The sequence below is a fragment of the Leucobacter ruminantium genome (genome assembly GCF_017565705.1).
Taxonomy (GTDB): Bacteria; Actinomycetota; Actinomycetes; order Actinomycetales; family Microbacteriaceae; genus Leucobacter; species Leucobacter ruminantium.
The window spans coordinates 1-54680 of the sequence record NZ_JAGDYL010000011.1; the positions used below are offsets into that span (position 1 = coordinate 1).

Sequence of the window (54680 nt, forward strand, 5' to 3'; positions counted from 1 at the left end):
CGTATCACCGCCGGCGTCGTCAGGCCCGCCTGGGCCGTTTGACGCCCATCGAGTTCGAGACCATCATGAACGAAGACCTGGCCCTCGCGGCCTAACTGGAACTGTCACCTGTTCCTACATCAGACCCATCCTTGCCGGCTTCTCCCTGGCACTAGTGAGCGAAATACTCTCTTGGACTTTTCAACCGGAGCGTGCCTGGTATGACGGCCGAGCAGTTGCTGAGTCAGTAAAGACCTTGGCCTGGCGCTACTCAGTTTGCGCCGATCCGTTCCCTCAAACCCTCACCGAGCGCGAGGCTGGTGACGCATTACGCCAACGAATAGATTCCGTGACAAATGAGCTCTCAGATCGAGTTGCTTTCGGGGGTGAGAATCTGGTTGTTACACAAGCCATGAATCAACTACGCATTCAGCCATTCACGACGCGCCGGACTTCGTATATTGAGGGACGCACGAAGGATCAGCAGGAATGGTACGCCAAGAAATCTCAGTTCAACAGAAATCGCTCCTATACATGGCGCGTGATACTAATTCTGACCGAAATTCTCGCGGTCACGTTGGCGCTCGGGCGACTAATCGGCGACTGGCCAGTGGATCTTGCAGGCCTCCTCGGTGCCGCTATTGCAGCCGGTGCTGCATGGGTCGCAGTTAAGCAGTACTCCCCTCTAGCTTCCGCATATTCCGTCGCCGCAAAAGAACTAGCCATCCAAGCAGATAAGTTGCGTGGAGTTGACGAGTCAAGTTGGTCAATGGTGGTCGCGGATGCAGAGGAAGCAATCAGCCGCGAACACACTACCTGGCTGGCTTCCCGCACTGGGCTTGCTCGGCGCCATAATCAGACCGGCTGAAAGTGCGACCTCGCCCCCGAATTCGGGGAAGATTATCGGCAGGCTTGGATACTCTTGGATAGGATTGAGTCATATCGAAAGCGAGGCCCGATCATGCGCACCACGAAGCAGCTCAGCATCACTCTCCCCAACAGCATGGCGGACGCCCTCAAAGAGCGCGTCGCGTCCGGCGCATACGCCAGCGAGAGCGAGGTCGTGCGCGATGGCTTGCGCGCACTGTTCGCGCGCGACGAAGCGGTCGAGAACTGGCTGCGCACAGAGGTCATCGCCTCCGTCGAAGAGCTGCGCGCCGATCCCTCGCGGGCCATCAGCTCAGAGGAGATGCGCGCCGAGCTCTCCCGCTGGCATGCCGAGCGCCTTGCAGACAGCTCCTCGTGACGCATCAGGTCGTCTACTCACCACGTGCCCATAGACAGTTACGCGCGATCTACGATTGGATCGCAGGTGAGGCTGGGCCGGAAATCGCACAGCGATTCGTACTCTCGATCTATGACTATTGCGACGATCTGGCAGACTTCCCCCTCCGGGGCCGTGCTCGGGATGACCTAACGCCCGGAATGCGAGTGATCGGGTTCCGTCGACGAGCGATGATCGCGTTCCTAGTCACCGACAATGAGGTCGAGATTCATGGCGTCTACTACGGTGGAAGCGACTACGAGGCTCTGATCCTCGATAGTCTCGACTGAGCACTGATTACAGCCCGAGACCAGGATCATCGCGTCGAGACTGCGCGCTCGAAGGTTCTCGGTTGGTTGCGCCGCGCAACCGTCGCACTCGGTCTGCAACGAGTTCTCGCGCCTGTTCCGCCGCTGCACGCTTCGCTTCAATCAGTGCGGCGGCTTCCCTGGGCGGCAGGGCCCGTAGTCTCTCGACTTCGCGGTGGGTCTCCGTCGCCTGTGCGTGCGCGTCACGGGCTTCACGCTCGGGGCGGATGAACCTGGCACGTATCGGGTCACGGCGCACCCGTTCGGCTCCCAGCTCTTGCGCGAGTAGCGTGAGGCGTTCGCGGTCGTGCCGATCCTTGAGCGCCGCCAGCTCCGTCCGTGCAGAAGCGAGAGTGCGGGCGGCATCGAGCACGCGCGGGTCGTCCTCGGCACGCCGCTCGGCGGCGATGGTCGCCCAGCCGGTGAGGCTGTCGCCGTGGCGCGGTGGCATTCCCCAGGTGTCGCGCACTTGCTCGCGTGCCGCGCGGGTGTGCTCGGTTGTAGCCTGGTGCTCCTGCCGTGCTCTGCGTCGCGCGAACCTGCGCGACGTTGCCAGCCGATCCAATGCGGTGCTCTCGGCGGCGACTGCGGCAAGGTAGGTTCCGCCGTCCTCGACGGCCTGCGGCACCAACTCCGCGACGACCTCGGCGCGGGCCTGGGCTGCGCGAGTCTCGGCGGCGCGGATCGTCTCGGCGTTCTTCTCGTCCTGCGCCTTGTGGCTGGTGCGCTGCTGGTTGAGGCCTTCCGCAAGTTGCTCCCACTTCTCGGCCTTTCGTTCGGCGCGCTCGGCCTCGCGCAAGAGACGGGCAACCTCATCACTTACGAGCTTCACGGGACCGTCGCTCACGAGGCCGCGCACCGCCTCGGCTGCGCGCTCGGTCGCATCTGCAAGGCCGCGATCTGCCCGGTCACGTTCCATCGCTTCGATGAACTGTGCCCGTGCGTCGGCCATATCGTCAGCGACAACATGCAGGGTATTTATCTCGCGGCCTCGGGTCATACCGACGTACACCGCCGCGCCGCCCATGCTCTCAGTGAGGACGGTGTGCGAGGCGGGCACGGTCACGCCCTGCACCCCGTAAGCAGTCGCGGCATAGGCAAGATGGGCGTGCTCGCGCACATACTCGGCAGGTAGGTGGATCGAGTGTTCGCGTTTACGGTTACTGTGCGCGTCGCGCACCCACAGCGAGCCGTCCTGCTCGACTTGTTGGACGATCCACTGTTGCCGGTTCGCCACGCCCAGGTCGGTGCTGTTCTTGCGGGTCTGGATCAGGTCACCGCGCCCGATGCTCAGACCGTCGCTGCCGCTCGCTGTGGTGGTGTCGTCGACGACGCCTGCGCGGGTGCGTTCGTCTCGGATGCGATCATTCAGCCGGGCCGCCTCGTCATTCGATGCGACGGTGACGGCGTCGCCGTCGTGTCTGCTGGTGGCGAGGTCTTCGCGCAGCTCGTCGGCATCGGCGTGGAGCCGGATCAGCCCGAGTTCGCGTAGCCGGTCGAACACCTGGGCGGGGTTGCGGCGGTCGCGCATCTGCACGGTGACTTCTGCGTAGGTCGGGTCTGTGAAGCGGTGTACCTCGGCCATGTCGAATGTAAGGCCCCGGAGTTGCGCGGACATGTCCAATACGCCGCCTCTGCCGACTGCGGGCAGTTGCGCGCGATCCCCGACCAGCGCGAGCGTTGCGCCCGTCTCCGCTGCGACGGTGAACAGGGCGAGTGCGGTGTCTTGGTCGAGCATCCCGGCCTCGTCCACGACGATCCGCTCACCACGACGCAACTGCGCGTCGCGCGGTGGACCAGTGTAGGTTGCGCCGGTCGCGGGCTCGCTGTCGCCTACAGCAAGGCGTGTCCATACGCCGTCAGTGTTCCACCGCCACCCGTGCGCCTGAACGAGGGCGGCGACCGATTCGGCGGGCACGCCGAGTTCCTGGTGCGCGACCTCGGCGGCACGCTTGGTCGGCGCAACCACCCGTACCCAGCCGCCGCGCTGCTCAGCGGCGCGGATCGCGGTGGCGAGCATCGTGGTCTTGCCCGCGCCCGCTGCGCCCTCCACGATCACCAACGGATCGTGCGAGGCGACCGCTGCAGCCGCGTCGAGCTGGCCAGCGTCGAGGCGCTGCCCGAGTGCGGCCGAGTGCTTGCGCACGTCAGCATGCTCCGGCTCACGGTCAGGTATGCGGGCGGTGATGCGGTCGCGCAGTTCCGTCTCGACCTGCACCACCCGCACGCTCGTCAGGTGCGCGACATGCTCCGGCGCTGCTGGACTACGCCGCACCCGATCTGCCGGAGCTGACCGCTTCTGAAATTGAAGAAGCAAATGAAGAACAAGCAGATGAAATTCGCGAAGAGGTTACGAGGTACTTTCCGCAGATGGTCACCCACCTTGGGCAGCTCGTATCGGCAGTTCAGGAAGGAAACGCTTCAAATAAGAACACCGCGAACTGGAATAAATTCTTCGGCTGGGCGACTGTCGTTGCGGCTGTCACTGGTATTGCGACTGTCACACTAACTCTGGTTCGTGGGTGATGGAGAATGAGCGAGCACGAAGCCTTCGTCGCCTGCCGTTGTTACCGTGACGGCCTAACTTCTCAGCCACCTGTTGACCCGAAACTACTCGACTATGATCGCTTCGGCCAGATCAAACCCGCAGGGCTCTACGGCATGGAGGCCACCGAGGACGAGGCTCTCTGGCAGTGGTGGGAATCCAAGGCTTGCACACACGAAGGCATGCGCGAAATCTGCCTGATTTGGTGGGCCGAGAAACCCGGTATCGGTGTCATCAAGGAAGCGCTCGATGCAGGCCAAGTTCCAGCAGTCACCGAAGTACTCGAGCGCGGTTCCCAATTCGATTCTGCCGTCATTATTGCAGAACCCGAGCTCGCAGCTTCCGCCCTCATCGAGCTACAAGCGGTGTTCGACCGCGCGAAAGGTGACTCCGAACGGCACCTGCTTGATGCGGGATACGGATTCCTTGAACTGCGCAACCTCCTCAGTGCTTCTGTCAGAACAGGCAATCCGGTGGTCGGCTTTTACAACGGTAGCAGCCTTGGCTTCGCCCCTTGAAGGCGACTCTCAGTCCTCTCGTTTTTGGTTGAGGCGGCGCATCTGTCGAGCAATTACGTCAATTGCTTCGGGGGCTGCTTCGCTCCATCGCCAGGGGTCAACGTCGATCACAAACTCGTCTTCGAACGGGTCACCGTTGCCATCCGTGTAGGAAACCATTATTTCGTACCTAGTGGGCACTTTGGCACCTGGGGCCATAATCGCTTCGGTTCGATCCAATACGTAGCGCAACTCATTGCCTGGCGCCAGCATCGAGATCTCGTCGTCACCTGAGAATGCCTTGCGGAGTGCCGCAAGCACAGGGTCTGGCCCAGGTGACCTCCCTTCCCCGCTATTCTCAAATTCTGGTGTCGAGATCATGCGTATCCGCCGAGCAGGTGTGCGACCCGTGTTACGCACCAATATGAATGCGACTTTACCTCCGTTGTCTTGCGTGGGGTCACCGGCGGCAAGCACCTTCAGACCTAACGACACCTCGACATACGGCCGTACGCTTTCCCTCACCGCAGCAGCGGATGACTCAGCAGCGCGCGCGGCATTCTCATTTGCCTCTCGCATTTGCCTTAACTGGTGAAGCGCAACCCACGCGGCAGCTACAGCAACTAATAGCGTGGCAAACATCCACATCGCCTGCCATTCCGCTGCGGTGGGAGCGCTATCGATATTCCACCAGTTCGCTGCCATCATGCTTTGACCATATCGACCCTTGGTCACCTACCCGGCTCGTCCTCTGCGGCCCGGCGGGAGCAACCCACGGCTGCGGGCCCTAGCCACCCAGCCCTGTGCGGTACTGAGCGCGACACCGTTGATATCAGCCATCGTTGCTGAGGGGTTCTCATCGCCCTGGCCGGAGAGCTTGCTGTGCTGTAACGCTACAAGCTCGTAGAAGTCTGGCACCTGCTTCGGGTTGCCGAGAGGCTTCAACAATTCGCGTTCGCTGACCTTTCTGCCACTCGGGAGAACGATCTTGTTGCCAGTCACGGTCGCAACGCGCTTCATCGCGAACAGGCGCTTGTTGATCGCAGCCTCGATCTTCGCAGTTGGCAGCTCGCGCAATAGGTGGCTCGTGATGGGGTCGCCCGGTCTCCACGGCAGATAGATCACGCCAGTGATCCGCACCTCTTCTGGGGTGGCATAGAGTTGTCGCTGCAATCGAATCATGACTCGGGTGTGAGTGCCCTCGTGCTCGATATAGCGCCAGCGCCCATCTACGGTTTCGTTCTGTTCCGAGTCGGCATCGCCGCCACTGGCCTGGTCGTCGTAGCCGAGTATGCGGTCTATCTCGTCGCTGGCATCGTCGGCACGCTCGCCGGGGAATCTCGCGGCGAGGTGCCAGCCTGCGGGCAGGTCGTCCTGGGTGAGCAGACCGTCTGCGGCCTGATCCCAGGGGCGGGGCGTTGGAAGTGCCATGTGCATCAGTCTAGCGAACAGACACACTTATCTCATGTAGTTGCGATTACGTCTTGTTTGTGTTTCAATATCAGGTACTCGCAAGAACGCTAGATATTGACCGCGTTCATCCACCACGGCGAAAGGAAAGGGCATGACCGAGGCGACGACGCAGACGGACTACCTCACGCGTGCCGAGGCTGCCGCCCGGTGCCGGGTGCCCTTGCCGACGTTCGACAAGCTTCGCCGCGACGGGCTGATCCCCGAACCAGACGCTGAGGTTGGCAAGCACAAGCTCTGGCGGGCAGACACCATCGACGAGTTCCTCGAAGTCGGCGGAACGAGACGCTAATGGCTGGCCGACCGTGACTACTTCCCCGTGGCGCATCGATCCGAAGACAGGTCGACCACTGCCCGAGGGGATACGTTGGCGGGCAGATCGTAACCGCTATCAGATTCGCCTAACGGTCACTGATCTGGCAGGGAACAAGCAGCATCGCTCGCGCATGTTCCTCACGCTCGTAGAAGCGAAGCGCGAACTGGCGAAAGAGATTGCTGGCCGCAACCCGAACGCGGGCATGACGCTCACCCAATGGCACGAGCGCTACTGGCCTGCCGTCGCTGCATCGGTGCGAGTCGGCACAGCACGCGGCTATGATGTGTCGTGGCGCAAGCGGGTGCAGCCGACGCTCGGTGACAAGAAGCTCGAAGAGATCACGTCACCGCTCATCGAATCGGCGATGGTGTCCTGGGTCGGGTCGCCATCGATCAAGGTCGATTCCCTCGCAGTGCTCAGCCGCTTGCTCGACGGGGCACGCCGGGCAAGGATCATCGACTACAACCCGGCTCGCGAGGTGAAGCGCCCGAGTCAAGACACCTCCTCGTCTCCGACCTCGCGCGCACTCACGGTGCAGCAGATCAAGAAGCTGCTCGAACTCATCGAGCCGGGCGTCTATCGCCGTTACGCGGCGGCGCTGGTCTTCACGGGTATGCGAGCGGGCGAGGCGACCGCGCAGCGGGTGCGCGATGCTGACTTGAAGCACGGCATCCTCCGTATCAGCCGCAGCTTCTCCCCCGGCAAGAATGGCGAGCTGATCGAGCAGACCCCAAAGAGCCGCAAGGAGCGAGAAGCGCCGATCACGAAGCAACTCCGCACGTTCGTCATCGAGGCGGTCAAGGGCAAGGAGCCAGACGATCTGTTGTGGGCTGGGCCGAACGGTGGCAGGCTCACCGCGCGGAACTTCCGCCGCGCGGTCGATTGGGAGAAGATCAAGAAAGAGCTTCGCCGCCCCGACCTGCGCGTACATGATCTCCGGCACACCTTCGCCACGATCCTTTTCGACGCGGGCGCATCCGCTCCAGACGTGCAGGCAGTGCTCGGGCACTCCAGCCTCCAAGTCACCGAACGCTACTCACGTGCCCGCGAAGGCGTCGCGCGGCGAGCGGGGTCTGTACTCGATGGGCTCTTCGAGCCGGACAAGCCGAAGCAGAAGAAGAGCAGCAAGAAGACAACCGCAGCGAAGAAGCCCGGCCGCGCTTCCAAGAACACGGCGTTCGCCGATCCGTTCAGTATCACAGGCCACGGAAATGGCCCAAGAATGGCCCAAGGTCACGGCGGACTCAGCCTGTAGCCCGCTGATGGGATCCTGCGACTGCGCGCAGGATGACGGCGGAGCGGAGCGGGACTCCGCGAGAGCGGCACGGAATCACCGGCTGACCAGGGAAAATAAGCGAACCCCCACGAGTAGAAGCCTCGTGAGGGTTCAGTAACGGTGTAATAGCCGCTACGTGGCTCCGACCGGCATCGATCCGGTGACCTTTCGATTTTCAGTCGAACGCTCTACCAACTGAGCTACAGAGCCAGGCAATCACTTTCATGGCGATCGCCAGAGACGAAGAAACCCTTCCGTAGAAGGGTTCTTCATCTGGCGACCCTGACGGGACTTGAACCCGCGACCTCCGCCGTGACAGGGCGGCGCGCTAACCAACTGCGCCACAGGGCCATGGTGTATTCAATTGTATTCGGTGTTCAGTGACCCCAACGGGATTCGAACCCGTGCTGCCGCCGTGAAAGGGCGGTGTCCTAGGCCGCTAAACGATGGGGCCGAAGCGATTTCCCGCTTGCTACCGAGATGAAATACTACGACGGATTCGCGCCCCCGCGCAAATCGGGCCCGATTTCCCCCGAATCCCTGGCGTGTCGCGCCGGCGGCAGGCACGCGACAGGCGCAGATTCTCACTCGCGCGCATTTCAATAAGTGCTTATTATTTAAGATGAGGAATCGAGCCGGCTCCCCGCACGAACGTCGGAGCACCGCGCACGCGCCACGAACACGAACAAACTTCACGCACGCACCCCGAGCACGCACAGACACCACGACTCCAGGAGGCCGTATGACTCCCCCGAGACGGCGCACGCACGCAGTCAGCGACGAGGCCATCGCCGCACTCCGCGCGCGCCTGCTCGAGCGCGCCTCCCGGATCGTCGCGCGGGAGGGGGTCGACGGCTGCTCGCTCACCGCCGTCGCCCGCGAGGCAGGCTGCAGCATCGGCATGATCCAGCACCACTTCCAGACCCGCGACGCCCTCGTGCTGGCGAGCATCGAGCACCGCAGCGAACAGGCGCTCGCCGAGTGGTCGCGTCTGCGCTCGGCCTCCCCCGACCCCGTTCGCGCGCTCGGCAGCCTCCTCTCCTTCGCCGTCGAGGGCGAGGAGACGCTCACCGACGCCTGGGGCTTCTGGCTCCAGGCGTACATCGCGTCGCCCAAGCACCCCGAGATTCGCGCGACCGTCACCCGCACGCTCGAGGTCTGGCGCGCAATGTTCGTCGACACGATCGCCGCTGCGAGAGAGGCGGGTCGGATCCCTCGCGATATCGAACCCGAGCGCACGGCCGCCCACCTCATCGCCGTGACCGACGGTCTTGCGATGCATGCGCTCGGCGGTTTCTACGGCACGGGTGCCGCCGACATGCGCCGCAGCCTGCTTCGGATCGCGGCCGATCTGCTCTCACTCGAGCCGCGAGATCTCGACCCCGGCGATCTCGACCCGGGCGACCGCGAGAAGAGTGATCGCGAGGCGACGAGGGATCACGAGACGACGAGGGGTCGCGCCTCGACCGAGGCGAGGGATCGGGAAGCGTCTGGGGAACCCTCGCCGCAGAACCGCGCGCCCCAACGGCCCCTGACGAGAGAGGACGCCCGATGACCGACGGAGCACTGACGCCGATGCAGGACGAGGCGGTGCGGTTCTGCGCGGAGCTCATCCGCATCGACAGCACCAACACGGGCGACCCCGCCACCACCGGCGACGGCGAGAGCCGCTGCGCGAGCCTCATCGAGAGCTGGCTCGCAGCCCACCCGGGAACGCGCTTCGAGCGCGCCCCCGGCAGGGCGAATCTCGTCGTGCGCATCCCGGGTCGGCAGCCCGAACTCCCGGCACTGCTGGTCCACGCCCACACCGACGTCGTGCCCGCCGACCCCGCCAGGTGGAGCGTCGATCCCTTCGCCGGCGAGATCCGGGACGGCTGCGTCTGGGGGCGCGGGGCTGTCGACATGAAGGACATGATCGGCATGCTGGTCGCAGCCGTGCGTCAGCTCGATCGTGAGGGGCACCGCCCGAAGCGCGACATCGTGCTGGCCTTCGTCGCCGACGAGGAGGTCGAGGGATCCTACGGCATGGGCTACCTCGTCGATGAGCACCCGGAGGTCTTCGCGGGTGTGAGCGAGGCGATCGGCGAGGTCGGAGGCTTCTCCGTGACCGTGCCGCGCGGTCGCGCCTACACGATCGGTATCGCCGAGAAAGGGATCGCCTGGGCCACGCTGCGAGCGCGCGGCACCGAGGGTCACGGCTCGATGGTGCCCAACCGCGAGAACGCGGTGGCCCGCCTCGTTGCGGCTCTCGCGCGGATCGCGACCCACGAGTGGCCCGTCTCGCTCGACCGCACCGCGACGAGCGTGCTCGGCGCGCTCGAGCGGCTGCTGGGGCGAGAGCTCGACCCGGAGAACCTCGAAGAGGCGCTCGCGCCCCTCGGCCCCGTCGCGGCGATGTTCTCGAACGCGTTCCAGACGACCTCGGCTCCGACGCAGCTGCGCGCCGGGAGCAAGACCAACACCGTTCCGGGCGAGGCGGTCGCCACCGTCGACTGCCGCATCGCGCCCGGCCGCGACGACGAGTTCCGGCGCGTGTTCGCGGAGCTCGTCGGCCCGGGCATCGACGTCGAGTGGGAGACCGGCCCCAGCGTCTCCGCCCCGTTCGACGCGCCGCTCGTGGCCGATATGCGACGCGCTGTAGAGGCCGTCGATCCGGGGGCCACGACCCTCCCCTTCACCACGGGCGGTGCGACCGACGCCAAGTCGCTGAGCCGGCTCGGCATCACCTGCTACGGCTTCGCGCCGCTCCGCCTCCCGGAGGCCTTCGACTTCCCCGGCAGCTTCCACGGCATCGACGAGCGGGTTCCGGTGGAGGCTCTCCGCACCGGGTCGATGATCCTCCGCGAGTTCCTGCGCGCGCAATAGGCGCGAGCGACCGAACCGAGCACCGGCGCCAGACCGGGCCGGGCCAGGCCAGGCCAGGCCAGGCCAGGATCACCATCTCCGACTCTTCACCCCGATACAGCCATTCCGACCAGGAGCAACCCATGACCCATCCCGCATTCGCACAGCGCGAGAAGCACTTCCGCCCCTCCCCCGTCCGCTCCGTGTGGGACGTCTCCATGGAGCCGGGCATGATCTCGCTCGCGGGAGGCAACCCCGACCTCGCGGGCCTCCCGCTCGACGCCCTCGGCGACGCCGCTTCCGCACTCATCCGCGAACACGGCACGGAGGTGCTGCAGTACAGCACGGGCGCCGGCATCGACGAGCTGCGGACCGAGCTGACGCGCGTCATGGCGCGCGCCGGCATCGAGGCCGACCCGGCCGACCTCCTGGTCACCGCGGGCTCGCAGATGGCCCTCGAACTCATCACCGCCATGTACTGCGACCCGGGAGACGTGGTGCTCGCCGAAGGGCCGAGCTACGTGGGCGCGATCAGCACCTTCATGGGGCTCGAGGCCGAGGTGTCGCACGTGCCGTGCGATGCGGACGGCATCGTGCCGGACGCGCTCGAAGCCCGCATCGCCGAGCTCCGCGCCGCTGGCAAGCGCGTGAAGCTGCTCTACACGATCCCGAACTTCAACAATCCGTCGGGCATCACGCTCGCCGCAGATCGCCGTCCCCGTATCGCCGAGATCTGCCGCGAGGCGGGCATCGTGCTCGTCGAGGACGATCCCTACGGCCTCGTCCGCTTCGAGGGCGAGACCGTCCCCGCCATCCGCGCGGCGGATCCCTCGGTCATCTACCTCGGCTCGCTGAGCAAGATCTTCTCCCCGGGCATCCGCATCGGCTGGGTGCTGGCTCCGCGGGAGGTGAGGGATCGGCTGCAGCTGCTCTCCGAGAGCACGACCATCCACGCGTCGACTCTCAGCCAGCACCTGGCGCTGACGTACCTGCGCGACTTCGACTGGTCGGGCCACCTCGACCGCGCCATCGTCCGCTACCGCGAGCGGGCCGAGGCGCTGCTCGAAGCGCTCCCCTCGGCCCTGCCCGCGGGCAGCACGTGGACGCGGCCGAGCGGCGGCTTCTTCGTCTGGGCGACGCTCCCCGAGGGAGCCTCTGCTGACGAGCTCTTCGCGCTCGCCGCGGAGGAGGGCGTCGTCTTCATCCCCGGGTCGGGGTTCTACGCGGACGGTCAAGGCGAGCGGGAGCTGAGGTTCTCGTTCTCCCTGGAGTCGCCGGAGCGGATCCGCGAGGGGATGACCCGCCTCGCTCGCGCGTCGGAGCGCTACGCCCGGCGGTAGGCGCCGGAGGTCGCCGCTCGAGTGTCCGGGCAGGCACTCGAGCGGCGACCTGAGCGAGTGTCCGGGCGGCCGACTGCATCGCCTTCGAAGGGCGGTGCAGGCGGCCGCGCGTCCCTCACCAGTGCCGGTGCTCGCCCTCACCCGAGTAGTCGGGCCAGGGCAAGTCGATCGGCGCCTCGAAGTCGCTCGGCAGGAGCGCGGGCATGGGCTCGGCGGCGACGCGAGCCTCGAACTCCTCGGTGGCGCGCCGCAGCGTCTCCGGTCGGGTGAGCAGGTCGAGGAAGGTGCCCGCGACCGTCTTGCCCGCCGTGACGATGGTCGGCGCGATGGTCGCGGGGATCCCGCCGAGCGCGTTCATCACCCACGCCGGGTAGGGACCCTGATCCTGCGCTGGCTGCAGGGCCGGACGCGAGACGTAGAAGCGCACGAGCGGCGCGTAGTGCGACATCTCGACGTAATCGTCGCTCGTCCAGTTGCGCTGCCAGGCCGGCATGTGCTCGCGCAGCAGGCGCTCCGCCTCCTGCGGAGCGATGAGCTGCTCCGTCTCGGCGAGGAAGGGCCGCTCGCTCGGTTCGAGGCCGAGCGAGCGCTGGATCTCCTGCGCGACCTCGATCGCCTCGGGGCCGTACTGCGGGGCCCCGACCTCCTCGAGGTTGGCGTAGAGCACCTCGCTCATCGCGTGGTTCGTGCGACCGGGACGGCTGCGCGCGACCCAGCGCTCCTCGAGCTCGCAGTGCCCCACGACCGCGGCCGCCTGCGCGTTGCGGTCGAGCACCGCGAGGATGTGCTCCGCCATCTCGATATCGGGGGTGCGCCAGGAGAACTGGATGCGTGCGACGCGCTGCGGCAGGTTGTCGGCGGTGGCCTGGCCGTCGGTGAGGATGGCGTCCGAGAAGCTCCACCCGCCCGTCGCAGGCAGCATCGAGTCGAGCATGGTGCGCGATGCGGTGTACATCTGCATGAGCGACACGTTCGCGCCGGGCGCCCTGGCAGCGGAATGCGAGGCGGGGATCGGCGAGTTGGGGTCTGCGCTCGACAGCTGCCAGGTCTCGGGGTGGTCGCAGACGAAGGAGTACACCTTGCTGTAGTAAGCGCCGCACTGGGTGTCCCACCGAGCCGTGTTGCACAGCGGCAGCATGTAGAAGGGGTGGAACGACACGATGGCGTCGGCCTCGTCGTAGTAGCCGCGCAGGCCGTGCACCACCTTCGAACCGTGCATCTTCTCGGCGGGTTCGCCGGTGTAGAGCAGCGTGCCCGGGATCCCGTGCCGCTCCATCGCGTGCTTCGTGCCGAGCAGACCCGCGAGCGTGGAGATTCCGAGCACGGAGTGGGGGTCGGTGTGCCCGGGCGCGAATCTCGTGAGGCCCTCGCGCGGGGTCTCGGAGGTGGCCGCCGCCTGGCTGTTGCCCGGCACCGCGTCGTACTCGGCGTAGGTGAGCACCGCCGGTCCTTCGCCGTTGCTCCAGCGCGCGCTGAAGGCCGTCGGCATGCCCGCCGAGCCGTCCTCCACCTCGAAGCCCTCGGCACGCAGGCGCTCCACGTACCAGCGCTGCGAGCGGTACTCGCGCCAGGCCGGTTCGGCGAGCTCCCAGATGTGCGTGTGCCACTCGGTGAGCTGCTCGAGGTGGTCGTCGATCCACGCCCGAGCGGTCTCCTTGGCCTCTGCCGTCAGTTCCGTCATCGTCGTCCTCTCTGTGGTGAATCTCTGGGTGTGTCTCCGGCACCGGATGCGCCGAGCCCGGCGGGAAGCTCCCGCCGGGCTCGGCGCATCCGTGCGGATCGGAGCTATCGGCCCTCGGGCTGAGCGATCGTCGTCGTGTCGACGGGACGCGCCTTCAACGACGCGGTCACGGGCGCCGCGTCGGAGTGCTGCGGTGCGAGAGCCGTGGAGACCCAGGCGACGAGCGACAGGAAGGCGAAGAGCCCGATCACGGCCCAGATGTTGCCTGTGGCCGCGAAGAGGCCAGCGGCGATGACGGGCGACAGGCCGCCCCAGACCGCGGCGCCGATGCCGTACGCGAGCGACATCGAGGTGTAGCGCGCCTGCGGACGGAACAGCTGAGCCATGAGTGCCGAGAGCGGCGCCCACGTCGCGCTCATGGTGATGCGGATCGCGGAGACGAGCACGTAGATCAGCGCCACGTTGTGGCCCTCGATGGAGAGGATGAGCGGGATCGACAGGACGAAGGAGAGGCCGACCCCCAGGTACATGAGCATCTTGCCTCCCCACTTGTCGCCGAGCCAGGCGAGCGGGAGGGTGACGAGAGTCTCGAAGAAGGAGGCGACCGTCATCGCGCCGAGGATGGTGGCCGCGTTCAGGCCCACCTCGGGGCTCGTCGCGTAGCTCTGCACGTAGGAGGTCGCCAGGTAATAGCCGCCCGAGGCGATCGCCACCATGCCGAAACCGAGGAGGATGGGCCACCAGTTGTTCTTGAGGGCGAAGAGCACGGGCGTCGACTGCTCGTGGCCGCCGATCTTCTCCTCGAAGACGGGCGTCTCCTCGACGCGGTAGCGCACCCAGAAACCGACGCCGATGAGCACGATGCTGGCGAGGAAGGGGATGCGCCAGCCCCAGCTCATGAGCACGTCGTCGCCCATCGCCGCAAGGATCCAGAACGCGCCGGAGGAGAGCAGCGCGCCGAGCGGATTGCCGAGCTGGGTGAAGCCGCCGTAGAAGACCTTGAACTTCGGGGGCGCGCTCTCGACGGCCATGAGGCTCGCGCCGCCCCACTCGCCGCCGACGGCGAGGCCCTGCACGAGCCTGAGCACGATCAGCAGGATCGGCGCGGCGATGCCCATCGTGGCGTAGCCGGGCAGGCAGCCGACGAGCACGGTGGCCACGCCCATCATGATGAGCGTGATCGTGAGCGCCGGCTTGCGGCCGAGCTTGTCGCCGACGTGACCGAAGATGATGCCGCCCAGGGGCCGGGCGAAGAAGGCGACGGCATAGGTGCCGAAGGAGGCGAGAGTGCCGAGACCGCGGTCGAGTTCGGGGAAGAACACCTGCGGGAAGACGATGGCGGCGGCCGTGGCGTAGACGTAGAAGTCGTACCACTCGACGGTGGTGCCGACGGCAGCGGCGAATCCGGATTTGAGCGCTCGCCGATGCGAGTGCGCCGGTGCCTGCGCGGTTGGGGTGGACATGCGAAGCTCCCTTGCTCGGTACAGATGCGCGCGTCTGGCGCGCACACTGTTGCGATGATAGGCGAGGCAATACCTTTCCCAGGCCGAGGATCGTCGACAAACCACCTCCATAGGCCGGCGTTCTGTGAGCCATCTCCGCTATCTCTCCGATTTCGGACGGATTTTTCAGCGGATCGCCGAACTTCTGATGGGCGGGCATCGCAGATGCGCGTATTTTTGTAACCCGGCCGTCTGCGCGTCGAGCGGGGCCGGTGGAGGGGAGCCATGCAGGAGGAGAAACGGCGCGGGCAGAACCGGGACATCGATCTCGATACTCTCGACGGCCAGATCATCCGCGCGCTCCAGCAGGACGGGCGAGCGAGCATCCGCGATCTCGCCGCCTCGTTCGGGGCGACCCGCGAGCTCGTCTCCCATCGACTGCGCCTCCTCACCGAGCACGAGGGACTGCGCGTCGTCGCCGCGCTCGATCCGGGCTTCGCGGGGCATCACGTGCTCACGCATTCGATGGTGCTGGTCGACGGCCCGGTGGGCCCCGTCGCCGAACGGCTGGCCGAGCTGCCGGATGCCGTCTTCGTCTCGATGGTCAGCGGCGCGTTCCCGCTCGTCTTCGAATCCCGTCACGGCAGCGTCGAGGAACTGCACGAGAGCCTCGACTGGGTGCGCGGCCTTCCCGGCGTGCAGCGCGTGCGCGTCACGACCTACTCGGAGATCCTCAAGGGATTCTTCGTGTCCCCGGAACGGCGGCAGATCTCGCTCGACTCCATCGACTACGCCCTCATAGCGATCCTGCAGCGCGACGGCCGTACCTCCTACCGCGCCCTCGCCGAGGCGGTGCACCTGTCGGCATCCTCCGCGCGGGCACGGGTCCACCGCCTGATCGACGCCGGAGTGATCCGCATCTCCGCGATCAAGTCGGGCGGCATCTCGCGCAACCGCCTCGCGATCGGTATCGGCATCACGGCGAGGGGCGGCACGGAACCGATCGGCCGATACCTCGCCGTCTCCCCCGCCATCGACTTCGCCGCGCGCTCGCACGGCAACTACGACTTCGTCGCCACGCTCGTCGGAGCGTCGTCGTCGACGCTGCTCACGGTCATCGATGAACTGCGCACGATACCGGAGGTCGGCGCCATCGAATCGTGGGCCCACTTCGACATCGTCAAAGAGGACTACGCCCGGACACTGGGGCGGGTTCTCGGCCCTTGATAAGGACGATCGCGGCGGAATCGCGGCCCCGCACGGCACCGACTACAGTAGGGGCAGGCGGCGACAAGGGTGTCTCTGCCGAGAAGGAGTCACCATGGGATCGCACCCCCTCGATTCACTGACCGCCGATGAGATCTCCGCGACCTCGGCACTGCTCGCACGCGAGAAGGGGATCGACGCAGGCTGGCGCTACGCGTCGATCATCCTCCGAGAGCCCCCGAAGGCCGAGGTGAAGGCCTGGAGCGACGGCGACCCGATCGTGCGCCGATCCCTCGCCGTCCTTTGGAACAAGCAGAGCAACGAGGTGCACGAGGCCGTCGTGAACCTCACCGAAGGCTCGCTCGAGAGCTGGACGCACGTGCCCGGCGTCACCCCCAACTTCACCGTCGACGAATACCACGACTGCGATGTCGCACTGCGCGACGACCCCGCGGTGCGCGCGGCTCTCGAGGCCCGCGGCGTCGACCCCGAGCTCGTGCTCTTCGACCTCTGGACCTACGGACACGAGGTGATGCCGCCCGAGTGGCGCGACCGCCGCCTCGGCTGGGTCGACATCTGGAAGCGCGCGCAGAAGGGCGGCAACCCCTACGCGCACCCCGTCAGCGGCCTGAAGATCATCGTCGATGTCAACACCATGGAGGTGCTGAAGATCGACGAGTCGCACGATCGCGGCTTCCCCGAGGTCGACGCCGAATACACTCCCGAACTGCGCGGCGAGCCGGAGCGCACCGACCTGAAGAAGCTCGACATCGTGCAGCCCGACGGCGTCTCATTCGACCTCGAGGGATCGCGGCTGCGCTGGCAGGACTGGGAGTTCCGCCTCGGCTTCAACTACCGCGAGGGGCCCGTGCTCTACCAGGTCAGGTTCAAGGACGGCGATGAGTATCGCGACATCGCGTATCGCATGTCGCTCGCCGAGATGATTGTGCCCTACCGCGACTCGAGCTTCGACCACTACCGCCGCACGGCCTTCGACATCGGCGAGTGGGGCCTCGGCTACATGTGCACCTCGCTCGAGCTCGGCTGCGACTGCCTCGGCGAGATCACCTACCTCGACGGCGTCCTGCCGAACACGAAGGGCGAGCCCCAGGTCACGAAGAACGTGATCTGCCTCCACGAGGAGGATGACGCGGTGCTGTGGAAGCACGTCGACCCCGACGCCGGCACCGAGGTGCGCCGCATGCGCCGCTTCGTGGTCTCGGTGCACGCCACCGTCGCCAACTACGAGTACCTCGTATACTGGCGCTTCTACCCCGACGGCAACATCGAGTGCGAGATCCGGGCGACCGGCATCATGGTGAGCACGCCGATGGACGATGAGCAGACCTCCTTCCCGACCGGCACCGTCATCGATCGCCGCACCTACGCGCCCTACCATCAGCACTTCCTCGTCGCCCGCCTCGATCTCGACATCGACGGCGACGACAACACCGTCGTCGAGACGGAGTCGTTCGCGCCTCCGATCAGCGAGAGCAACCCCTACGGCCTCGACCTGCACACGCGCGCGAAGGTGATCGAGTCGGAGAGCGAGTCGGGCCGCATCTACGACTGGCAGTCGCAGCGCGGATGGAAGGTGCAGAACCCGAACCGGCTCAACGCCTGGGGCAACCCGACGGCGTACAAGCTGGCTCCGACGGGGCACTTCCCCGCGATGTTCGACGAGTCGTCGCCGATCCTGCGCCGCAACCCCGTCATCGGCAACACCGTGTGGGTCACGAAGCACCACGACACGGAGATGTGGCCCGCGGGCGACTATCCGACGCAGTCGGAGAACGACCTGGGCAACGGCATGAGCGCCTGGATCGCCGACGACGAGAACCTCGTCGACACCGATGTGGTGCTCTGGTACGTCTTCGGCGTGCATCACATCACGCGCCCGGAGGACTGGCCCATGATGCCGGTCGACAAGGTGTCGTTCACGCTGAAGCCGTTCGGCTTCTTCGACCGCAACCCGTCGCTCGACGCACCCCGCTCCCGGGCGAAGGGATCCTGCTGTTCCGGAGGTGACTGCTCGTGCGGCCACTGACGGCGTGCGGGCACTGAGCGGAAGGCGCTGACGCGCCGCCGCGGCCTTCCCGGCGAAGCGCAAGAGGCTCGGATCCTTCGGGATCCGAGCCTCTTGGGTATCAGATAGGGAGCGGTCGGGCGCGCGGGTGCGTCAGGCGCCCCGCAGCGGCGCCCACTCGCGCGCTATCAGCCGCCGAGTGCGCGCTGCACGCGCTGCAGAGAGATATTCTCGTGCACGAATACACCGGAGCTCGTGCGCTGCTCGAAGTGGTATCCGAGGCGGCCCTGCGAGAGCAGGCCGATGAGATAGGGCTCGCTCGCATTCCACATCACCCATGTGGGCTGGCCGTACATGTTCGGCCCGAGGAAGGTGATCTCGATGTCCCGCCCGCCGATGCTCTGCACGCTGGGCATGAGCCGCTCGGTTGAGAGCGCGACGCTGGCGGCCGCCGTCTGCTGCATCTCACTCATAGCTCGATCCTAGCGAAATCGGGCCGTTCAGGGTAGGGATCGCCGCGAGGCCCGACCGTGCTTCGCGTTCAAGCGGCGGCGTAGAAGGCTCCGATCGCCCGCGCGAGACCGTGCAGGTCGTCGACGTGCGCGAGTTCGCGCGCCGAGTGCATCGACAGCAGCGGAACCCCGACGTCGACCGTGCGGATGCCGATGCGGGTCGCGGTGATCGGTCCGATCGTGGAGCCGCACGGCACCGTGTTGTTCGAGACGAATTCCTGCATCGGCACGTCCGCGGCGTCGCAGCAGCGCCTCCACAGCGCCGCGCCATGGGCGTCGCTCGCGTAGCGCTGGTTCGCGTTCAGCTTGAGCATCGGCCCGCCGCCCGCGAGCGGGCGCACGTGGGGGTCGTGCTTCTCGGCGTAGTTCGGGTGCACGGAGTGCCCCGCGTCGGCCGAGACGCACCAGGAGGCCGCGAGCGCGCGAGCGGTGTCTTCGACCGACGCGCCGAGGCCGGCGCGCAGTCGGCGCAGCACGTCTTCGAGGAACGGCCCCGAGGCGCCCGAGCGGCTGTTCGATCCGAGCTCCTCGTGGTCGAACGCCGCGAGCATCGCGATGGAGCCGGGTGCCGGTTCGGTGGCGAGCAGCGCCGCGAGCCCCGCTCCGACCGAACTCAGGTTGTCGAGTCTCGGCGAGGCGTACAGCTCGCCGTCGGCGCCGATGCGGGCGGGCGGCTGGGTGTCGTGCATGCGCACGTCGATGCCCGCGATCTCATCGGCTTCGACGCCCGCGGCCTCGGCGAGCATCTCGCGCAGCGAACGACCCCTGTCGACGGCGACGCCGATCACGGGCTGCACATTGCGCTGGCGGTCGAGGGCGAGCCCGGTGTTCGCCTCGCGGTCGAGATGGATGGCGAGCTGAGGGATCCTGGCGACGGCTCCCGTGCGCACGAGCCTCTCGGAGCCGTCCGCGGTGACGATGCGGCCGGCGAACTCGAGGTCGCGGTCGAGCCACGAGGTGAGGAGCGGCCCGCCGTAGATCTCGACGCCGACCTGCCGCCAGCCGTGGGCCGTGAAGTCGGGCCTGGGCTTGACCACGAATCCGGGCGAGTCGGTATGGCTGCCGAGCACGCGCACGGGGCTGTCGGGAGACAGCGCCTTCCCGGCCCGCCACGCGATCAGCGCGCCGTCGCGGCGCACGAAGCCGCGGGATCCGTCGGCGATCGCCTCCCACTCCTCCGTCTCGTCGTGGGCGGTGAAGCCCGCGGAGTCCAGGGCAGCCGCGAGCGCGGCCGCTGCGTGGAACGACGATGGCGAATCGCCGATGAACGCGGAGAGCGAGTCGATGTAGGCGTCGCGATCCTGCAGCAGGCGCTGCGGAGCCCGGGCGGTGCGACCGCCTCGACGCGAGCGGCGGGGCGCCGTCCCCGACGCCTCGCTCACGCCTCGGCTCCGTCGGCCGCCGGAACCTCGAAGGCCGCGGCGAACTCGGCGAGCAGCCGCGCACCGAATCCCGTCGACCCGACGGTGCGCCACAGGTCGTCGCTCTCGGCCTGCATCGTGCCCGCGATGTCGAGGTGCCCCCAGGGGGTGCCGTCGACGAACTCGTTCAGGAAGAGGCCCGCGAGGATCGCCCCCGCGTACTGGCCGCCGATGTTCGACAGGTCGGCCACGTTCGACTTCAGCTGGTCGCGGTAGCGGTGGTCGAGCGGGAAGCGCCAGATGTTCTCGTCGGTCGCGTCGGCGGCCTCCTGCAGCTGCTCCGCGATCGCGTCGTCGTTGGCGAGCATCACGGCGGTGCGCGTGCCGAGCGCCATCATCGCCGCGCCCGTGAGCGTCGCGATGTCGACGATCGCGTCGGGGCGGCGCCCGCCCACCGAGGTCTCCTCGGTCGCGAGCACGAGACCGTCGGCCATCACGAGGCGCCCCTCCGCGTCGGTGTTCTTCACCTCGACGGTCTTGCCGCCGCGGATGGTGAGCACGTCACCGAGCTTGGTCGCGCTGCCCGAGGGCATGTTGTCGGTGCACATGAGCCAGCCGGTCACGGCGGTCGTGGCGCCCAGGTCGCGCAGCGCCGTCATCGAGGAGAGCACGGCGGCCGCGCCCATCATGTCGAACTTCATGGCGGCGTGCATGGCGTTGGACGGCTTCAGGCTGATGCCGCCGGAGTCGTACATGATGCCCTTGCCGATGAGTGCGAGGTGCCCCTCGGGGTCGGCCGGGCGATACGAGAGCTTGATCATGCGCGGCTCTTCCACGCTGCCGGCGTTGACGCCGAGCAGGCCGCCGCAGCCGAGCTCCATGAGCGCTGCGCGGTCGAAGACCTCGACCTCGAGCCCGAACTCGGGGGCGAGACGCTCGGCGACCTCGGCGAGCTTCACGGCGCTCAGGTGACGCGGCGGCGTGTTGGCGAGGTCGCGGGCGATCCCCGCGGTGCGGGTGAGGATCAGCGCCCGCTCGACGCCGAATGCCGCGTCTTCCTCGTGCTCCTCGCCGAGCTGCAGCATGAGCTCCTCGAGCGCCACCGTCTTCGGGTCGCCCTTCAGCGCGTCATAACGGTAGCGGGCCAGCACGGCGCCCTCGACCGCGGCCTGCACCGCGACACCGGCGTCCCATTCCCCGGAGTCGAGCAGTTCCGTGAGGTCGACAGCGATGCGCGACGACTCCTTCGCGGCACGGGTGAAGGCGGCGACGGCGTCGCGCAGCTGCGCGTCGTCTTCGATGCCGTTCGCCCCCGTGCCCACGAGCACCCGCATCGGGGCGCCTGGCAGCACGAGGGTCTGGTTCTTCCCTCCGGCGAAACCCGCGGCCTCGAGCGCCGCGCGATCGAGATCGCCGAGCCCCTCGGGGAGCCCGCCCTCAGATGAGACGAACACCGCGGCGGCCGCGGCGTCGGTCGCCGGGCCGGACGAGATGCTGACGCTCGTGGAGTGGCCGAGAGAGGGGACGGGATCGAATGCGGGATCAATCACAACGCTCATGCGCTCAACCCTACTCGGGGCCGCCGACATTCAGCTCCCGACGGCGAGGGATCAGCCGGCGTAAGCGCCCACGAGGCGCACCGCGCCGCCGTTCACGCCCTTGGCGCCCTGCTCGAAGCCCGCGAGGTCGCGAGCCGAGGTCGAGACCGTGCCCGCGACCCAGGTGTCGAGGCCCTCGGCCGTGAGCGCCGCAGCGACCTGCGGGGCGCGGTCGGCCGCGACGACGGCGAACATGCCGACTCCGAGGTTCCAGGCGCCCTCGAGCGACTCGAGCGAGTGCCCGCCGAGATCGGCGAGATGCCTGAACACGGGCAGCGGCGACCACGAGGCGCGGTCGACTTCCACCCACGATCCCTCGGGGAGCACGCGGGCCAGGTTCGCGGCGATACCGCCTCCGGTGACATGGCTGAGCGAGTGGATGGCGCCGTCGAGCGAGGGATCCTCGAGCACGCGCAGCAGGGGCGCCGTGTAGAGCGCGGTGGGCGTGAGCAGTGCCTCGCCGTAGCTCGCCCCCAATTCGGCGGAGTGCTCTCCGTAGCCGATGCCGCGCTCGGCGAGGATGTGACGCACGAGCGAGAAGCCGTTCGAGTGCAGCCCCGAGGCGGCCATCGCGAGCACCACGTCGCCGTCGCGCACGAGCGCGGGCTGCAGCATGCGATCGGCCTCGACCACGCCCGTCGCGGCCCCCGCGACGTCGTAGTCGTCCGGACCGAGCAGGCCGGGGTGCTCGGCGGTCTCGCCGCCGACGAGAGCCGTGCCCGTGGCCTCGCAGGCCTCCGCGATCCCTCGCACGATATCGGCGATGCGCTCGGGCACCACTCGGCCGCAGGCGATGTAGTCGGTCATGAAGAGCGGCTTGGCGCCGACCACGACGATGTCGTCGACGACCATCGCCACGAGATCCTGGCCGATCGTGTCGTGCTTGTCGATCGCCTGCGCGATCGCGACCTTGGTGCCGACGCCGTCGGTCGAGGAGGCGAGCAGGGGCCGCCTGTAGCCGAGCAGCGCGGAGGCGTCGAACATGCCGGCGAAGCCGCCCACACCGCCCAGCACCTCGGGCCCGTGGGTGCGGCCGACGGCCGACTTCATCAGTTCGACGGCGAGGTCGCCCGCCGCGGTATCGACTCCGGACTGGGCATAGATCGACGCGTTTTCGCTCACCCCACCAGCGTACCGTGCCGGGCCGCTGCATCGGCTCCCGGAAGAGGCGCATTCCTCTCCCCCGCACACAGCGTCGTGTGGGACACTAGTGCCTGCGTCTGTCTGACGCTCCATCGCATCCCAGGGAGCATTCACACCAGCATGTGCGGCATCGTCGGCATCGTCTCATCCGAACCCGTCAACCAGCAGATCTACGACAGCCTGCTCCTCCTGCAGCACCGCGGTCAGGACTCGACCGGCATCGCGACCCTCGACGGCGACTTCTTCCACATGGTGAAGGCGAAGGGCCAGGTGCGCGAGGCGTACCGCACGCGCGACATGCGCAGCCTGCTCGGCAACGTGGGTCTCGGTCACGTGCGCTACGCGACGCGGGGCTCCGCCGCGGCCGAGGAGGAGGCGCAGCCCTTCTACGTCGGCGCCCCCTACGGCATCATCCTGGTGCACAACGGCAACCTCACGAACACCCGCGAGCTGACCGCCGATCTCTACAACGTCGACCGTCGCCACCTCAACACGCACTCCGACACCGAGCTGCTGCTCAACGTGCTCGCCAACGAGCTGCAGGCAGGCATCACCGGTCTCTCGCTCGACAAGAAGCAGGTGTTCGACGCGGTCTCGCGAGTGCACGAACGGGTCGAGGGATCCTACGCGGCCATCGCGCTCATCGCGGGACACGGGCTGCTCGCGTTCAGGGACCCCTACGGGATCCGCCCGCTCGTGCTCGGTAAGCGCAGCGGCGCGAACGGGCAGGACGAGTGGGTCGTCGCGTCGGAGTCGCTCGTGCTCGAATCGGGCGGCTACGAGATCGTGCGCGACGTCGAACCCGGCGAGGCGATCCTGATCTCCCCCGACGGCTGGATGTACTCCCAGCAGTGCGCGAAGAACCCGCGTCTCGTTCCCTGCGCATTCGAGTACATCTACCTCGCCCGTCCCGACTCCGTGCTCGACGGCATCTCGGTGTACGACGCGCGGCTGCGCCTCGGCGACGTGCTCGCCGAGGAGATCGCCGAACAGCTCGAGGGCGTCGAGATCGACGTCGTCATGCCGATCCCCGACTCCGCGCGCCCGAGCGCGATGCAGGTCGCGCAGAAGCTCGGCATCGAGTACCGCGAGGGATTCTTCAAGAACCGCTACGTGGGCCGCACCTTCATCATGCCGGGCCAGGCCGTGCGCAAGAAGAGCGTGCGCCAGAAGCTCAACGCGATGAGCACCGAGTTCAAGGGCAAGAACGTGCTGATCGTGGACGACTCCATCGTGCGCGGCACCACGTCGCGCGAGATCGTGGAGATGGCCCGTTCGGCCGGCGCGAAGTCGGTGATCTTCGCATCGGCCGCTCCGCCGGTCGTCTCCCCGCACGTGTACGGCATCAACATGCCCTCGCGGGCCGAGCTGATCGCGCACGGCCGCGAGCCGTCCGAGATCGCGGAGGCGCTCGGCGCCGACCACCTGATCTACCTGAGCGTCGAGGGCATGAACCGCGCCATCATGGCCGGTCAGGATCGCGTCACCGAGCTGGAGCAGAGCTGCTTCACGGGAGAATACATCGCGGGCAGCGTCGATGCCGAGTACCTGGCGTGGGTCGAGGCCACGCAGGAGAGCTGAGGGATCCGTCGCTCCTCTCGCGGGACGACGGACGCCGCCCGCACAGCAGAAGGGGCGCCGCACTGTTCAGTGCGGCGCCCCTTCGCGTTCGGAGCAGACGAGCGGGATCAGGATTCGTCGCGCTCGGCGGCCTTCGCGGCCTGCTGAGCCTTGAGCTCCTCGAGTTCGCGCTTCGCGGCCTCGGCCTCGGCGCGGGCCTTCGCGACCTCGTCCTCAGCCGAGGTCTGAGCGGGGACGGCGGGAGCCGCGGCACCGGTCTCGGACTTGACCGGCTCGGCCGATCCCTCGCCCGAGTCGTCCGAGGCCTCGTCGTTGCGAACCTCCTTCTTCAGGATCTTCATCGACTGCCCGAGGCTCCTCGCGAGACCGGGGAGCTTGGGCGCGCCGAACAGCAGGAGGATGATGAAGAGGATGATGACGAGGTGCCATCCGGTGAGGCCTTGCAGCATGCTGAGTTCTCTCCAGTTCGTTGAAGTCGATCGATTATCGCACGTCGGTCTGGATGGCCACCCCGGACCCTCGCCTGCGCCTGGCGGCGAGACCGAGGAGGAGCGCGAGCAGGCCGCCGACGCCGAGACCGATGGCCCCGCCGATCAGCGCCATGAATCCGACCACCTGCCCCATCGTGTACTCGGCGCCCTCCTCGATAGGGAATACGAGGCTGAGCAGCGTCGCGACGGCGGCGCCGAGCACGGCCCCGACCGTCAGCACGCGCCCATAGCGCACGGAGCGCTGCAGAGTCACCTCGCGGGTGGTCTCCTCGACGACGGGCTCGGGAGCCGCGTCGTGGGCCTGCGGGGCTTCGGGGGTCGCATCGGCTGCGGGAACGGAGCCGGCTCCGGGAACGACGGGGGCGGGCTCCGGCTGCGGGGGCTCCGCGGCGGAATCGGGCGTATGCATGCCTCCATTCTCGCAGGCCGCACTTGGGACTAGGCTCGAAGCCACGTTCGGGAGGAGTCGAGGATGAAGAGGTTCGCAGGGGCGGTGGCGGTGCTCGTCGCGATGAGCGCCCTGACCGCGTGCACGCCCACCGGGCCGGACCCCGACGCCGAACGCGCCGCGCAGACCTACGCCGACGAATTGCAGGGCTGGTCGGCCGAGCTCACCGCGGCCGTGCCGCTCGCGAGCACCTGGACGCAGGCGCAGATCGACGCGAAACCCGAGGTCGAGGAACTCCCCGAGGAGTTGGGCGTCGGCGAGGTGCTCGACGAGGCGCCCCAGCTGGAGGAGTTCGACGCTTCCGTGGCCGAACGCACCCCCGCGTACCGAAGGGCGGTCGCCGTCGCCGAGCAGGTCGACGGCGTTCTCGGCGAGCTGCGGAGCCTCGAGCCGGAGTCGGTGAAGCAACTCCGCAAGGCCGGCACCGCCGCCTTCTTCATCGGCTCCGACCTCTACTACGACACCTACGGGGGCCCGGCCCTGACGCGGGTGAATGCGTTCTCGGACGCTCTCGACGCGGGGATCATCTCCCCGGAAGGGATCAAGCTGCAGCGGGACGCCGAGATCGCCTTCGCACGGGACCGCATGAAGCTGCTCGACACCGCGGTCAAGTCGATGCAGAGCACTCGGAAGGGCGCCGACTACCCCGTGATCCCCGACAGTGCGATCGGCCGCTCGGTCGGCGCGTTCATCGTCGACTGGTACGAGGAGGATCGCGCGTTCGAGAAGCGAGCGCTCGCCGAGGTCGAGACGTGGAAGCAGCTGTCGACCGAGTACGGCGAGTTCTGGGGTGCGGAGCAGTACGGCTCGGCCTTTCGCGTGGCGATCGAGCACGCGGCAGAACTCCGCCCCGCGCACGCGGAGACCGTCGCCGCCCTCGCGGAGGATCTGCGGTCGGACCGCGAGCCGACGGCGTTCGCGGGCGACCCCTACCGCGCCCTGCTGCTGCAGGGGTACCTGCCGTGGGGCGACCCGGGCCAGGGTGTCGAGCAGACGGTGAACCGGCTGTGGATGCTGTGGCGCATCCGCGAGCTGGAGCACACCCCCGACACCGCCTATGAAGCGGCCCGCGCGGCCCTGCTCGAGGAGATCAACCGCGGCATCGCCGAGGACACCGTGCGCGACTACCGGGCGGGCGGCACCCGCGCGTTGAACGCCTTCAGCGCCATCACCGAGGCCGCCGAACGCGCACCCGGCGACGACGAGGACGAGCACTACGAGCGATTCTTCGAACGCCTGGCGGAGGCGATCTCCTTCGCCGAGGCGCTTCAGAAGGGGCCGATGATGGCCGAGGTGAGGAGCGGCTATGATGCCATGATCGAGGAGACCGAGAAGTCGCGGGACGATCTCCGCGCCATCGTCGAGAACCCCGACCCCGAAGAGCCCGATATCCTCGCCCAGTACGAGGTGAGCGTCGCCGTCGGCGATTTCCACGAGGGCCTGGAGGAGCGGCTCACGGAGGCGCTCACTCCGAGCCTCGCGATGCTCGACGACGATGCGGCGTTCTCGGAGAGGCTCGCGGAGCTCATCGAGGCGACGGATCCGGGGCCGGGCTCGTCGGAGGATCCGACGCCCGAAGCGTGAGCGGCAGCAGCCCGTCGAGGTTCGCTCGCGAACCCGAGGCCGTCACCCGGGCAGCGTCGAGCGCGGTCTCCCAGGCGAGGGATCCGGTCGCGAGGGCGACCCAGGTCGCCGCGTCGGTCTCGATCACATTCGGCGGGGTGCCGCGGGTATGTCGCGGGCCTTCGACGCACTGCGTGGCGCCGAACGGCGGCACCCGCACCTCGACCGTGTTGCCCGGCGCCCGCTCGGCCAGCTCCTCGAGCAGGTAGCGCACGGCCGTGGCGAGTTCGGGCCGCGCCGTGCTGCCGCCGAGCACGGCGGTGACCGCCGTCCGCCCGTCCTCGACCGGTATCCTCCGCTTCGCCATGCCTCCACCCTATGCGCCCCGCCCCCACTATCCTGGAACGGTGAAGATTCTCGTCCTGGGCCCGGGCGCCCGCGAACACGCTATCGTCCTCGCGCTCCTCTCCGAGGGCGCCGACCATGAGATCGTCTGCGCGCCCGGCAATGCCGGCATCGCGGCGAGCGGGGTGGAGACTCCCGCGCTCGCCTACACCGATCCCGTAGCCGTCGCGGCGTTCGTGAGGGATCGCGGCGGCTTCGACCTGGTGGTCGTCGGCCCCGAGGCGCCGCTCGTCGCCGGGGTCGCCGATCCGCTGCGCGCGGCCGGTGTGCCGGTCTTCGGCCCGGACGGCGCCGCGGCCCAGCTCGAGGGGTCGAAGGCATTCGCGAAGCGCATCATGGACGCCGCGGAGGTGCCGACCGGTCGCGCCGTGCGCGTCGCGGCCGTCGAGGAGGCCGGCGCCGTGCTCGACGAGTTCGGGGCGCCCTACGTGGTGAAGGCCGACGGCCTCGCGGCGGGCAAGGGGGTGCTCGTCACGGAGGACCGCGCGGCCGCGCTGGAGCACGTCGCGACGTGGGCCCCGCACGGCGACGTGCTCATCGAGGAGTTCCTCGACGGCCAGGAGGTGTCGCTCTTCTTCTTCGCCGACGGCCACGACGTGGTGCCGCTCACGCCGGCGCAGGATTTCAAGCGCGCGCTCGACGGCGACGAGGGCCCGAACACGGGCGGCATGGGCGCCTACACCCCGCTGCCGTGGCTGCCGGGCGGCGTCGATGCCTTCGTCGACGAGCTCACCCGCACCGTCGCGCTGCCGACCGTGCGGCAGCTGGAGGCCGAGGGCACCCCGTTCGTCGGACTGCTCTACTGCGGTCTCATCGTCACGTCGAAGGGCGTTCGCGTCATCGAGTTCAACGCGCGCTTCGGCGATCCCGAGACCCAGGTCGTGCTGGCGCGGCTCGAGTCCCCGCTGAGCCGGTACCTGCTGGCGGCGGCGCAGGGATCCCTCGCCGATCTGGCAGCGCCCGAGTTCTCGGATGAGCCCGCCGTGATCGTGGTCGTCGCGAGCGAGGGCTACCCGGGCGAGGTCGTGACCGGTCGCGAGATCACCGGCCTCGACGAGGCGGCGCGGGTGCCGGGCGTGCACCTGGTGCACGCCGCGACGGCTCGCACGGAGGGCGGCGGCTGGGTCGCGACGGGCGGCCGTGTGCTCGGCGTCGTCGCGCGCGGCGCGGATTTCGGGGAGGCCCGTTCGCGCGCCTACGAAGCGGTCGATCTCATCGGCCTCGAGGGATCGCAGCACCGCACGGACATCGCCGCGAAGGTCGCGTAGGCGCAGTCGCCAGGGCGCACCGGGAGACGGTGCGTCTTGGCGTCAGTCTCCGCGGATGAGGGCGTCGAAGTCGGGATCGCCCGTAGGCGAGTCGTCCTCGTCGTCATCTTCTGCGTCTCGGGGCTCGCCGTTCTCGGACTCCTCCTCTTCTTCGTGGGAGTCGTCTTCCCCGGGTTCGCCCGCGGCGGTCTCCTCGGGGGCGTCGTCAGCGGCATCGGAGCTCTGCTCCGCGGACGGCGCCGCCGGCACCTCGTCCTCGCGCGCCGCTTCGATCACCGAGGCCGAGATCTCGACCGTGTCGCCGACCTCGGCCTCGGTATCGACGTCGGTATCAACCGCCGAGTCCTCTTCCGCCACTGCGTCCTCGTCGTCCTCCGCGGGCGGAGTCTCGGAGCGGAGGGCGGCGGCGGGCTCGTCTCCGTCATCGGCGGCCGGAGTCGCGGCATCGCCGGATCCCTCATCGCCGTCTCCGGCATCGTCTGCGGCAGTGTCGTCGCCTTCGCCATCCGACGCGGCCTCATCGGCCTCGGAGACCGCCTCCCCGATGACCGGCCCGGGGAGCACGAGGGCTTCGAGGCCGTCGGCGCCGAGGGTCGCGTCGACCGCGGCCACCAGATCCGCGAGCAGCGTCTGCCACCCGTCGAGCGAGGCGGCGGCGCGCTCCGCCGGGAAGGGCAGCGAGTCGAAGCCCGTCTCGGTGACCGTGACACCGGTGTCGACGCCCTGAGAGCGCAGCGTGACGAGCACGGCGGTGGATCCCTCATCGCCGGCTTCGCTCCAGCGGAAGCCGACCGCGTGACCCTCGACCCAGACGTCGATGTCGCCCGAGGCGTCGCGGCTCACCGCGTCATCGCCCTCGCCCTCGCTCCAGCGCTCGACGACCTCGCCGCCGAGCCCCGACCCGAGCCGCACCTCCGGCCACCAGGCAGACCGCTTCCCAGGATCGACCAGGTACTGCCAGACCGTCTCCCTCGGCGCGCGCACCCGCGCCCTGGCAACGACCGGCCCCAGCGGAATCATAAGCGCTCTCCTTCGCCCTCGGACGACCAGCCCCGGGGGTCTGCTTCCTCTGCAATGACTGTATCCGCAAACCGCCGTTCCATACCCATTCCGCTCCTGGCATGTCGGGAAACGGAGCGCGTGGAAGAATGGTGGGCGTGACCACGCACTCCACTCCCCCGCAGCTCCCCGCCTGGCGCCACGTCTACTCGGGCAAGGTGCGCGACCTCTACGTTCCCGAGAACGGCTCCGAGGGCTACCTCCTCGTCGTGGCCAGCAACCGGGTCAGCGCGTTCGACCACGTGCTCGACCCCGAGATCCCGGGCAAGGGCGCGGTGCTCACCGCGCTCTCGCGGTGGTGGTTCGAGCGCATCGATCTGCCGAACCACCTGGCCGACGGCGCGGCCGACGCCCCCGAGGTGCCCGCCGAGGTCGCGGATCGCGCGATGCTCACCCGCAGGCTCGAGATGCATCCGGTCGAGTGCGTGGTGCGGGGTGCCCTCACCGGGTCGGGATTCCTGGAGTATCAGCGCACGGGCGCCGTCTGCGGCATCGAACTGCCCGCCGGTCTCGAGGACGGCGACCTGCTCGACACCCCGATCTACACGCCCGCCTACAAGGCGCCGCTCGGTGAGCACGACGAGAACATCACCTTCGAGCGCTCGGTCGAACTCGTCGGGTCTGAGACCGCGGAGGCTCTGCGCGACGCCTCGCTGCGCATCTTCACTCGGGCGAGGGATCTCGCGGCCGAGCGCGGGGTGATCCTCGCCGACACGAAGTTCGAGTTCGGCACCGATCCGCGAACGGGCGAGCTCGTGCTCGCGGACGAGGTGCTCACGAGCGATTCCTCCCGCTACTGGGATGCGGCGGCCTACGGCGACGAGTCTCTGCCGCGCGCGCAGCGGCTCGCCTCGTTCGACAAGCAGATCGTGCGCGATTGGCTCTCGGCCAACTGGGATAAGCAGGGCGAGCCGCCCGTGCTGCCCGACGAGATCGTCGCCCGCACCTACGAGCGCTACGCCGAGCTCTACGACCGCCTCACCGCCGCCGCCGCTTGAGCGAGTTTTCCTCCGCAGGTCCTCTTTTCGGGGCTGCCCGGTTCTCGACCAGCCGGGCGACGCCTTCGCACCCGGTAGACTGGTGCTCGACTTCTGTGTTTTCGAGTTGGAGGCTCTCTAGTGCCCACGATTGTTGTTGACGTCATGCCGAAGGCCGAACTGCTCGATCCGCAGGGCAAGGCGACCACGGGGGCGCTCGCCCGTCTCGGCCACGGCAAGTTCGAGAACGTGCGTATCGGTAAGCGCTTCGAGTTCACCGTCGAGGGCGAGGTCACCGAAGAGGTGCTCGCAGAGGTGCGCCAGGTCGCCGACGAGATCCTCTCGAACTCGGTGATCGAGGACGTCGTGGCGATCAGCGTCGACGGCGAGGCCCGGTGATGACCACTCGCATCGGCGTCGTCACCTTCCCGGGATCCCTCGACGACCGCGACGCGCAGCGCGCCATCCGGCTCGCGGGCGCCGAGCCCGTTGCGCTGTGGCACGCGGATCACGACCTGCAGGGCGTCGACGCGATCGTGCTGCCCGGCGGCTTCAGCTACGGCGACTACCTGCGCCCCGGCGCGATCGCTTCGGTCTCCCCCATCATGGCCGAGGTCGTCGACGCGGCGAACAAGGGCATGCCCGTGCTCGGCATCTGCAACGGCTTCCAGGTGCTGGTCGAGTCGCACCTGCTGCCCGGCGGCCTGATCCGCAACGCGCACCAGCAGTTCATCCGCCGCGATCAGCGCCTCGTCGTCGAGAACGCAGGCACCGCGTGGACGAACGCGTTCGAGCAGGGCGAGGAGATCGTCATCCCGCTGAAGAACGGCGACGGCGGATTCATCGCGAGCGACGAAGACCTGAAGCGGCTCGAGGGCGAAGGGCTCGTCGCCTTCCGCTACCGCGGCGTGAATCCCAACGGCTCGCTCGACGACATCGCCGGGCTCACGAACGCGCGCGGCAACGTGGTCGGCCTCATGCCGCACCCCGAGCACGCGGTCGAGCCCGGCTTCGGCCCCGACATGCCCGACGCCATGCGCTCCGGCGTCGACGGTCTGCGCTTCTTCGAGAGCGCGATCTCGGCTCTCGCGGCGCGCGTGTAGCGGCGGAACGGCATCACGAGACGAGGGATCGGGCGAGCGGGCGCGCCCTACGGGCGGTAGTAGATCGCCACCCGCCTGCCGTCGCGCTCGACCACGTCGACGGGGGTCTCGAACACCCGCTCGAGCACCTCGGAGGTGATGATCTCGTCCGGTGTTCCCGAGGCGACGACCCGGCCCTCGGCGAGCGCGACGATGCGGTCCGCGTAGGCCGCGGCGAAGTTCACGTCGTGGATCACGAGCACGACCGTCTTGCCGAGGGCATCGGCGGCAGCGCGCACCTGCCCCATCATGCTCACCGCGTGCCGCATGTCGAGTCCGGTCAGAGGTTCGTCGAGCAGCACGAAGTCGGTGTCCTGCGCGAGCACCATCGCGACGAAGGCGCGCTGCCGCTGCCCGCCCGAGAGCTCGTCGATGAAGCGCTCCTCGAGGCCGGCGAGGTCGAGGAAGGCGATCGCGGCGTGGATCGCCCGCTGATCGGTCTCGGTGAGCCGGCCCGCCGAGTGCGGGAAGCGCCCGAAGGTGACGAGCTGACGCACCGTGAGGCGCGCCATGAAGTGGTTCTCCTGCTTGAGGATCGACACCACCCGGGCGAGATCCTTCGACTTCGCCGTGCGCACGTCGAGGCCGCCCACCTCCACACGCCCGCTGTCGGCCTCGAGCAGACGCCCGATGATCGTGAGCATCGTCGACTTGCCGGCGCCGTTCGGCCCGATGAGCGCGGTCACGCCGCCCCGCTCGAGCGTGAGATCGATCGGCCCGAGCACGTGCCTCCCGGCGTAGGCCTTCTCGACGCCGCGCAGGACGATTCCGGGCGCGGATCCCTCGCCCGCACCCGCCTCGGTCATCGCCGCGGTTCCAGCCGCGACCTCGGTGTGTGCGTCGGTCAACGCATCCCCTTTCTCAGCAGGACGATGAGGAACAACAGCCCGCCCGCGAACTCGATGATCACCGTGACGAGGCCCGCAGCCATGAACACGTGCTTCAGCACGAAGGTCGCCCCCAGCAGAGTGACGAGGCCGATGCCGATGGCGAGCGGGATGGTCTCGGCGTGCGAGTCTCCCCGGGCGAACTGGTAGGCGAGCGTCGCCACCAGGAAGCCGTAGAAGGTCATGGGCCCGACCATCGTGGCCGAGACCGAGACGAGCACCGCGACCAGCACGAGCACCGTGACGACCTCGCGCCGGTAGTTCACGCCCAGCCCGATCGCGACGTCGCGGCCGAGCGCCACGACGTCGTAAGTGCGGCGGCGCAGCCACACGAAGACGAGGATCGCGCAGACGACCCCCGCGGCGATCGGCAGATAGTCGGGGTTGCCCCGGCTGATGCTGCCGAAGAGCCGCGCGCTCAGCACGTCGAACTCGCTCGGCGTGAGCGTGCGCTGCATGAACGTCGACACGGACCCGAAGCCGATCCCGAGCACCACCCCGACAAGCAGCAGAAGGTGCAGGTTCGCCCGCGTACCCGAGAACAGCCAGCCGTAGAGCAGTGTCGCGAACAGCACCATCAGCACGCTCTGGGCGATGATCTTCGGGATGCCTTCCATGTTCGCCGCTGCGGTGCCGAAGACGAACACGAGCGCAGTCTGGGTGAGCACGTAGAGCGCGTCGAACCCCAGGATCGACGGGGTGAGGATGCGGTTCGACGTGGCCGTGTGGAAGAGCACGGTGGCGAGCGCCTGTGCGACGGCGACGAAGGAGATCGTGCCGAGCGAGGTCAACCGCGACTGCACGATGACCCAGAAGCCGGGGCTGCCGGGAGGCGCCGGATTGCCGTAGACGAGGATGGCGACGGCGAGGGCGGCCGCCACGGCGAACACGGCGACGATCGGAAGCGCGTCGCGCCATCGCGCGGCACGCGGCGGCGCCACGAGCGGCGGCTCACCCGTGCTCGCGAGCCTGACGATGCTGGTGTGCTCCACGCTCACCTCCCCCGCTGCCTCAGCAGCAGCGTGATGAACACGGCCGCGCCGACGATGCCGAGCACCATCGAGACGGGGATCTCGAAAGGCATGATCACGAGGCGCCCCACGATGTCGCAGACGGTCACGAGGGCGACGCCGCCGAGGCACACCCACGGCAGGTTGCTGCGCACATTATCGCCGCGGATCATCGAGACGATGTTCGGCACCACGAGCCCGAGCAGCGGCAGGAAGCCCACCACCACTGTCGTCACACCGGCCGCGATAGCGACGAGCGCGGTGCCTCCGATCAGGATCGCCTCATAGCGCACGCCCACGCTCGTCGCCACGTCTTTGCCGAGGCCGGCGACCGTGATGCGATCCGCCATGAGGAATACGAGGATCGTGACGACCGCCACCACCCACAGCACCTCGTAGCGCCCGCGCACCACGGGAGTGAAGCTGCCCATGAACCAGGTGCCGAGCATCTGCAGCAGGTTGAACTGTGCTGCGAGGAAGGTGGTGAGCGAGCTCACGATCGCGCCCAGCATGATGCCGATGAGGGGCACCACGAGCGTGGTACGGATCACGATGCGGCGCAGGATCAGCATGAACAGCATCGCGCCGACGAAGGCGAAGCAGCTCGCGATGACCATCTTGCCGAAGAGCCCCACCCCCGGTAGCAGCAGCGCCGTGAGCAGCAGACCGAGCGCCGCCCACTCTGTCGTGCCGGATGTGGTCGCGTCGACGAAGCGGTTCTGGGTGAGCATCTGCATCACGAGACCGCTGGTCGCCATCGCGGCGCCGGCGAGCACGAGCGCGATCGTGCGGGGCACGCGCGTGATCCAGAACATCTCGGAGCCGAACTCGTCGCCCGAGAGGTCGTAGACACCGATCACGAGCGAAGCCGCGAGCAGCCCGAGCACCGCCGCGATCGCGGCGGCCAGCAGCCATGGCCGCGCCCGCGGGGGCGCGATCTCGGGCGCGACAGGGCGAGTGCCGCCGATCACGGTCGCCCCGGATCCCTCTCCCGAAGGCTTGCCCGGCGAAGCCGCAGCCTCGGATCCCGCGTCGCGGACGCGCGCAGCGGGGCGCCCGTCCTCGCGAACGCGCGCCCCGCTCTCGTGCCCCTCGGGGGTCATGGCCGTGCGGCTCATGCTGCGGAGAATGCCTCCTGAAGCTGCTCGAACAGCTCGGTGTAGGCCTGGATGCCCTCGGTCAGGTAGAAGTCGGAGTCGAGGATCACGATCTGATCCTGCTGCACCGCGGTGACGTTCCGCAGCGCCTCGGAGTTCTTGAGGAGTTCATCGGCCGGGGCCGAGCCGGGCTCGCGCTCCTCGGGCACGAACGCCGCGTCGCGGTCGAGCGCGACGATCCAGTCGGGGTTCGAGGCTGCGATGGCCTCGACGCTGATGTCGTCGCCCTGATGATCGTTTGTCGCTCCCTCGACCTCGAGCGCCGCCTTCCAGCCGAGCGCCGGGAACACCGGGCCGAGGCTGCGCCCCACCTCGGGGGCGATGTAGCCGATCTGGCCGGCGGAGGTGTTGACGGCCATCACGGTGTCGGTGCCGTTGTAGGCGTCCTTCGCCCCGGCGATCGCCGCGTCGAGTTCGTCGTTCAGCGCTGCGGCCTCCTCCTCGTGCTCGAAGATCTGGCCGAGGATCTCGGTCTGGCGCTTGAGTTCGCCGAACTCGTCCTCGCCCTCCCGGGGCGCGATCTCGATGACCGCCGCCTGCGGGTTCTGCTCCTTGATCTGGTCGTAGTAGTCGGCGAACCGGTATCCGCCGATGATCAGATCGGGCTGCTCGGCGACGATGACCTCGAGGTTCGGCTCGCGGTGGTTGCCGACGTTGGCGACGTCCTCGTTCTCGGTGTAGTCGGGCCACACCGAGCCCATGACGTCCTTGGGCACCGCGGCGAGCTCGACATCCCACTCGTCGAGCGTGTCGAACGCCGTGTTGTCGAGCGCGACGACCGTCTTCGGGTTGACCGGCACCTCGACCTCGCCGTGGTTGTCGGTGACGGTCACCGTTCCGGAGTCGGCCTGCGCCGTCTCCTCGGGCGCCGCGGAACCGGATGCGCAGGCGGAGAGCGCGAGCGCGGCGCCCAGGGTCAAAGCGACGGCGGCACCGCGGCTGAATCGAGCAGTCATGATGTCTCTTCCTCGGGTCTGGCGGGCAGAACAGGGGCCGATGCGCGAGGCGCACGAGCAGGGCGATCTTCCCCGCGTCTCCTGCGATGGAGCGCGGGAATCTCCGCGACCAAGCCTAGGCTTACATTCATCTGATGTTCAAGTTCGCACGGCTAAACCACCGGTTACCGCGGTGTTTCGCACCCGCTGATGTGGGTCAGGGATCCCTGACGGAAGTGAGGGATCCCGACCCGCATGAGGGCCCCGACCCGCACGAGGGCCCCGACCCGCACGAGGGCCCCGACGCGAGTGAGGGATCCCCGACGCAGAGCCGAGGATCCCTCACGGAGCCGATCGATCAGTTGCCGGGGCGCTGCTGCACCACCGAGAAATCGGGCTGCCCGTCGGGGCCGGCCGGCAGCGGGGTGCCGTCAGTGAACGTCGGCCACGGCAGGAGGGGCTGTCCGTCGGGGGCGACCGCCTGCGGAGCGGGCTGGCCGAGCGGCTCGGGCTGGGCGGGAACGGCCTGCTGCGCCGGGAACGCGCGGTTGTCGGCGACGGCACCGTGCGCCAGGTGGGCGCGCTCCGCAGCACGACGCGCCTCGCGGTGCTCGGCACCGTACGACCAGCGCAGCAGGAGCGTGATCGACAGCCCCAGGGCGGTCAGGATCAGGAGCGCGGTCGCGATGCGCCAGTAGAGGTCGGGGATGTTCAGGTCGAAGGCGTCGATGCCCACCGGGGCGGTGAAGAGAATGCCCGAGAGCACCGCGAGCACGCTCGTCGCGAAGGCGAAGCGCGTCACCGCGACGGGCAGACGGTCGCCAGCGCGGAGCAGCAGCTGGCAGCAGAGGATCACGAGGCGCGTCGTGAGGATCACGAAGATCGACTTCCAGAAGATCTCGAACATGAGGCCGAAGCTCTCGTACGGAGTCATCCAGATCACGATGAGCAGCAGCGCGAGGATGTAGGAGTTCGCGATGAGCGCGACCGGGGCGTACCACTCCGACTTCTGTTCACGGCGCGTGTCGAGCGCCGTGAACAGCACGAAGACCGCGAAGAGCGCGAAGGTCGAGAACACCCGCTCGAACTTGCCCTCGAAGTCGCCGATGAACAGCAGCGAGATCGAGGCCACCGTGAGACCCGCGAGCAGCACGATGCTCACCTTCAGGAAGGTCGAGAGCCCTCCCTGCTTCGGAGCGCGGGCGCTCGAACGGGGCGCCGCCTGAGGAGCAGTCGGAGCGGTCGGACCGGCAGGCGCCTGCGCATCGGGAGCCTGAGCGCCCGGGGCCTGCGTACCGGGGCCGGACTGCCCGGTCGACTCGGCGACGCCCTGTCGTGCCTGAGACCCGTTCGGTCCGGATGCGTGCGTGTTCGGATCGCTCATGTCCCATAGTCTGGCGCGTCATGCTGTGAATCGCCACTCCCCTCCCCGGCGCTGCGGCAGATCCCTTTCATGTCACGTGACCGCGTAGACTGGAAGCTGCATGTTCTCGGCTCGCGGAGCCGTTCCCGATCCCTCACCAACGGAGCACATCGAGCGTGACTGACATCGCCGCAACCGGCCCCCGCCCCGACACCGTCGCCGACGCGATCGCGACGCCCGAGAAGGAGCAGCCGTACGGCGCGCTCGGCCTCAAGCCCGACGAGTACGAGAAGATCCGCGAGATCCTGGGCCGCCGCCCCACCTCGGGCGAACTCGCCATGTACTCCGTGATGTGGTCGGAGCACTGCTCCTACAAGTCGTCGAAGATCTACCTGCGCCAGTTCGGCAAGAAGGTCAACGACAAGATGAAGGAGCGACTGCTCGTCGGCATGGGCGAGAACGCGGGCGTCATCGACATCGGCGAGGGCTGGGCCGTCACCTTCAAGGTCGAGAGCCACAACCACCCCTCCTACATCGAGCCGTTCCAGGGCGCCGCGACCGGTGTCGGCGGCATCATCCGCGACATCATCTCGATGGGCGCGCGCCCCGTCGCCGTGATGGATCAGCTGCGCTTCGGCGCCATCGACGACCCTGACACCGCCCGCGTGGTGCACGGCGTCGTCTCGGGCATCTCCTCGTACGCCAACTGTCTCGGCCTCCCCAACCTCGGTGGCGAGACCGTCTTCGACGGCGTCTACCAGGCCAACCCGCTCGTCAACGCGCTCGGCGTGGGCGTGCTGCGCCACGAGGATCTGCACCTCGCCAACGCTTCGGGCGCGGGCAACAAGGTCGTGCTGTTCGGCGCCCGCACCGGCGGCGACGGCATCGGCGGCGCGTCGATCCTCGCCTCCGACAGCTTCAGCGAGGGCGGCCCGACCAAGCGGCCCGCCGTGCAGGTCGGCGACCCCTTCGCCGAGAAGGTGCTCATCGAGTGCTGCCTCGAACTGTTCCGCGGCGAGCTCGTCGAGGGCATCCAGGATCTCGGCGCGGCCGGCATCTCCTGCGCCACCTCGGAGCTCGCGGCCAACGGCGATGGCGGTATGTTCATCGAGCTCGACAGCGTACTGCTGCGCGATCCCTCGCTCACCGCCGAGGAGATCCTGATGTCGGAGAGCCAGGAACGCATGATGGCCGTCGTGCACCCCTCGAAGCTCGACGCGTTCCTCGAGGTCACGAAGAAGTGGGACGTCGAGACGAGCGTGCTCGGCGAGGTCACCGACACCGGCCGCCTGATCATCAACTGGCGCGGCGAGGAGATCGTGAACGTCGATCCCTCGACCGTCGCGGTCGACGGGCCCGTCTACGAGCGCCCCGTCGCGTACCCGAGCTGGATCGACGAGCTGCAGGCCTCGGGCGTGCGGGCCTCGGGCCTCGCCCGCGCGATCTCCGGCGAGCAGCTGCGCGAGCAGATGGTCGCCGTCGCGGCCTCGCCCAACCAGGCCTCGGTCGACTGGATCACCAACCAGTACGACAAATACGTGCTCGGCAACACCGCGCTGTCCTTCCCCGACGGTGCGGGCATGATCCGCGTCGACGAGGAGAGCGGCCTCGGCGTCGCCATCGCGACCGACGCGAACGGCCGCTACTGCCAGCTCGACCCCTACGTCGGCTCGCAGCTCGCACTCGCCGAGGCATACCGCAACGTGGCCGCCTCGGGCGCCGTGCCGACCGCCGTCACCGACTGCCTCAACTTCGGCAGCCCCGAGAACCCCGAGGTCATGTGGCAGTTCTCGCGCTCGGTCGAGGGACTCTCCGACGCCTGCCTCGCGCTCGAGGTGCCGGTCACCGGCGGCAACGTGTCGCTCTACAACCAGACCGGCGACACCCCGATCCACCCGACCCCCGTGGTCGGCGTGCTCGGCATCATCGACGACGTGGCGCGCCGCGTGCCCACCGGCTGGCAGGACGAGGGCGAGCACCTCTACCTGCTCGGCGTCACCCGCGACGAACTCGACGGCTCCGCCTGGGCCGACGCGATCCACTCGCACCTCGGCGGCCTGCCGCCCGTCGCAGACCTCGCGGCCGAGCGCGCACTCGCCGAGCTGCTGCACGCGGGAACGCAGAACGGGCTCGTCTCGGGCGCCGTCGACCTCTCCGAGGGCGGCCTGGCGCAGGCGCTCACCGACGGGGCGCTGCGCTTCGGCGTGGGGGCTCGCGTGTGGATCGACGAGATCATGTCGCGCGACGGCGTGGACGAGACCGCGGCGCTCTTCTCGGAGTCGCAGGCTCGTGTCCTCGTCTCGGTGCCGCACGAGGAGGAGGTCAAGTTCCGCGGGCTGTGCTCGGGCCGCGACTTCCCCGTGCTGCGCATCGGCGTGACCGACGGTTCCGGCGAGGCAGCCGCGATCGAGGTGCAGGACCGCTTCACGCTGCCGCTCGCCGAGCTGCGCGCCGCGTCGCAGGCGACGCTGCCCGCGCACTTCGGTGCGGTGATCGGCGAAGAGGCGTAGCCCGGGCTTCCCCGGTCTCCACTCGCCGGCCGCCGGCGAGGGAACACGGCCGGGGGTGAGGGAACACGGCGGGGGCCCTTCCCCACGTGTTCTCTCGCCCCCCGTGTTCGTTCGCACGCGGCAGGGCAGGCCGCGACTCAAGCCAGGGATCGCGGCTCCGGCCCTGCGCCCGCGTGTAGGCTGCAGCCATGACGGGGCGCGGTCGGACAGACTTCGAAGTCGGAGGGCTGCTGGTCTGCGGCCTGGGTTGCCTCCTGCTGCTGGCCGCCCTCCTCGCGTTCTGGGTGCAGGGCTCCGAGAAGGAGCGGGGCAGCTGCGTCTACGAGATGAATGCGCAGGCGTTGAGCGGTGGGGCCGGCCTTCGCGTAGCCGCTTGCTAGGGTGAGGGCATGTCCCTCCGCAGAACGGCTCCGACCGTGATGCTCGCCACCGTCGTACTCGCGACAACGGGCTGCGCGCAACCCGAAGGCGGCGACTTCGAACGAACGGGGTCCGACCTCACCACGCCGGTCGTCTTCGCCGCGGTCGCGAGCGTGGCGGCGGGACCGTGCCCGGCAGACCGTCCCAACGTCTACGAATCGCGCATCGGCGGCGTGCAGTGTATCTCCGTGGACCCGGACGGAGTCGTCACCGCTGAGGCCGGCAGCGTCTCGCTCGTGGCGGCGAGCGAGCAGACCCCCGATGTGCCGCAATCGATCGAGCTCGTCCTCGAGGGCGGAGCCTCGGAACATCTCCGAGTACTCACTGCGGCGCTCTCCGAACAGTCACCGCCGCGCGATCAGATGGTCATCGCGGTCGAGGGCGAAGTCGTGGCGATGCCCACCGTGATGGCCGAGCTCTCCGGAGGTACCGTGGGCATCTCCGGTGAGGGCTTGAAAGCGCTGTACCGCAGGCTCACCGCATAGGGCGGTCTCAAAGGGACACCGTCTGCTGAGCGTTCGGACTCAGAGGGCGGTGAGCAGAGGGGCCACGCGCGTGATGATCTCGGCGTTCAGATCCTCGGGCCGCTGGGCGGCGTCGAGCACGAGGAAGCGGTTCGGATCGGACTCGGCGAGTTCCAGGAACGCCTCCCGCACCGCAGTGTGGAAGGCCTCGACCTCGCCCTCGAGACGGTCGGCGGTGCCGCCCCGCGATTCGAGCCGCGCCGCTGCCGTGGCCGGGTCGAGGTCGAGCAGGACGGTGAGGCTCGGCTTCAGCCCGTCGACCGCCCACTCGCTGATGCGACGAACATCGGCGAGGTCGAGCACCCGGCCGGCACCCTGGTAGGCGAGCGAGGAGTCGATGTAGCGGTCCTGCACGACCACGGCGCCGCGTTCGAGGGCCGGTCGCACGACCTTCGCGACGTGCTGCGCACGGTCGGCGGCGTAGAGCAGCGCTTCGGCGCGCGGGTCCACGTCGCCGATCTCCTCGCCGCCGTGGAGCAGCAGCCGACGCACCTCGACGCCGAGCCTGGTGCCCCCGGGCTCGCGCGTGCGCACGACCTCGTGGCCACGGGACTCGAGCCACGCGCCGAGTAGTTCCGACTGGGTCGTCTTGCCCGCACCGTCGCCGCCCTCGAAGGTGATGAAGAGTCCGCTCATACCTGCAAGTCCCCCAGCCCGCGCCGCGCGGCGATCAAGCGCCCGCCTGCTCGGCGGCCTTCTTCGCGGCGTTCGCCTTGCGCGTCGCCGCAGCCTTCTTCGCCGCCTCCGAGCGCGCCGGGTCCACCGTCTTCGATGTCGCGGTCTTCTTCGCGGCCGGCTTCTTCACGGCCGGCTTCTTGGCCGCGGTCTTGCGCGCGGGCGCCTTCTTCTTCGCCGGGCCCTTGGCGCGCTTGATGGCGAGCAGCTCCACAGCGCGCTCGAAGGTGATGTCCTCGACGCTGTCGCCGCGAGGGATCGTCGCGTTCGTCTCGCCATCGGTCACGTACGGGCCGAAGCGGCCATCGCGCACCTTGATGGGCTTGCCGCTCACCGGGTCTGCATCGAACTCCTTGAGCGCGCTCGACGCTTTCCGCGCACCGTACTTCGGCTGGGCGAAGAGCTCCTGCGCACCGGCGAGATCGATCGAGAAGATCGCGTCCTCACCCGGCAGGGAGCGCGTGTCGGTCCCTTTCTTGAGGTAGGGACCGTAGCGCCCGTTCTGCGCCGTGATCTCGGCGCCCGAATCGGGGTCGGTGCCGACGATGCGCGGCAGTTCGAGCAGCGCGACCGCGGTGTCGAGATCGATGGTGGCGGGGTCCATGCTCTTGAAGAGCGAAGCGGTGCGGGGCTTGACGCCCTTCGGCAGTTCCTCGCCCTCGTCGGGCAGCTCCGTCACGTACGGCCCGAATCGGCCGTTCTTCGCGACGATGCGCTTGCCCGTCTCGGGGTGCAACCCGACCACGCGGTCCTCGGCCGGCTCGGCGTCGGCGAGCTCGTGCGCCTTCTCGGGGGTCAGCTCATCGGGGGCGAGTCCCTCGGGGATGTTGACGCTGCGCGGCTTCAGCGCACCGTCTTCGCCGACCTCGCACTTGTCGTCGAAGACCTCGAGGTAGGGCCCGTACTTGCCGTTGCGCAGGGAGATCTCGTCGTCGATCTTGATCGTGTTGATCGCACGGGCGTCGATCTCACCGAGGTTGTCCACCACGCCGCGCAGGCCCGGGTGCGTGTCGGTGCCGAAGTAGAATTCACCGAGCCACTTGCCGCGCGCCTCCTCGCCTGCCGCGATGCGGTCGAGGTCGCTCTCCATCTCGGCGGTGAAGTCGTAGTCGACGAGCTCGCCGAAGTGCTCCTCGAGCAGGCGCACCACGGAGAACGCGATCCAGCTCGGCACGAGGGCCTGACCCTTCTTCGTGACGTATCCGCGGTCCATGATCGTGCTGATGATCGCTGCGTAGGTCGAGGGTCGCCCGATGCCGAGCTCTTCGAGACGCTTGGTGAGGCTCGCCTCGGTGTAGCGGGGCGGAGGGCTGGTCTCGTGTCCCTTGGCCTCCGGTGCGACGACGTCGAGCGGCTGCCCGGAGGAGAGCTGCGGCAGGGAGACGTTCTGATCCCTGTCGCCGCGCTTCTCGTCACGGCCCTCCTCGTAGGCCAGCAGGAAGCCGGGGAAGGTGATCACGGTGCCGCTCGCGGTGAACTCGAGGGGCGTCTCGGTCTCCGCACCGTCGATGGTCTCCGCGACCTTCGCCGAGAGGGTGACCGTGTCGGTCGATCCCTTCGCGTCGGCCATCTGACTCGCGACCGTGCGCTTCCAGATCAGCTCGTAGAGGGCGTACTCGCCCTGGGTGAGCCTGCCCTTGAGCGAACTGGGTCGCTGGAAGGTGTCGCCCGCGGGGCGGATCGCCTCGTGCGCTTCCTGCGCCCCCTTCGACTTGCCCGTGTAGACCCGGGGCTTCTCGGGGAGGGTCTCGGCGCCGTAGAGCTCGGCGGCCTGCTTACGAGCCGCCTGGATCGCTTGGCTCGACAGCGTCGGCGAGTCGGTTCGCATATAGGTGATGTAACCGTTCTCGTAGAGCGACTGCGCGAACGACATCGTCTGCCGCGAGCTGTAGCGGAGTTTGCGCGAGGCCTCCTGCTGCAGGGTCGACGTCGTGAACGGCGCCGCGGGGCGGCGGGTGTGCGGCTTGGTCTCGACCGAGTGCACGGTCGCGCGGGCCGAGTCGAGCTGAGCGGCGATGCGCTGGGCTCGGTCCTGCTCGAGGCGGAGCACGCCCGCCTTCTGCGCTTTTGCGGTGAGGGATCCGTCGTCTGCGAAGTCGCCGCCCGTCGCGAGGCGCTGCTCGGCGACGCGCACGAGTCGGGCCTCGAACGCGGTCGTGTCGGGAGCGTCGGCCCCCGGCTCGAACGTCGCGGTGAGGTCCCAGTACTCGGCGGCGCGGAAGGCCTGGCGCTCGCGCTCACGGTCGACGACGAGACGGGTCGCCGCCGACTGGACGCGGCCGGCCGACAGTTTCGGCGCGACCTTGCGCCAGAGCACGGGCGAGATGTCGTAGCCGTAGAGACGGTCGAGGATGCGGCGGGTCTCCTGCGCATCGACGAGGGCGATGTCGAGGTCGCGTGTGTTCTGCTTGGCCTGTTCGATCGCCTCCCGGGTGATCTCGTGGAACACCATGCGGCGCACGGGCACCTTCGGCTTCAGCACCTCGAGCAGGTGCCACGCGATGGCCTCGCCCTCGCGGTCCTCATCGGTGGCGAGCCAGAGCTCGTCCGCTCCCTTCAGCGCCCGCTTGAGCTCGGTGACCGTCTTCTTCTTGTTATCGTTCACCACGTAATAGGGGGCGAAGTCGTTCTCGACGTCGACGGCGAACTTGCCGAATGCGCCCTGCTTGAGGTCGCTCGGCAGAGCCGAAGGTTCGGCGAGGTCGCGGATGTGACCGACCGAGGCGATCACCTCGTAGTCATCGCCGAGGTAGCCACTGATCGTCTTCGCCTTGGTCGGCGACTCGACGATAACGAGTTTCTTCGCGCCCGCCACGGGTCTCCATTCAATCGAACTGGTGCGATTCGCACTGAGAGTCGGCGCGATGCTCTCGCGCCTCCATGCGGTCCTGATCCATGGACCGTTCTGCACCGCCACGATACACAGTATCCGGTGAGAATCCACTCCCGGAGACCGAGAGATCCGCGGTCCCTCCCCCTCCCTAGCGTTCGACTGCGGGTCGTCCGACCAATCGGCCCGCCTGCGGGGAGGCCCCGGTCAGTCGGCGATCAGGGCGGCCCGAGGAACTCGAACGGGTCGAGATCGGGGAACGAATTGGAAGGCCTCGAAGAGAGCGTGAAGTGCGTGTGCGGCCCCTCGGTGCATCCGCTGAGCCCCGCCCGCGCGACGATCTCCCCGGCCCGCACGCGGGAGCCGATCGCGATCCCGTGATCGCCGGGAGAACCGGGCGCGATGTGATTGTGCGAACTGTAGAGCACACGCCCCTCATACTCGTGCCTGATGATGACGGTGTGGTTCGGGCCTCTCCACCAGATGGGGCTGATGGCGCAGGCGGCCGGCACTCCCCCGCCGTCGGGACCGGCGTGCACGACCTCGCCGTCGTAGGGCGCGTAGAGAGCACCGTCGCCTCCGACCGCGAGGTCGATCGAGGTGCCGTCGTGGAAGCCCTGGGTGAGACCGCGCACGGCGGAGGGCCACGCCCAGCCGTTGGGACCGACCTGGCCGACCACGACTCCGCCCGGCGGAGCGGCGGGCGCCGCCCTCGCGTCGGCAGACACCGACCCGAGCGGAGTGCCGATCGCCACCGTGATGCGCGCTTCGCCGCGCAGGCGGTCGATCGCGCAGCGTTCCACCCCAGCACCGACGGAGCCCGCGACCTTCTCCGCCGCGGCGCAGGCGTCGGCCGCGATCCAACCGTTCACGGCATCCGCTGCGGCGAGCGCAGCCGCGTCGGCGGCGCCCGAAGCGCGGTGCCGGGCCTCCAGCTGCGCCCCCGCTGAGAGCACAGGCAGCCCGAGCAGGAGGGCCGCGGCGGCGCAGCAGAGCGTCGCAGGCGCGCTCACCGTCGTTCTCCCGCGTCACTCAGCGCGGCGCAGGAGCTGCCGCGCACCGCGATGCTCGAGAGCACGCCGCCGACCGGGCGGGAGGCGAGCTCGACGCAGTGCAGGCCATCGCGCTGGCTGCGCGACACGACGACGCCCGTGCCGAGCTCGGCGAGCCGCTGCTCGGCCGTCTCTCCGCGCGCTTCGAGCCGTGCGACCTCGGCTGAAGCCGAGACCAGCGTGATGCGGTGCGCCGACAGCGCCACCCCGCCGATCACGAGTCCGAGCACAGCCACGACCGCGGGAAGCACGATCGCGAACTCGGCCGTCACCGTGCCCCGCTCGTCACCGACGAGGCCGCGGCTGCGGGCGCCGATCTCTGGAATGCAGGCCCCAGCCCCGCCGAACTCAGGCCCGCAGGTCTCGATACCGGCGGCACCGGAGCCTCCGTCGGACTCGGCGGGGCGGGCCGGGCGCTCACCCCGCCGAGCCCAGCGCATTCTCGACCAGTTGCACGAGCATCGCGCGGATCTCGCTCGAGCGCATGATCGCCACGAGCAGACCTGCGAAGGCGACCGCGGCCATGATCACGATCGCGTATTCCGCGGTGACGGCACCGTTCTCGTCGGCCGCGAGGTCGCGGTGGCGCCGGCGGTGGGGCGCGAGGTGTGCGCCGCCCACATGCGACTCGGCGGCCCGCGCCGGCCGCGATGGCGCACGGCGACGGCTCCGAGCCGTGCGGGCGACGAAGGCCGGGAGCCGCGCACCGGTTTTCTCGGACGTGGACTCCGCGGCGTCCTCGGGCCGGTCGGGGGTCGGGACGAGGCGGAGACGGGTGCTGTTCATCGGTGGATCCTCACTGTCTGGCACGGCTCCGGCGGCAGCCGGTGGGTTCATCCTGGTGGCTGCGGCCGGACGGGGGAATCCGGAATCGGGCGATGTGGATAAGTCGCCCGAGAATCGATGCGAAGCCGATTCTGGGGAGGGACGGGGCGATGGATCCCTCGCCCCACTTGGCGGGATCAGAGACCTCCGAGCATGGAGAGCAGCACCGGCAGCACCCCCAGCGCGATGAACGAGGGCAGCACGCAGACGCCCAGCGGCACCAGCACCCGCACTCCCAGCCGCTCCGCCTCGCTCTCGAGCTCCGCCCTGGCCCGCGCGCGCACGGCCTCGGCCTCCTCGAGCAGCAGAGGCCCGACGGGCACGCCGACGCGCAGCGCGGTCGCGAGGGCGGTGCGCAGCGGAGCGCCAGCACGGAAGCAGTCGAAGCCGACCCACTCTGCACCGAACTCGTCGACGCAATCGGCGACGCGCACGAGCGCCTCCGCAGGAGCCGCCCCTCCGCGCAGCGCGATCCAGGCCAGCTCGAACTCGAGCCCCGCGATGCGGTCGTCGCTCTCGACCGAGCGCGCGAGCGACCGCGCCCATCCGACGCCCGCGCCGAGCAGCACGGCCCCCGCGCAGAGCAAGGCCGCGCCGACAGAGCTCAGCAGCACGGGCAGCGGGTCGAATCCGAGCAGACCGCCCAGCACGAGGGCGAGCGGCGGCAGGGTCGCCACCATGCGCACGGTCGCTCGAGGCCCGGAGAGCAGCACGGTGCGCTGCTGTCTGAGCCTCGTCAGCTCCCGCAGCGCCGCGGCGATGCCCGCGAGCGCCTGGGCCAGCGGGGCTCCGCTGCGCTCGGCGAGCCCCCAGGCGGCGGCGAGCACGCGCCATTCGGGTTTCCCCTGGGCCGCGATCGCCTCGGCGATCGGTGCTCCGGCCGCGACGCGCGCAGCTACTTCGAGGGCACCGGGATCCCTCGTCTCCTCCGCGGCGATCGGCAGTGCGCGCTCGGGAGCGACGCCGCCCCGCATCAGCGCCGCGCACGTCGCCGCGACGGCCGCCACCCCCTCGGCGCCGGCCGCGGGCGGGCCCCGGCGCCTCACCGCCGCTCCTCCCGTACCGCCAGGGCGCCCGAGGAGTCCACGGCGAGACGTCCGATCGCCCTCACGCGATGTCCCTCGGCGCCGCGCTCGACGTGCACGACGGTGTGCAGCGCCGAGACCGCCTGCCTCGCGATGGCCGTCGCACCGAGACCGGCGAGCGCGCCCAGCGCCTCCAGGCGAGCGGGCACGTCGGAGAGTCGGCTCGCGTGCAGCGTGCCCGCGCCGCCGTCGTGACCGGTGTTGAGCGCGGCGAGCAGCGTCGCGACCTCGGCGCCCCGGCACTCGCCCAGCACGATGCGGTCGGGTCGCATGCGCAGAGCCTCGCGCAGCAGGCGGTCGAGCGACACCTCGCCCGCGCCCTCGCTGTTCGCCTGTCGGGCCTGCAGCGCGATGACGTGCGGGTGCCGCAGTCTGAGCTCCGCGACGTCCTCGATCGTCAGGATCCGCTCATCGGCGGGGGCGAGATCGAGCAGCGCGCCGAGAACGGTGGTCTTGCCGCTGCCCGTGCCGCCGGTGATCAGGATGTTGCGACGCTCCGAGACGGCCGCCGCGAGCCGGTTCGCGACGACCGGCCCGCAGAGGCCTCCCGCGACGAGGTCGGCGAAGGCGAGCGGCCGGACGCGGGGCACGCGGATCGAGACGGCGGCGCCCGAGACCGACACGGGCGGGAGAACGGCGTGCACACGGATCCCGTCTCCGACGCGCACATCGACGCACGGATGTAGCTCGTCGAGGTGTCGGCCTCCGGCGGCTACCAGCCGCACCGCGAACCGGGCGAGCGCGGCCGGGTCCGTGCTCCATCCGGACACGGCCCGGGGGCCCGCCCCGCGGTCGAGGCGCAGCCGCGCACGGCCTCCTTCGACGTGCAGCAGCATGTCACGGAGCTCGGGGTCGTCGAGCAGCGGCAGCAGCCCGCCGAAGGCGCGCCTGGCTGCGAGGTCGAGCGCCGCCGTGCGGATCCCTGTCGAGAGCATGCGCCCAGAGAAGCAGCGTGAGCCGCCCCTGTCATCCGCGAATGCTCGAATGTGCAGAACCCACCGGAATATCGCAAAAAAGTCGCTCCTGTGAGCGAATAGACCCCGCACGTTATAGCCTGGGAGATGCAGCGTCGCCTCGCGCAACCCGAATTGGTTGGTCGTAGCGACCATTTTTGACCATTACGAGCGATTGGATGACGGCGTCCATGTCTGACGAGCACGGCACTATCGAGAGCCACCCCCTGCAGGGCGAGACCTACCCGCCGAGCCCCGAGTTCCGGGACCGGGCCAACGTGAACGATCCCTCGGTATACCTGCGGGCGGCGGAGGACCCGGAGGCGTACTGGGCGTCGGAGGCCGAGAAGCTGCAGTGGACCAAGCCGTTCGAGGAGATCCTGGACTGGTCGAACCCGCCGTTCGCGAAGTGGTTCCAGGACGGCGAGCTGAACGTCTCGGCCAACTGCCTCGACCGGCACGTCGCGGCCGGGCTCGGCGACCGGGTCGCGATCCACTTCGAGGGCGAGCCGGGCGACACCCGCACGATCACCTACGCCGAACTCACGAGCGAGGTGAAGCGAGCCGCCAACATGCTCACGAGCCTCGGGGTCTCGGCTGGCGACCGCGTCGCGATCTACATGCCGATGATCCCGGAGGCCGTGATCGCGATGCTCGCGGTCGCCCGCCTGGGCGCGGCGCACTCGGTCGTGTTCGGCGGGTTCAGCGCGGAGAGCCTGCGCGCCCGCATCGATGACGCACGCGCCGAGCTCGTGATCACCGCCGATGGCGGCTACCGCAAGGGCCGCGTATCCGCGCTGAAGCCCACGGTCGACGACGCGCTCGCCCTGCACGGGGGCGGCAGCTCCGTCGAGCGCGTGCTCGTGGTCAAGCGCACCGGGAACGAGATCGAGATGCAGGCGGGCCGCGACCTGTGGTGGCACGACGAGATCGTCACCTACGACGACCAGCATCAGGCGCAGGGCTTCCCGGCGGAGAACCCGCTGTTCATCCTCTACACCTCCGGCACGACGGGTAAGCCCAAGGGCATCCTGCACACCTCGGCCGGCTATCTCACGCAGGTCTCGACCACCCACCGCAACGTGTTCGACCTCAAGCCCGATACCGACGTCTACTGGTGCACGGCGGATATCGGCTGGATCACCGGCCACAGCTACGTCGTGTACGGACCGCTCGCCAACGGCGCCACCCAGGTGATCTACGAAGGGACCCCCGAGACCCCCGACTGGGGCCGCTGGTGGTCGATCATCCAGAAGTACGGCGTCACGATCTTCTACACCGCGCCGACCGCCATCCGCGCCTGCATGAAGGTCGGCCGTCAGGTGCCCGAGCAGTATGACCTGTCGAGCATCCGCGTGCTCGGAAGCGTGGGCGAGCCCATCAACCCCGAGGCGTGGCGCTGGTACCGCGAGGTCATCGGCGCGGGCAGCGCGCCGATCGTCGACACCTGGTGGCAGACCGAGACCGGCGCGATCATGATCTCCGCCCTGCCCGGGCTCACCAGTCTGAAGCCCGGCAGCGCGCAGGTGCCCCAGCCCGGCATCGACGTGAACGTGGTCGACGACGCGGGCAACCGGGTCGACCGCGGCCAGGGCGGCCTGCTCACCATCCGCCGCCCGTGGCCGTCGATGGTGCGCACGATCTGGGGCGACGATCAGAGGTTCATCGACACGTACTGGGCGAAGTTCGGCGACCAGTACTTCGCGGGCGACGGCGCCAGGGTCGACGACGACGGCGACATCTGGCTGCTGGGCCGCGTCGACGACGTGATGAACGTGTCGGGGCACCGCCTCTCGACCGCGGAGATCGAGTCGGCGCTCGTCGAGCATCACGCCGTCGCGGAGGCAGCGGTCGTGGGAGCCGACGACGAGACCACGGGCCAGGCGGTCGTCGCCTTCGTGATCCTGAAATCGCAGCAGACCATCCTCACCCCCGAGGCCGCCGAGCAGGAACTGAAGAAGCACGTCGCCGCGCAGATCGGCGCGATCGCCCGGCCCCGCCAGGTGTTCGTGGTGACCGAGCTCCCGAAGACCCGCTCGGGCAAGATCATGCGCCGTCTGCTGAAGGACGCCGCGGAGGGCAAGGACATCGGCGACACCACGACCCTCGCCGACACCTCGGTCATGCAGACCATCTCCGACCGGATGCGCGCAGAACTCTCAAGCTGAATCGCGCCAGCGATTCAGCGAGTTCTGCGCCGGGGCCACCGCCCCGGAGAAGGGGGCGTAGCCCCGGAACGCGAAGGGGGCGAGGGATCCGCGGATCCCTCGCCCCCTTCGCGTATCGGCGAAACCCGCCCCGTCAGTCCTCGATCTTGAAGACGAATTCGATCTCGACGGGTGCGTCGAGCGGCAGCACCGTCACGCCGACCGCGGAGCGGACATGGATGCCCAGGTCGCCGAACACGCGCCCCAGGAACACCGAGGCGCCGTTCGCGACACCGGGCTGGCCGGTGAACGAGGGATCGGACGCCACGAACGCCGTGACCTTCACGACCTGGGTGATCTTGTCGAGCGAGCCGATCAGGCCGCGCACGGCGGCGAGCGCGTTGAGCGCGCAGAGCCGCGCGAGCTCCTCGGCGTCCGCGGGAGACACCAGGCCCTCGCCCTCGCCCACCTTGCCGGTCTGCGGCAGCTTCCCGTCGACGAACGGCAGCTGCCCCGCCGTGTAGACGTAGTCGCCGTCGCGCAGCGCCGGAACATAGGCGGCGACCGCGGCCGCGACCTCGGGAACCTCGTAGCCGAGCTCGCTCAGGCGTTCTTCGATCACAGACATTTCAGGCCTTCCTCTTCAGATATGCGACGTTGCCACCGGCCGGCCCCTCGATGATCTGCACGAGCTCCCACCCCTGGGAGCCCCAGTTGTTCAGGATCTGCGCCTCGTTGTGCAGCAGCAGCGGGGTCACGAAGTACTCCCACCGCGGGGCATCGGTCGATTCGCTCACGTGCGTTCTCCTCTCGAGTGGCGCAGCCGAGTACGCGGATGAGGTCCGCGCGGCGGCGAAGCGACCTCCGCTTCGCTCTTTGTCAGCTACGTCGCCTAATCTTGATTCTATGACCCCACAGACATCCAAGTCTTCGCGTGTGCGCACGTTCAAGCCGCGCACCGCGGGTGGAGCCCTCGGAGGCATCCTCGGAGCCGTTGCCATGAGCGTCGTCGCAGGCGTGCTCGTCACCGCCGCCGTCACGCCTGTCGTCGCCGTCAGCGGCGCCGCGGCGTCGTCCGCGGTCAAGATCTTCCAGGATCTGCCCGACCATCTGAACCCGGGTCAGCTGGCGCAGCCCTCCACCATCTACGCGAAGGCCTCTGACGGCAGCGACGTCGAGGTCGCGACCTTCTACGACCAGGACCGCGAGATGGTCGGCTGGGACGATATCTCCCAGTACGTCAAGGACGCGGCGGTCGCCGAGGAGGATCCGCGCTTCTACACCCACGGCGGCGTCGACGTGCTCGCGACCGCCCGTGCGGCGCTGCAGAACGTCGCGGGCACCGGTTTCTCGGGCGCCTCCACGATCACGATGCAGTACGTGCGCAACGTGCTCATCCAGGAGGCCATGGCGATCTCCGACGAGGAGCAGCGCGACGCGGCCTACAAGAACGCGATGCGGCAGGACGTCGACCGCAAGCTCAAGGAGATGAAGCTCGCGCTCGGCGTCGAGAAGCGGTACACCAAGGACGACATCCTGCTCGGCTACCTCAACATCGCGCTCTTCGGCCGGCAGATCTACGGCATCGAGTCGGCCGCGCACTACTTCTACGGCAAGACCGCGAAGGATCTGACGCTCGCCGAGGCCGCGAGCCTCGTCGCGACGGTCAACAACCCCTCGAAGCTGCAGATCGACGTGCCCGAGAACATCCCCGCCAACAAGGAGCGGCGCGACAAGATCCTGAACAGCATGCTGCAGCACGGGCGCATCACCCAGGCGCAGTACGACGAGGCCGTCGCCACCGAGATCACCCCGAACATCACGCCCCGTGTGCAGGGCTGCAATGTCGCCGAGGCGAACCTCGGGCTCGGCCACTTCTGCGACTACGTGCAGCGCTACATCAAGCACGATCCGAACTTCGGCAAGACGCAGGAGGAGCGGGAGTTCAACTTCAGCCGCGGCGGCTACAAGATCTACACGACGATCGACCTCGACATCCAGGCCGCCGGCCGCGAGGCCATGGCCGGAACAGTGCCGGCCACGATGGACGGCATCAATGTGGGATCCGCGAGCGTCAGCACGGAGGTCGGCACCGGGCGCGTGCTCGCGATGGTGCAGAACCGTTCCTTCAGCAACGATCCCGCGGTGCTCGAGGCCGATCCCGGCCTCACGAGCATCAACTACAACACCGACTTCGACTACGGCGGCTCCAACGGCTTCCAGGTCGGCTCGACGTTCAAGCCCATCACCCTCACCGAGTGGATCCGCACCGGCCATTCGGTGCGCGAGGTCGTGAACGTCAACGGCCGCACGGTGCAGGAGAGCTCGTTCCGCGCATCGTGCATGACCGACGGGGTCTACGGCTTCGGTTCGTTCACCTTCTCGAACGACAACCTCGGCACCAAGGGCAACCAGCCCGTGCTCACCGCGATCGCGCAGTCGGTCAACGGCGGTCTCGTCTCCATGCAGCAGAAGATGGACCTCTGCGAGACCTTCGACACCGCCAAGAAGCTCGGTCTGCACCGCGCCTCGAAGCAGACGAACCCCGATCTGCCGAACTACGACACGACGGAACTGACCATGGTGCCCTCGAACGTCTACGGCGGCATCGACGAGATGGCTCCGATCACGATGGCGACCGCCTACGGCGCCTTCGCGGGCAACGGCACCGTCTGCACCCCGGTGCCGATCGACAGCATCCTCGGACCCGATGACAAACCGGTCGCCTTCCAGAAGAGCACCTGCACGGAGGCGATCTCGCCCGAGGTGGCCGCGGGCGTGGCCTACGCCCTGGAGTACACCGTGAACAACGGTCTCGCGAGCCACGCCCGTTCGGCCTACGGCATCCCCCACCTCGCCAAGACCGGCACCACCGATGACGTGGTCGACAACTGGACCGTCGGCGCCAGCTCGCGCGTCGCGACTGCCACCTGGGTCGGCAACGCCGGGCCCGTGCAGTTCGCCGACGGCACGTGGGGCCGCGTCTCCACGATGCCCTTCGGACGGCTGATGTACGCCGACCAGACGATCTGGCCCGCCATGATGAACGCGGCCGACGCCAAGTACGGCGGTGCGGCCTTCCCCGAGCCGTCCGCAGCCGCGACGCGCACGACCATGGTGCAGGTGCCCGACCTCACGGGCAAGAGCTTCCAGGAGGCGAGCGACGCGCTCACCCAGCTCGGCTTCAGCGCCGTCGACGGCGGTGAGGTCGACTCCTCGCAGCCGCAGGGCAGCGTGGCTCGCACCGATCCGGCAGGCGGTTCGCAGGCTGCCCTCGGCTCGGGTGTGACGATCTACCGCAGCAACGGCCAGGCCGCGGCGGTGCCGGACGTCGCAGGCCAGAGCGGCAAGGACGCGAAGTCCGCGCTCGAGGGAGCGGGCTTCGACACCGAGTACGCGTGCGCGACGGGCGAGAAGCCCGACGGCAAGAACAAGACCGTCTCCACCGATCCGCCGGCCGGCACAGAACTGCGCACCGGCAGTCGGGTCACGATCAACCTCGAGTGCAAGTAGGCGCGGCGGGCATGAGTCGCGCCTCCCGCCACCCGGTGGCGACCGTTCTCGGAACGGCCGCCACCGGCGTGCTGCTCTGGTCCACGCTCGTCGAGCGACGCCTGTTCACCATCCGTCGCCATTCCCTGCCGCTGCTCGAAACGGGCGCCGCGCCCATCCGGGTACTGCAGCTCTCCGACCTGCACCTCGCCCCCTGGCAGTCGAACAAGATCAACTGGGTGCGATCCCTCGCCCAGCTCCGCCCCGACCTGGTCGTGCTCACCGGCGATCTCATGGGGCACCTGCAGGCCCGTGGCTCGCTGCTCGAGGCTCTGCGTCCGCTCGCCCGGACGGGGGCGCCCGTGGTCTTCGTACACGGGTCGAACGACTACTACGGCCCGATCTTGAAGAACCCGCTGCGCTACCTGGCCGAGCCCAGCCGCAAGAGCACGCGCCAGCAGGACATCGACAACGCGGCCCTCACCCGCGGGCTCGAGGAGCTCGGCTGCATCAACCTCAACAACTCGGCCACCCGCCTCGAGATCAGGGGCACGCGCGTCGAGCTGCTGGGGCTGAACGACCCCCATATCCGCTACGACGACGCGAGCGCGATGCGCACGGAACTCGCCGCGCTCACGGCAGAGGACGGCGAGGACGGCCCCGAGACCGCTCCGCTGCGCATCGGCGTGGTGCATGCCCCCTACCAGGAGGCGCTCGGCGAACTGCTCGACGACGGTGCGGGCCTCATCCTCGCCGGGCACACTCACGGCGGCCAGGTGCGAATGCCCGGCGTCGGCGCACTCACCTCGAACTGCGATCTGCCGACCGCGCAGGCGCGCGGCCTCAGCGTCTGGTACGACGCGCACCGCGCCGCCTATCTCAACGTGAGCGCGGGCCTCGGCAACTCGATCTACGCCCCCGTGCGATTCGCTTGCAGGCCCGAGGCGTCGCTCATCACGCTCGAGGCCGCGCGGTAATCGAAGCGGCCCGCACCGCACGAAACGCAGAGGGGCGAGGGATCCGGCCCGCTACCAAGCCCCGCGTAACCTATATGGGGGCCGCGGAACGGGCAG

49 protein-coding genes and 3 tRNA genes are annotated in these 54680 nt (G+C 68.7%); 22 read left to right on the forward strand and 30 right to left on the reverse strand.

Features of this window, described 5'->3' with window-relative positions:
• Nucleotides 1-127: 127 nt before the first annotated feature.
• From J4H91_RS08035 to J4H91_RS15790, 3 genes are all read left to right on the forward strand, one after another.
• Nucleotides 128-847, forward strand: coding sequence for a DUF4231 domain-containing protein (locus tag J4H91_RS08035; protein WP_341783484.1), 720 nt, complete (start codon nucleotides 128-130; stop codon nucleotides 845-847).
• Nucleotides 848-940: 93 nt separating this feature from the next.
• The gene (locus J4H91_RS08040) at nucleotides 941-1225 is read left to right on the forward strand and encodes a ribbon-helix-helix domain-containing protein (protein ID WP_200130811.1); all 285 of its coding nucleotides are present in this window, start codon (nucleotides 941-943) and stop codon (nucleotides 1223-1225) included.
• Nucleotides 1222-1533: a type II toxin-antitoxin system RelE/ParE family toxin gene (locus J4H91_RS15790; protein WP_208045751.1), complete on the forward strand. Its 312-nt coding sequence runs from the start codon at nucleotides 1222-1224 to the stop codon at nucleotides 1531-1533. Before J4H91_RS08040 ends, J4H91_RS15790 begins: the two co-directional genes overlap by 4 nt.
• Before the next feature lie 7 nt (nucleotides 1534-1540).
• On the opposite strand, the gene J4H91_RS08050 is transcribed toward J4H91_RS15790, so the two are convergent.
• Nucleotides 1541-3772, reverse strand: a complete 2232-nt coding sequence (locus tag J4H91_RS08050; RefSeq protein ID WP_341783482.1) for an AAA family ATPase — start codon at nucleotides 3770-3772, stop codon at nucleotides 1541-1543.
• Nucleotides 3773-4083: 311 nt separating this feature from the next.
• Here J4H91_RS08050 and J4H91_RS08055 point away from each other — a divergent pair, with 311 nt between their 5' ends.
• Entirely contained in the window at nucleotides 4084-4614 is a 531-nt protein-coding gene (locus J4H91_RS08055) for a hypothetical protein (protein WP_208045752.1), read from the forward strand.
• 9 nt (nucleotides 4615-4623) lie between these two features.
• On the opposite strand, the gene J4H91_RS08060 is transcribed toward J4H91_RS08055, so the two are convergent.
• Entirely contained in the window at nucleotides 4624-5301 is a 678-nt protein-coding gene (locus J4H91_RS08060; protein WP_208045753.1) for a hypothetical protein, read from the reverse strand.
• A 27-nt stretch (nucleotides 5302-5328) separates the two neighbouring features.
• On the reverse strand, nucleotides 5329-6024 hold the full coding sequence (locus J4H91_RS08065) for a hypothetical protein (RefSeq protein WP_208045754.1): 696 nt from the start codon (nucleotides 6022-6024) through the stop codon (nucleotides 5329-5331).
• Nucleotides 6025-6157: 133 nt separating this feature from the next.
• Here J4H91_RS08065 and J4H91_RS08070 point away from each other — a divergent pair, with 133 nt between their 5' ends.
• Nucleotides 6158-6355, forward strand: coding sequence for a MerR family transcriptional regulator (locus tag J4H91_RS08070; protein WP_208045755.1), 198 nt, complete (start codon nucleotides 6158-6160; stop codon nucleotides 6353-6355).
• 154 nt (nucleotides 6356-6509) lie between these two features.
• Nucleotides 6510-7634 carry a tyrosine-type recombinase/integrase gene (locus J4H91_RS08075; RefSeq protein WP_208045756.1) on the forward strand — a complete coding sequence of 375 codons (1125 nt, stop codon included), beginning with the start codon at nucleotides 6510-6512 and terminating at the stop codon, nucleotides 7632-7634.
• Nucleotides 7635-7792: 158 nt separating this feature from the next.
• Here the strand turns inward: J4H91_RS08075 and J4H91_RS08080 are convergent.
• The 3 genes from J4H91_RS08080 to J4H91_RS08090 form a co-directional block, all read right to left on the reverse strand.
• A tRNA-Phe gene (locus J4H91_RS08080) sits at nucleotides 7793-7865 on the reverse strand.
• Between the two features lie 64 nt (nucleotides 7866-7929).
• Nucleotides 7930-8006: transfer RNA gene (locus tag J4H91_RS08085), tRNA-Asp, on the reverse strand.
• A gap of 30 nt (nucleotides 8007-8036) precedes the next feature.
• A tRNA-Glu gene (locus J4H91_RS08090) sits at nucleotides 8037-8109 on the reverse strand.
• A gap of 288 nt (nucleotides 8110-8397) precedes the next feature.
• On the opposite strand from J4H91_RS08090, the gene J4H91_RS08095 reads away from it, so the two are divergent.
• The 3 genes from J4H91_RS08095 to J4H91_RS08105 all read left to right on the forward strand — a co-directional run bounded on the left by J4H91_RS08095 (nucleotide 8398) and on the right by J4H91_RS08105 (nucleotide 11839).
• Nucleotides 8398-9210 (forward strand): TetR/AcrR family transcriptional regulator, encoded by an 813-nt coding sequence (locus tag J4H91_RS08095; RefSeq protein WP_208045757.1) that lies wholly within the window; start codon nucleotides 8398-8400, stop codon nucleotides 9208-9210.
• Nucleotides 9207-10520, forward strand: a complete 1314-nt coding sequence (locus tag J4H91_RS08100; protein ID WP_208045758.1) for a M20/M25/M40 family metallo-hydrolase — start codon at nucleotides 9207-9209, stop codon at nucleotides 10518-10520. The genes J4H91_RS08095 and J4H91_RS08100 overlap by 4 nt, the downstream gene beginning before the upstream one ends.
• Nucleotides 10521-10642: 122 nt before the next feature.
• Entirely contained in the window at nucleotides 10643-11839 is a 1197-nt protein-coding gene (locus tag J4H91_RS08105) for an aminotransferase-like domain-containing protein (RefSeq protein ID WP_243752790.1), read from the forward strand.
• A gap of 115 nt (nucleotides 11840-11954) precedes the next feature.
• Here the strand turns inward: J4H91_RS08105 and J4H91_RS08110 are convergent, their stop codons facing one another.
• A complete protein-coding gene (locus J4H91_RS08110; protein WP_208045759.1) occupies nucleotides 11955-13520 on the reverse strand; it encodes a zinc-binding metallopeptidase family protein in 1566 nt (521 codons plus the stop codon).
• Nucleotides 13521-13624: 104 nt separating this feature from the next.
• Nucleotides 13625-14983: an MFS transporter gene (locus J4H91_RS08115; protein WP_208045760.1), complete on the reverse strand. Its 1359-nt coding sequence runs from the start codon at nucleotides 14981-14983 to the stop codon at nucleotides 13625-13627.
• A 264-nt stretch (nucleotides 14984-15247) separates the two neighbouring features.
• Here J4H91_RS08115 and J4H91_RS08120 point away from each other — a divergent pair, with 264 nt between their 5' ends.
• Together J4H91_RS08120 and J4H91_RS08125 are read left to right on the forward strand one after the other, a co-directional pair.
• Complete coding sequence (locus J4H91_RS08120) at nucleotides 15248-16189, forward strand: Lrp/AsnC family transcriptional regulator (protein WP_208045761.1); 942 nt, start codon at nucleotides 15248-15250, stop codon at nucleotides 16187-16189.
• A gap of 94 nt (nucleotides 16190-16283) precedes the next feature.
• Nucleotides 16284-18215, forward strand: coding sequence for a primary-amine oxidase (locus J4H91_RS08125; RefSeq protein ID WP_208045762.1), 1932 nt, complete (start codon nucleotides 16284-16286; stop codon nucleotides 18213-18215).
• Between the two features lie 167 nt (nucleotides 18216-18382).
• On the opposite strand, the gene J4H91_RS08130 is transcribed toward J4H91_RS08125, so the two are convergent.
• The 4 genes from J4H91_RS08130 to purM form a co-directional block, all read right to left on the reverse strand.
• A complete protein-coding gene (locus tag J4H91_RS08130) occupies nucleotides 18383-18667 on the reverse strand; it encodes a hypothetical protein (RefSeq protein WP_208045763.1) in 285 nt (94 codons plus the stop codon).
• A gap of 68 nt (nucleotides 18668-18735) precedes the next feature.
• On the reverse strand, nucleotides 18736-20016 hold the full coding sequence (locus tag J4H91_RS08135) for a M18 family aminopeptidase (RefSeq protein ID WP_208045792.1): 1281 nt from the start codon (nucleotides 20014-20016) through the stop codon (nucleotides 18736-18738).
• Nucleotides 20017-20084: 68 nt separating this feature from the next.
• Nucleotides 20085-21626, reverse strand: coding sequence for a leucyl aminopeptidase family protein (locus J4H91_RS08140; protein WP_208045764.1), 1542 nt, complete (start codon nucleotides 21624-21626; stop codon nucleotides 20085-20087).
• A 51-nt stretch (nucleotides 21627-21677) separates the two neighbouring features.
• On the reverse strand, nucleotides 21678-22787 hold the full coding sequence (gene purM / locus J4H91_RS08145; RefSeq protein ID WP_208045765.1) for a phosphoribosylformylglycinamidine cyclo-ligase: 1110 nt from the start codon (nucleotides 22785-22787) through the stop codon (nucleotides 21678-21680).
• 141 nt (nucleotides 22788-22928) lie between these two features.
• On the opposite strand from purM, the gene purF reads away from it, so the two are divergent.
• Nucleotides 22929-24389 (forward strand): amidophosphoribosyltransferase, encoded by a 1461-nt coding sequence (purF, locus tag J4H91_RS08150; protein ID WP_208045766.1) that lies wholly within the window; start codon nucleotides 22929-22931, stop codon nucleotides 24387-24389.
• 107 nt (nucleotides 24390-24496) lie between these two features.
• Here purF and tatA read toward each other — a convergent pair whose 3' ends face one another.
• Nucleotides 24497-24838, reverse strand: a complete 342-nt coding sequence (gene tatA, locus J4H91_RS15970; RefSeq protein WP_208045767.1) for a twin-arginine translocase TatA/TatE family subunit — start codon at nucleotides 24836-24838, stop codon at nucleotides 24497-24499.
• Between the two features lie 34 nt (nucleotides 24839-24872).
• Nucleotides 24873-25289: a hypothetical protein gene (locus tag J4H91_RS08160; RefSeq protein ID WP_208045768.1), complete on the reverse strand. Its 417-nt coding sequence runs from the start codon at nucleotides 25287-25289 to the stop codon at nucleotides 24873-24875.
• Between the two features lie 63 nt (nucleotides 25290-25352).
• Here J4H91_RS08160 and J4H91_RS08165 point away from each other — a divergent pair, with 63 nt between their 5' ends.
• Nucleotides 25353-26912: a hypothetical protein gene (locus J4H91_RS08165; protein WP_208045769.1), complete on the forward strand. Its 1560-nt coding sequence runs from the start codon at nucleotides 25353-25355 to the stop codon at nucleotides 26910-26912.
• Here J4H91_RS08165 and J4H91_RS08170 read toward each other — a convergent pair.
• Nucleotides 26854-27258 carry a sterol carrier family protein gene (locus tag J4H91_RS08170; RefSeq protein ID WP_208045770.1) on the reverse strand — a complete coding sequence of 135 codons (405 nt, stop codon included), beginning with the start codon at nucleotides 27256-27258 and terminating at the stop codon, nucleotides 26854-26856. The two genes, J4H91_RS08165 and J4H91_RS08170, sit on opposite strands and share 59 nt — an antisense overlap.
• Nucleotides 27259-27298: 40 nt before the next feature.
• Between J4H91_RS08170 and purD the strand changes: the two genes are divergently transcribed.
• The gene (gene purD, locus J4H91_RS08175) at nucleotides 27299-28564 is read left to right on the forward strand and encodes a phosphoribosylamine--glycine ligase (RefSeq protein WP_208045771.1); all 1266 of its coding nucleotides are present in this window, start codon (nucleotides 27299-27301) and stop codon (nucleotides 28562-28564) included.
• Nucleotides 28565-28606: 42 nt separating this feature from the next.
• Here the strand turns inward: purD and J4H91_RS08180 are convergent, their stop codons facing one another.
• Nucleotides 28607-29584 (reverse strand): SRPBCC family protein, encoded by a 978-nt coding sequence (locus tag J4H91_RS08180; protein ID WP_208045772.1) that lies wholly within the window; start codon nucleotides 29582-29584, stop codon nucleotides 28607-28609.
• 128 nt (nucleotides 29585-29712) lie between these two features.
• On the opposite strand from J4H91_RS08180, the gene J4H91_RS08185 reads away from it, so the two are divergent.
• From J4H91_RS08185 to purQ, 3 genes are all read left to right on the forward strand, one after another.
• A complete protein-coding gene (locus J4H91_RS08185) occupies nucleotides 29713-30621 on the forward strand; it encodes a phosphoribosylaminoimidazolesuccinocarboxamide synthase (protein WP_208045773.1) in 909 nt (302 codons plus the stop codon).
• Nucleotides 30622-30741: 120 nt separating this feature from the next.
• Entirely contained in the window at nucleotides 30742-30999 is a 258-nt protein-coding gene (gene purS / locus J4H91_RS08190) for a phosphoribosylformylglycinamidine synthase subunit PurS (RefSeq protein WP_208045774.1), read from the forward strand.
• Nucleotides 30999-31703 carry a phosphoribosylformylglycinamidine synthase subunit PurQ gene (gene purQ, locus J4H91_RS08195; RefSeq protein WP_208045775.1) on the forward strand — a complete coding sequence of 235 codons (705 nt, stop codon included), beginning with the start codon at nucleotides 30999-31001 and terminating at the stop codon, nucleotides 31701-31703. Before purS ends, purQ begins: the two co-directional genes overlap by 1 nt.
• A 47-nt stretch (nucleotides 31704-31750) precedes the next feature.
• On the opposite strand, the gene J4H91_RS08200 is transcribed toward purQ, so the two are convergent.
• The 5 genes from J4H91_RS08200 to J4H91_RS08220 all read right to left on the reverse strand — a co-directional run bounded on the left by J4H91_RS08200 (nucleotide 31751) and on the right by J4H91_RS08220 (nucleotide 37115).
• Nucleotides 31751-32548 carry an iron ABC transporter ATP-binding protein gene (locus J4H91_RS08200; protein WP_208045793.1) on the reverse strand — a complete coding sequence of 266 codons (798 nt, stop codon included), beginning with the start codon at nucleotides 32546-32548 and terminating at the stop codon, nucleotides 31751-31753.
• A gap of 38 nt (nucleotides 32549-32586) precedes the next feature.
• Nucleotides 32587-33621 carry an iron chelate uptake ABC transporter family permease subunit gene (locus J4H91_RS08205; RefSeq protein WP_208045776.1) on the reverse strand — a complete coding sequence of 345 codons (1035 nt, stop codon included), beginning with the start codon at nucleotides 33619-33621 and terminating at the stop codon, nucleotides 32587-32589.
• Nucleotides 33622-33623: 2 nt separating this feature from the next.
• On the reverse strand, nucleotides 33624-34757 hold the full coding sequence (locus J4H91_RS08210) for an ABC transporter permease (RefSeq protein ID WP_243752793.1): 1134 nt from the start codon (nucleotides 34755-34757) through the stop codon (nucleotides 33624-33626).
• The gene (locus J4H91_RS08215; RefSeq protein WP_208045777.1) at nucleotides 34754-35752 is read right to left on the reverse strand and encodes a siderophore ABC transporter substrate-binding protein; all 999 of its coding nucleotides are present in this window, start codon (nucleotides 35750-35752) and stop codon (nucleotides 34754-34756) included. The genes J4H91_RS08210 and J4H91_RS08215 overlap by 4 nt, the downstream gene beginning before the upstream one ends.
• A 337-nt stretch (nucleotides 35753-36089) precedes the next feature.
• Entirely contained in the window at nucleotides 36090-37115 is a 1026-nt protein-coding gene (locus J4H91_RS08220) for a hypothetical protein (protein ID WP_208045778.1), read from the reverse strand.
• A 155-nt stretch (nucleotides 37116-37270) separates the two neighbouring features.
• On the opposite strand from J4H91_RS08220, the gene purL reads away from it, so the two are divergent.
• Nucleotides 37271-39604 (forward strand): phosphoribosylformylglycinamidine synthase subunit PurL, encoded by a 2334-nt coding sequence (gene purL, locus J4H91_RS08225; protein ID WP_208045779.1) that lies wholly within the window; start codon nucleotides 37271-37273, stop codon nucleotides 39602-39604.
• A gap of 389 nt (nucleotides 39605-39993) precedes the next feature.
• The gene (locus tag J4H91_RS08230; RefSeq protein WP_208045780.1) at nucleotides 39994-40509 is read left to right on the forward strand and encodes a hypothetical protein; all 516 of its coding nucleotides are present in this window, start codon (nucleotides 39994-39996) and stop codon (nucleotides 40507-40509) included.
• A 39-nt stretch (nucleotides 40510-40548) separates the two neighbouring features.
• Here the strand turns inward: J4H91_RS08230 and tmk are convergent, their stop codons facing one another.
• The 7 genes from tmk to J4H91_RS08265 form a co-directional block, all read right to left on the reverse strand.
• Nucleotides 40549-41184 (reverse strand): dTMP kinase, encoded by a 636-nt coding sequence (gene tmk / locus J4H91_RS08235; protein WP_208045781.1) that lies wholly within the window; start codon nucleotides 41182-41184, stop codon nucleotides 40549-40551.
• 34 nt (nucleotides 41185-41218) lie between these two features.
• Nucleotides 41219-44038 carry a type I DNA topoisomerase gene (gene topA, locus J4H91_RS08240; RefSeq protein WP_208045782.1) on the reverse strand — a complete coding sequence of 940 codons (2820 nt, stop codon included), beginning with the start codon at nucleotides 44036-44038 and terminating at the stop codon, nucleotides 41219-41221.
• 233 nt (nucleotides 44039-44271) lie between these two features.
• Complete coding sequence (locus J4H91_RS08245) at nucleotides 44272-45066, reverse strand: peptidoglycan DD-metalloendopeptidase family protein (protein ID WP_208045783.1); 795 nt, start codon at nucleotides 45064-45066, stop codon at nucleotides 44272-44274.
• Entirely contained in the window at nucleotides 45063-45545 is a 483-nt protein-coding gene (locus J4H91_RS08250) for a TadE/TadG family type IV pilus assembly protein (RefSeq protein ID WP_243752794.1), read from the reverse strand. Before J4H91_RS08250 ends, J4H91_RS08245 begins: the two co-directional genes overlap by 4 nt.
• Nucleotides 45523-45891 carry a DUF4244 domain-containing protein gene (locus J4H91_RS15530; RefSeq protein ID WP_243752795.1) on the reverse strand — a complete coding sequence of 123 codons (369 nt, stop codon included), beginning with the start codon at nucleotides 45889-45891 and terminating at the stop codon, nucleotides 45523-45525. The genes J4H91_RS08250 and J4H91_RS15530 overlap by 23 nt, the downstream gene beginning before the upstream one ends.
• Before the next feature lie 176 nt (nucleotides 45892-46067).
• Nucleotides 46068-46976: a type II secretion system F family protein gene (locus tag J4H91_RS08260; RefSeq protein ID WP_341783483.1), complete on the reverse strand. Its 909-nt coding sequence runs from the start codon at nucleotides 46974-46976 to the stop codon at nucleotides 46068-46070.
• On the reverse strand, nucleotides 46973-47950 hold the full coding sequence (locus J4H91_RS08265) for a TadA family conjugal transfer-associated ATPase (protein ID WP_208045784.1): 978 nt from the start codon (nucleotides 47948-47950) through the stop codon (nucleotides 46973-46975). Before J4H91_RS08265 ends, J4H91_RS08260 begins: the two co-directional genes overlap by 4 nt.
• 209 nt (nucleotides 47951-48159) lie before the next feature.
• Between J4H91_RS08265 and acs the strand changes: the two genes are divergently transcribed.
• The gene (gene acs / locus J4H91_RS08270; RefSeq protein ID WP_208045785.1) at nucleotides 48160-50136 is read left to right on the forward strand and encodes an acetate--CoA ligase; all 1977 of its coding nucleotides are present in this window, start codon (nucleotides 48160-48162) and stop codon (nucleotides 50134-50136) included.
• 133 nt (nucleotides 50137-50269) lie between these two features.
• Here acs and J4H91_RS08275 read toward each other — a convergent pair whose 3' ends face one another.
• Together J4H91_RS08275 and sp36 are read right to left on the reverse strand one after the other, a co-directional pair.
• The gene (locus tag J4H91_RS08275) at nucleotides 50270-50743 is read right to left on the reverse strand and encodes a RidA family protein (protein ID WP_208045786.1); all 474 of its coding nucleotides are present in this window, start codon (nucleotides 50741-50743) and stop codon (nucleotides 50270-50272) included.
• 1 nt (nucleotide 50744) lies between these two features.
• Nucleotides 50745-50912, reverse strand: a complete 168-nt coding sequence (sp36, locus tag J4H91_RS08280) for a Sp36 family protein (protein WP_208045787.1) — start codon at nucleotides 50910-50912, stop codon at nucleotides 50745-50747.
• Between the two features lie 139 nt (nucleotides 50913-51051).
• Between sp36 and J4H91_RS08285 the strand changes: the two genes are divergently transcribed.
• Together J4H91_RS08285 and J4H91_RS08290 are read left to right on the forward strand one after the other, a co-directional pair.
• The gene (locus J4H91_RS08285) at nucleotides 51052-53628 is read left to right on the forward strand and encodes a transglycosylase domain-containing protein (protein WP_208045788.1); all 2577 of its coding nucleotides are present in this window, start codon (nucleotides 51052-51054) and stop codon (nucleotides 53626-53628) included.
• A gap of 11 nt (nucleotides 53629-53639) precedes the next feature.
• A complete protein-coding gene (locus tag J4H91_RS08290; protein WP_208045789.1) occupies nucleotides 53640-54584 on the forward strand; it encodes a metallophosphoesterase in 945 nt (314 codons plus the stop codon).
• Nucleotides 54585-54680: the final 96 nt, after the last annotated feature.

Coding starts and splice junctions, on each gene's coding strand:
- J4H91_RS08040 (WP_200130811.1), top strand. CDS start 941: ATGCGCACCACGAAGCAGCTCAGCATCACTCTCCCCAACAGCATGGCG.
- J4H91_RS08055 (WP_208045752.1), top strand. CDS start 4,084: ATGAGCGAGCACGAAGCCTTCGTCGCCTGCCGTTGTTACCGTGACGGC.
- J4H91_RS08060 (WP_208045753.1), bottom strand. CDS start 5,301: ATGATGGCAGCGAACTGGTGGAATATCGATAGCGCTCCCACCGCAGCG.
- J4H91_RS08065 (WP_208045754.1), bottom strand. CDS start 6,024: ATGGCACTTCCAACGCCCCGCCCCTGGGATCAGGCCGCAGACGGTCTG.
- J4H91_RS08070 (WP_208045755.1), top strand. CDS start 6,158: ATGACCGAGGCGACGACGCAGACGGACTACCTCACGCGTGCCGAGGCT.
- J4H91_RS08075 (WP_208045756.1), top strand. CDS start 6,510: ATGTTCCTCACGCTCGTAGAAGCGAAGCGCGAACTGGCGAAAGAGATT.
- J4H91_RS08095 (WP_208045757.1), top strand. CDS start 8,398: ATGACTCCCCCGAGACGGCGCACGCACGCAGTCAGCGACGAGGCCATC.
- J4H91_RS08100 (WP_208045758.1), top strand. CDS start 9,207: ATGACCGACGGAGCACTGACGCCGATGCAGGACGAGGCGGTGCGGTTC.
- J4H91_RS08105 (WP_243752790.1), top strand. CDS start 10,643: ATGACCCATCCCGCATTCGCACAGCGCGAGAAGCACTTCCGCCCCTCC.
- J4H91_RS08110 (WP_208045759.1), bottom strand. CDS start 13,520: ATGACGGAACTGACGGCAGAGGCCAAGGAGACCGCTCGGGCGTGGATC.
- J4H91_RS08115 (WP_208045760.1), bottom strand. CDS start 14,983: ATGTCCACCCCAACCGCGCAGGCACCGGCGCACTCGCATCGGCGAGCG.
- J4H91_RS08120 (WP_208045761.1), top strand. CDS start 15,248: ATGCAGGAGGAGAAACGGCGCGGGCAGAACCGGGACATCGATCTCGAT.
- J4H91_RS08125 (WP_208045762.1), top strand. CDS start 16,284: ATGGGATCGCACCCCCTCGATTCACTGACCGCCGATGAGATCTCCGCG.
- J4H91_RS08130 (WP_208045763.1), bottom strand. CDS start 18,667: ATGAGTGAGATGCAGCAGACGGCGGCCGCCAGCGTCGCGCTCTCAACC.
- J4H91_RS08140 (WP_208045764.1), bottom strand. CDS start 21,626: ATGAGCGTTGTGATTGATCCCGCATTCGATCCCGTCCCCTCTCTCGGC.
- purF (WP_208045766.1), top strand. CDS start 22,929: ATGTGCGGCATCGTCGGCATCGTCTCATCCGAACCCGTCAACCAGCAG.
- tatA (WP_208045767.1), bottom strand. CDS start 24,838: ATGCTGCAAGGCCTCACCGGATGGCACCTCGTCATCATCCTCTTCATC.
- J4H91_RS08160 (WP_208045768.1), bottom strand. CDS start 25,289: ATGCATACGCCCGATTCCGCCGCGGAGCCCCCGCAGCCGGAGCCCGCC.
- J4H91_RS08165 (WP_208045769.1), top strand. CDS start 25,353: ATGAAGAGGTTCGCAGGGGCGGTGGCGGTGCTCGTCGCGATGAGCGCC.
- J4H91_RS08170 (WP_208045770.1), bottom strand. CDS start 27,258: ATGGCGAAGCGGAGGATACCGGTCGAGGACGGGCGGACGGCGGTCACC.
- J4H91_RS08180 (WP_208045772.1), bottom strand. CDS start 29,584: ATGATTCCGCTGGGGCCGGTCGTTGCCAGGGCGCGGGTGCGCGCGCCG.
- J4H91_RS08185 (WP_208045773.1), top strand. CDS start 29,713: ATGGTGGGCGTGACCACGCACTCCACTCCCCCGCAGCTCCCCGCCTGG.
- purQ (WP_208045775.1), top strand. CDS start 30,999: ATGACCACTCGCATCGGCGTCGTCACCTTCCCGGGATCCCTCGACGAC.
- J4H91_RS08200 (WP_208045793.1), bottom strand. CDS start 32,548: ATGACCGAGGCGGGTGCGGGCGAGGGATCCGCGCCCGGAATCGTCCTG.
- J4H91_RS08210 (WP_243752793.1), bottom strand. CDS start 34,757: ATGAGCCGCACGGCCATGACCCCCGAGGGGCACGAGAGCGGGGCGCGC.
- J4H91_RS08215 (WP_208045777.1), bottom strand. CDS start 35,752: ATGACTGCTCGATTCAGCCGCGGTGCCGCCGTCGCTTTGACCCTGGGC.
- J4H91_RS08220 (WP_208045778.1), bottom strand. CDS start 37,115: ATGAGCGATCCGAACACGCACGCATCCGGACCGAACGGGTCTCAGGCA.
- J4H91_RS08230 (WP_208045780.1), top strand. CDS start 39,994: ATGTCCCTCCGCAGAACGGCTCCGACCGTGATGCTCGCCACCGTCGTA.
- tmk (WP_208045781.1), bottom strand. CDS start 41,184: ATGAGCGGACTCTTCATCACCTTCGAGGGCGGCGACGGTGCGGGCAAG.
- J4H91_RS08250 (WP_243752794.1), bottom strand. CDS start 45,545: ATGCGCTGGGCTCGGCGGGGTGAGCGCCCGGCCCGCCCCGCCGAGTCC.
- J4H91_RS15530 (WP_243752795.1), bottom strand. CDS start 45,891: ATGAACAGCACCCGTCTCCGCCTCGTCCCGACCCCCGACCGGCCCGAG.
- J4H91_RS08265 (WP_208045784.1), bottom strand. CDS start 47,950: ATGCTCTCGACAGGGATCCGCACGGCGGCGCTCGACCTCGCAGCCAGG.
- acs (WP_208045785.1), top strand. CDS start 48,160: ATGTCTGACGAGCACGGCACTATCGAGAGCCACCCCCTGCAGGGCGAG.
- J4H91_RS08275 (WP_208045786.1), bottom strand. CDS start 50,743: ATGTCTGTGATCGAAGAACGCCTGAGCGAGCTCGGCTACGAGGTTCCC.
- J4H91_RS08290 (WP_208045789.1), top strand. CDS start 53,640: ATGAGTCGCGCCTCCCGCCACCCGGTGGCGACCGTTCTCGGAACGGCC.